Below are 57,377 nucleotides of genomic sequence, written 5' to 3'. Positions count from 1 at the left end.
AGCCTGCCGAAAAAAGGATTCCGCAATATGTAAGAGTACGCGTAGTAATGCGTGGGCGCTGCAACATGTTTAGACCTATGCTTAAGTAGCGGTTCTCGGCGAAGTCAAATCGCCGCATTTACGGTTTTCAGTTGACGAAGCGACCATCAACCGACGTATGTAACTCATGGTATATCCGAATCTAGACGTTTCCGAGATGTTTGTTGAACGGGAGGCGCAGCGTAGCTCGATGCATACGCGCCATCTTAATGAACAGCTCGTTCGAGTCCTCAAGACCATCGGATATGACGTTGGCTTTCAGCGAGGCATCGGCCAGTATTTGTTCGATCGGGACGGCGCCCGTTATCTCGATCTACTGAGCGGATTTGGCGTTTTTGCGATTGGCCGGAACCATCCGGTGATGCGGAATGCGCTCAAAAGCGTGCTCGACGCCGACATGCCCAATTTGGTGCAAATGGATGTTTCCACACTCGCAGGTATCCTCTCAGAGAAGCTGCTGGAAAACGTCCCCTATATGGACAAGGTGTTTTTCGCGAACTCGGGCGCGGAAACCGTCGAGGCGGCGATCAAATTTGCTCGCAATGCGACCGGCCGCGACGGGATCGTATATTGCGATCACGCCTATCACGGACTGACCTATGGCGCGCTGTCGCTGACCGACGACACCAATTTCCGCACCGGCTTCGGCCCGCTGCTCTCGGGCTGCACCACGGTGCCATTCAACGACCTCGAAGCGCTGGAGAAGGCGCTATCGTCCAAGCAGGTTGCCGGCTTCATCGTCGAACCGATCCAGGGCAAAGGCGTCAACCTGCCCACCGACGAATTCCTGTCGGGCGCCGCTGCGCTGTGCCGCAAATACGGCACGCTGTTCATCGCCGATGAAATCCAGACCGGCCTCGGACGCACCGGAAAATTTCTGGCGATCGAGCATTGGAATGTCGAACCCGACATGATCCTTCTGGCAAAGGCCTTGTCGGGAGGTCATGTTCCTGTTGGCGCGCTGCTGACGCGAAAAAGCATCTTCGACAAGATCTTCAACCGGATGGATCGCTCGCTGGTCCATGGTTCGACCTTCGGCAAGAACGATCTGGCGATGGCCGCCGGTATTGCCACGCTGGAGATCATGAAGCACGAGAAGCTGGTCGAGAACGCGGCCAAGCGCGGTGCCGAATTGCGGCTCGCTCTGCAGAACATGATTCCCGAATTCGAGCTTCTGAAGGAAGTGCGCGGTAAGGGCCTGATGATCGGTGTCGAATTCGGCCCGCCGAAGTCGCTGCGCCTCAAGGCATCATGGAACATCCTGGAGTCGGCCAGCAAAGGCCTGTTCTGCCAGTTGATCACCGTACCGTTGTTCAAGGAGCAGAAGATCCTGACTCAGGTCTCCGGCCACGGCAGTCACACGATCAAGCTACTGCCGCCGCTGGTGGTCACCGAGGACGACGGCAAGTGGATCGAGAACTCGTTCCGTACGGTGATCGCCGACAGCCATAAGGTTCCTGGTGCGATCTGGTCGCTCGGCAAGACGCTGGTCGACAACGCCGTGCGGAAGTCAGCCTAGGTTTCAGCTTGCTCCTGTTGCAAGTTCGACCTTGCTGCCGAAATCAGCAAGTTCATCCGCGTTCAAATCGCTGACTGCCCAATAGGTCAGGCCGCGCTCGCTCCAGTGGCGAATGTTGAAGCCCTGAACGGTCTCGATCCTGGCCGCGCGTGATTCTGCATTTGTCGTCTGTGCAACGAACAGATTGATCACATGGGTGCGCCGCCGGTAGACGATGGCACCGATCGTTCGTCCATTGACATAATCAAGCCGCCCGCCGATGAGCGTGAAACCTTGCGCGGTGAGATCGACAACCGGCGGCGCCACGTCAAGCCGACCGTTGAACCAGGGCTTCACCGTGTGCTGATCGGTGGAAAGCACGTCGGTGAGATGTCCGGCCTGCAGCGCGCGCAGATGTGCCGACACCACCTCCGAAAGAATGCGCTGCTCGTCTTCATGGCGAAGCACGACGACGACGAGGCCGGTCGCAGCCACGGCGGACAACACCGATCCCATCGCGAAGCCCTTCAGCACGGCGCGACGATTTGGCGTGTGAGCCTTGGGGAGCGCTGCTTCGATGCGCCGGCGTAGCTGTGGAGGCGCCGTAAAATGCAGATCGCTGGCGGCCATTGCGGATCGCATGTCGCGATAGGCGTTCAATTGGGTAGCGCAGCGTTGACACGTGGCAATGTGTGCCTCGACCTCACGGACATGCCCGGCATCAAGCTCATCATCGAGCAATGCGTGAAGAAGGATCTCGGCCTCGTCGCAGGTCATTTGTACGGCTCCTCTTCAGCCGTCCACGCGGTACGGAGCATCGCGCGTGCGCGGGCGAGGCGTGACATCACGGTGCCGATGGGCGCGCCGACGATGTCGGAAATCTCCCGGTAAGACAGGTTTTGCATTTCTCGCAGCACGAGGATTTCTCTGAACGGCTCGGCAAGCGCGCTTACGAGACGCTGGATCGTCGTGGCATCGCGACGTCGGAGCAATTCCGCTTCCGGTGAAGCTTGTGCCTCGTGCCAGAGCGGCGGCGCTTCCTGCGACTCTGCCTCGGTGATTTCGGCGATCGCGGTTGGTGAGTTCACGCGGCGGGCGAACTCCGCATGGCAGATATTGCGCAGGATGGCGAACAGCCATGGTTTGATTGCAGGGCCACGATAGCTGTCGAAATGTTTCAGCGCGCGCAGATAGCACTCCTGGACGGCGTCTTCGGCGGCGTCGGCATCGCGCAGCAGATAGCGGGCCAGTGTATAGACGTCGTCGAGGCATGGCAGCGCAGCCTCGCGAAAACGGCGCGTCCTTTCGCTATCGTCGTCAGCTCTGTGCGCTGGCATCGACTTGTCCTTGCCGACCGATGCCCGGCTGCCGGGTTTCCAGAGGCCGGGCATCGTTGTGATGCCTTGGTTTTGGCGGTTACTCAACCTTGATCATCCCCGTCATATGCGGATGCAGCGAGCAAAAATACGCGTAGTCACCTGGTGACGTGAACGTGAAGGAATAGCTGTCGTCAGTGTCGAGTGTTTTCGACCTGAATTTTCCGGCTGAGACCACGGCGTGCGGGATGTCGTCTCGGTTCTTCCAGGTGACGGTCGTGCCGACCTTGATGGTGAGCTGCGCCGGCTCGAAGGTGAAGTTGTCGATCATCACCGCGAGGTCTTCGCAGCGCGCCGCTGTCATGCAAGCGGTCATGACGGCAAGAACGGCGACACGGATGCAGATGTTGCGTAAGGCGACGGATGTCATGTTGCGATGCCCTCAGCCTTGCAACGGGGTATCGATGATGGCGAGGCGTTCATCGCCGGGTTTGAAGATGATGCTGGCGATGCCCAGCAGGCCGCGTAATTTGTCGTCGGCCACCTTCATGGGGCCGGGTGAGGGCGCTGTCCCCGGTGCCGGTTGTGGAAACGCAGTAGAGCGTGCGGTGTGGAACGTGACGTTGCCTTCCACTTTCTGCATCACCTGATGGATATGGCCGTTCAGCACCGTGACCGAGCCGAAGCCCTTGAGGTAGTCCAGCGCACGTGCTCCGTCTTCGGTGCCCCATCCCCAGGTCGGATAGACCGTCCAGAGCGGGATGTGCGCAAACACCACGATAGGTGTCGATTTCGATCGGCGGCGAAGATCGTCTTCCAGCCACGCGAGTTGCTCGGCGCCGAGGTTTCCAAGTCCGCCCGCTTTGAGATCGACGACGTTCACAAGCCCGATGAAGTGTACGCCGCTTGCGTCGAAGGAATACCAGCCGGAGCCCTTGGTCCCACGTCCGTAGCGCTCGCGATAGAGCTTGACCTCCTCGTCGATGAAATCATGTTCTCCCGGAACGTAATGCACATCGAGCCGCGCCTGCGAGATGATGCGGTCGGCATCGTCGAATTCGGAGGCCTTGGAGAGGTGGCTGATATCGCCGGTATGGATCATGAACGACGGCTTCACCGGCATGGCTTTGATCCGGCCGATGGCTTCCTCGAGCGTACCGATGGCGTTGGGATTGGCAGGCTTGTCGAAGCCGATATGGCTGTCACTGATCTGCAGGAACGTCAGGCCGGTGGGCTCTGCCGCTTGTGCTGAATCAATGAGTCCAAGGGCGTGCGGAACGCCGCCGGCGATGCTCCAGAGCACACCAGTGCCAGCCCACGTCATGCATTCCAATACCTTTCGACGGCTAAGTCTCGGGTCGTCCTGGGAATGATCGTGATCGAATGCACTCATCGCCAATCTCCATCGCCCTGGATTGGGCTATGGGGACTGGATCGGCGAAGGCGGAAATTTATTCCCGCCGAACGAGGTTATCGCGAATCCGTGATGATCATCGATGCGCCTTTTTCCGCGATCATCGCGGTCGGCGTGTTGGTATTGCCCGATGTAATCGTCGGCATCACCGAGGCGTCCACGACGCGCAATCCGGAGATCCCGTAAAAGCGCAGCCGCTCGTCCACCACGGCCATCGGGTCCGAGGCTGTGCCCATCTTCGCGGTCCCGACAGGATGGAAGATGGTGGTGCCGATATCGCCGGCGGCCTTGGCCAGGGACGCCGCATCGTCGCCAACCGATGGCCCCGGCAGATATTCTTCGGGATGATAGGCGGCGAGCGCCTGCTGCTTCATCAACCTGCGTGTCACGCGGATCGCATCGGCAGCAACCTGACGGTCGTCGTCTGTCGAGAGGTAGTGGGGAGCAATTGCGGGTGCGTCATCGGGCTTCGCCGAGCGCAGTTTGATCTCGCCGCGCGATGTCGGCTGCAGATTGCAGGCAGCAATGGTGATCGCCGGAAAGCGATGCAGCGGATCGCCGAATTTGTCGAGCGAGAGCGGCTGCACGTGAAACTGGATGTTGGCGCGTTCGCGATGGGCATCGGAGCGCGTGAAGATGCCAAGCTGCGATGGCGCCATGGTGAGCGGCCCGCGGCGGCGAAGCGCGTAATCGACGCCCATCCAGCCACGGCGGAACAGATTGTAGTAGGTCTCGTTCAGCGTGCGCACGCCGGAGACCTTGTAAATCGCGCGCTGCTGCAGGTGGTCCTGCAGGTTACGACCGACGCCCTGACGATCGAGTGTGATGTCGACACCAGCGGCGGACAGCCACTCCGCGGGTCCGATGCCGGAGCGCTGCAACAGATGCGGCGAGCCAACCGCGCCAGCACACAGGACGACTTCACCCCTGGCGCGTGCCTCGATCTCTTGGCCGTTCTGGGTGAAGCGTACGCCGACGGCGCGGCCGTTTTCGACGATCAGGCGATCGACCATCACCTTGGTTTCGAGCCGCAGGTTCGGGCGGTGCAGTGCGGGCTTGAGAAAGCCGCGGGCCGACGACCAGCGCCGACCGCGCTTCTGGTTGACGTGAAAATAGCCGATGCCTTCATTGTCGCCGGTGTTGAAATCGGCGGTCTTGCGAATGCCCATTTCAGCCGCAGCATTGCCGACGGCGTCGAGTACCTTCCACGACAGCCGTGGTTCTTCGATGCGCCAGCCGCCGCCTGCGCCATGGTGTTCGCTGGCGCCAAGGAAATGATCTTCCAATGTCTTGAACGCCGGTAGCACATCGTCATAGCCCCAGCCATTGAGGCCGAGCTGGCGCCAGTGATCGTAGTCGGCCGCCTGGCCGCGCATCGAGATCATGGCATTGATCGCGGAGGAGCCACCGATCACCTTGCCGCGCGGATAGGCCAGCGCGCGGCCATTGAGGCCGGGCTCCGGCTCGGTGCGAAACATCCAGTCGGAGCGGGGATTGCCGATGGCAAAGAGGTAGCCCACCGGAATGTGAAACCAGATCCAGTTGTCGTTGCCGCCGGCCTCCAGGATGAGGACGCGCTTGCCGGGATCTGCCGAAAGGCGATTGGCGACGATGCAACCGGCGGTACCCGCACCAACCACGATATAATCGAAATCACCCTCGAGCCGTGTCGTCATCGTTTCCCTGCCGCATCCGTTTCACGGTCTCACCTGCCGTGCCGAAAGGGATTAACGAGGCGGCGGGCGTCTGTACAGCGTGTGATGGGGCCGGTGGGGTGGGCCGTTGGCACGCGACATGCTAGACAAGGATATCGCCGTTCCACCGCATCGAGACCTTGACCCATGCCCATCATCAATCGTGTCGCCGATCTGCAACCGGAAATCATGGCCTGGCGCCGTGACCTGCATGCCCATCCCGAACTGATGTATGACGTGCACCGGACCGCGGGCTTCGTGGCGGAACGACTGAAGGAGTTCGGTTGCGACGAAGTTGTGACGGGCCTGGGACGAACGGGTGTCGTGGGCGTCATCAGGGGCCGCAAGCCGGCCTCGGGCGAGCACAAGGTGATCGGGCTGCGCGCCGACATGGACGCGCTGCCGATCGAGGAAGAGACCAATCTGCCTTACGCCTCGAAGACCCCCGGCAAGATGCATGCCTGCGGTCACGATGGCCACACGTCCATGCTCCTGGGAGCGGCGCAATATCTCGCCGAAACACGCAATTTCGCGGGCGATGCCGTCGTCATCTTCCAGCCGGCCGAAGAGGGCGGTGCGGGCGCGGCGGCGATGATCAAGGACGGCCTGATGGACCGTTTCAAGATCGATCAGGTCTATGGCATGCACAACAATCCCGGCATGCCGGTCGGCTCCTTCGCGCTGCGTCCGGGTCCGATCATGGCGGCGATGGACCGCATCTCGATCCAGATCGAGGGCAAGGGTGGCCATGCCGCCTATCCGCACAAGACCATCGATTCCGTGCTGGTCGGCTCGCAGCTCGTGATGGCGCTGCAGACGATCGTTTCCCGTACCGTCAATCCCCTGGAATCCGCGGTGCTGTCGATCTGTGAATTCCATGCCGGCCATGCCAGCAACGTCATCCCGGCGACCGCTGAACTGCGCGGCACCGTGCGAACGTTGAACGCCGAAGTGCGCGATCTCATGGAGAAGCGCATGAATGAGGTGGTCAACGGCGTCGCGCTGCAGACCGGCGCGAAGATCGTGCTCGACTATGACCGCGGCTATCCCGTGGTGGTCAACCACCGCGCCGAGACCGACATGGCGGTGCGGGTCGCCAGCGAAATCTCCGGGGCTGAGAAGGTCAATATCGACATGCCGCCGGTGATGGGCGCCGAAGACTTCGCCTATATGCTGGAAGCGCGCCCCGGCGCCTTCATCTTCTGCGGAAACGGCGACAGCGCCGGGCTGCACCACCCCGCCTATAATTTCAACGACGACGCCATCGTCTACGGCACGTCCTATTGGGTGAAGCTGGTGGAGACCACGCTGGCGGCCTGACAGCGGGCGTCCACGCAATGATTTTTAATAGTTGCGTCACAACCTCAGGAACAAGACACAACAGGTGACGTTGAGCCGCGGGAAACAACCCCTGGCTTAACGGAGTGCGCGTCATGGCGACTAAGGACAAAGACCTCAACGACCTCTTTCTCGATACGCTCAAGGATATCTACTTCGCGGAAAAGCAGATCCTGAAAGCCCTGCCGAAGATGGCCAAGGCCGCAACCTCGGACAAATTGCGTGCCGCTTTCGAAAAGCACCACGACGAAACCGAAGGTCAGGTCGAGCGGCTGGAGCAAATCTTCGAACTGCTCGACAAGCCCGCCCGCGGCAAGACCTGCGACGCCATCATGGGCATCCTCGACGAAGGCAAGGAGATCATGGACGAGTACAAGGGTACGAGTTCGCTCGATGCCGGCCTGCTTGCTGCGGCACAGGCCGTCGAACACTATGAGATCTCGCGCTATGGCACCTTGAAGGCCTGGGCCACGGAACTCGGTATGAAGGACGCGGTGCGGCTGCTCGACGAGACGCTCAATCAGGAAAAGAAGACCGATGAGTCATTGTCGGTGCTGGCGAAATCGGCAGTCAATCTGGCTGCTGCGGCGTAGACTAATTTGCATCGGTGGCGCTTGCTTAACCTCTCTCCGCTCTGCGCGGGGAGAGGTCGCCGCGTCTTCGCGGCGGGTGAGGGGCATGGCAAGGTGCTCACCTCGACTACACAATTTGCGGATCGCAAGAGCCCCTCACCCCAGCCCTCTCCCCGCAAGAGCGGGGCGAGGGTGCTCAAGGCCGTCGCGTGGCGTTGAACTTTACTCTGCGGCCTGTGCGTAGTCTTCCATCGGCGGACACGAACAGACGAGGTTGCGATCGCCATAGACGTTGTCAACGCGGCCAACCGGGCACCAGTATTTGTCGGTGCGTGAGGTCCCAGCCGGGAAGCAGCCTTCGGCGCGTGTATAAGCGCGCTTCCAGTCGTCATCCGCGATATCGTGCACCGTATGCGGTGCATGACGCAGCGGCGACGCCTCGACGGTCCAGCGGCCGCTCTCGATATCCGCGATCTCCTTGCGGATCGCGATCATCGCCTCACAGAACCGATCGAGTTCGAGTTTCGATTCCGATTCCGTCGGCTCGATCATCAGCGTTCCCACGACAGGAAAGCTCATGGTCGGCGCGTGGAAGCCGTAGTCGATCAGGCGCTTGGCAATGTCGTCGACGGTGACGCCGGCGGACGTCTTGAATGCGCGCGGATCGATGATGCATTCATGCGCCACACGTCCTTTTTCGTTGCGATACAGCACCGGGAAATGCGGATGCAGCCGGGTGGCGATGTAGTTCGCATTAAGGATCGCAAGTTCGGTGGCCGAGGTGAGGCCTGCACCGCCCATCATCAGGATGTAGATATAGGAGATCGTCAGGATCGATGCCGAGCCATAGGGTGCGGCCGACACCGGACCCACCGGTACATCGCCGTTGGCCGAGGGATGACCGGGCAAATAGGGCGCCAGATGCGCCTTGACGCCGATCGGGCCCATGCCCGGCCCGCCGCCGCCATGCGGGATGCAGAAGGTCTTGTGCAGGTTGAGATGGCTGACATCAGCGCCGTAATCGCCGGGCCGCGACAGGCCGACCTGCGCATTCATGTTGGCGCCGTCGAGATAGACCTGACCGCCATTGGCGTGGACGATCTCGCAGATCTCCCGAATATGCTCCTCGAACACGCCGTGGGTCGACGGATAGGTGATCATGATTGCCGCGAGATTGGCGGCATGCTTCTCCGCCTTGACGCGAAGGTCGTTGACGTCGACGTCACCGCGCTTGTCGCAGGCGACGACAACCACGTCCATATTGACCATGCTGGCCGAGGCAGGGTTGGTGCCGTGCGCCGATGACGGGATCAGGCAGATATTGCGATGGCTGTCGCCGCGCGCCGCGTGATAGGCGCGGATCGCGAGCAGGCCGGCATATTCGCCTTGCGCGCCGGAATTGGGCTGCAGCGATACAGCGTCGTAGCCAGTGATGTCGCACAGCCACTTTTCCAGTGTCGCGAAAAGCTGGTGATAGCCGGCGGCCTGTTCGCGGGGCACGAATGGATGCAGCGAGCCCCAAGCGGGCCAGGTCAACGGCATCATCTCGGTGGTCGCGTTCAGCTTCATGGTGCAGGAGCCGAGCGGGATCATCGCGCGATCGAGCGCCAGATCGCGGTCCGAGAGCTTCCGCATATAACGGAGGAGTTCGGTCTCGGAGCGATGGCTGTGGAAGACAGGATGGGTGAGGAAGGCCGAGCTCCGCTTCAGCGAGGCGGGCAGGGCGTCGCTGACGCCATGCTCGACGTCTGAATAGCCAAGCTTGCCGCCGAAGGCGCGCCAGATGGCTTCGACGGTTTCCGGCGTCGTGGTTTCATCGAGCGCGATGCCGATGGTGCCGTCACCGATGCGCAGGTTGATCTTCTCGGCCTGGGCTGCGGCAATGATGCCGTCGCGCTTGTTACCGACCGTCACGGTAAGCGTATCGAAGAACGCTTCGCTCTCAGGCGCGAAGCCGAGCTTCTTGAGGCCGGCGGCCAGCACCAGTGTGCGACGATGGACCGTGCGGGCGATGTGCTTGAGGCCTTCGGGGCCATGATAGACCGCATACATCGACGCGATGACGGCGAGCAGCACCTGCGCGGTGCAGATATTCGACGTCGCCTTCTCCCGGCGGATATGCTGTTCGCGGGTCTGCAGCGCCAGACGATAGGCGGGCTCGCCCCGGGAATCGATGGAGAGGCCGACAAGGCGGCCCGGGATCGAGCGCTTGATCGCGTCGCGGACCGACATGTAGCCGGCATGCGGACCGCCATAGCCCATCGGCACGCCGAAGCGCTGCGCCGAGCCGATCGCGATGTCTGCGCCGAGTTCGCCTGGCGAGGCCAAAAGCGTCAGCGCCAGCAGGTCGGCGGCGACGACGGCGAGCGCGCCCTTCGCTTTAAGGGCGGCGATGGCCGGCTTGAAATCGCGCACGATGCCCGTCGTGCCGGGATATTGCAGGATCGCGCCGAACACATCGGCTTTATCGAGGTCAGTGAGTGGATTGCCGATCTGAAGCTTCCAGCCGAGCGGCTCGGCGCGGGTGCGCAGCACCGCGAGGGTCTGCGGATGAACTTCATGATCGACGAAGAAGGTTTTGGTCTGAACGTTTGAGGCGCGCTCGGCCAGCGCCATGGCTTCCGCAGCAGCGGTCGCTTCATCGAGCAGCGATGCATTGGCGACGTCGAGACCGGTGAGATCGCAGATCATGGTCTGGAAGTTGAACAGTGCCTCGAGTCGGCCCTGACTGATCTCCGGCTGATACGGCGTATAGGCCGTGTACCAAGCCGGGTTCTCCAGGATGTTGCGCTGGATCACCGTCGGGAGAACCGTGCCGGAATAGCCCTGGCCGATCAGTGACGTGAACACCGCATTCTTGGCCGCCATCTCGGTCATATGCGCCAGCGCCTCGGTTTCGCTGAGCGCGCGGCCGAGATCGAGCGGCGTCTTCTGGCGAATTGAGGCAGGGAGCGTCTCGCCCATCAGTGCGGACAGGCTTTTCGCGCCGACCGTTTCAAGCATCACACGAATATCGGCTTGCGAAGGGCCGATATGGCGGCGGACGAAATCGGTGGCGACGTCGCCGGAAGATTTGTTCAGGGTCATCTGTTGTTCCTCGAACGAATTTCAGAAGCTGGTCGTGCCCGGCATTCGCCGGGCATGACGACTAGGCGGTGTGGGCTTTGTAGGCGTCGGCATCCATCAGGCCTTCGAGCTCGCTCTTGTCAGCGAGTTTGAGCTTGAAGAACCACGCCTTGCCGTCGGCATCGGAATTCACCAGCGCAGGCTCGGCGGCGAGCGCGTCGTTGATCTCGACGACCTCGCCGGTGATCGGCGCATAGACGTCGGAGGCGGCCTTGACCGATTCGACCACGGCGGCGGCTTCGGCCTTCTTCAGTGCGCGGCCGACTTTGGGTAGTTCGACGAACACGACGTCGCCGAGCTGCGACTGTGCGTAATCGGTGATGCCGACGGTGACGACGTCGCCGTCAATCAGGAGCCATTCGTGGTCTTCGGTGTACAGGGTGGTCATGGATCAGTTCCTCAACGCTTGTAGCTGTGGGGGACGAAGGGCATGGGTGACACTTTCATCGGCATGCGCTGGCCGCGCAGTTCGGCGAAAACGGTGGCGCCGTCGGCTGCCTGCGCGCTGGGCAGATAGCCCATTGCAATTGGCGCGCCGAGACTGGGGCCGAAGCCGCCCGAGGTGACGCTGCCGATCGATTCGGTGGAGGTCGCATCCGCGAACAGCAGCACACCTTCGCGCACTGGCGCGCGGCCTTCCGGCAGCAGACCGATGCGCTTGCGCGGCGCGCCTCCATCGAGCTGCGCCAGGATCTTGTCGCTGCCGAGAAAACCGCCGGCGCGGGCGCCGCCGGTGCGGCGACTCTTCTGGATCGACCAGTTCAACCCGCCTTCGACGGGCGTGGTCGTCGTGTCGATGTCATGGCCGTAGAGGCACAGCCCGGCTTCGAGACGCAGGCTGTCGCGGGCGCCGAGGCCAATCGGCAGGACGTCGGGATGATCGAGCAAGGCGGAGGTAAGGGCCTCGGCCTGATCGTTCGGGATCGAGATCTCGTAGCCGTCTTCGCCCGTATAACCGGAGCGCGAGACGAAACAGGCAATGCCGTTCACCTGATGCGGGCCAGCATCCATGAACTTCATCGCCGGCGCTTCCGGGCAGAATTTTGCCAGCACATCCGCGGCCTTTGGCCCTTGCAGGGCGATCAGTGCACGGTCGGGCAGGGTCTCGATAATGCAGCTGTCGGAGAGATGCGCGCGCAGATGCGCCTCGTCCTCGTCCTTGCAGGCAGCGTTGACCACCAGAAACAGGTGATCGCCGAAATTCGCCACCATCAGGTCGTCGAGAATGCCGCCGGCCTCATTGGTGAACTGGGCATAACGCTGACGCCCCGGTGCCAGCGCCAGAATGTCCATCGGCACCAGCTTCTCGAGCGCCAAGGCCGCATCTTCGAGTTTGCCGGACTTCGCCCGCAAGGTGAGCTGGCCCATATGGGAAACATCGAACAGTCCCGCGGCCCCGCGGGTGTGGAGATGCTCCTTCAGCACGCCGGTGGCGTATTGCACTGGCATGTCATAGCCGGCGAAGGGCACCATCTTGCCGCCACGGGCGATGTGGAGGGCGTGCAGCGGCGTTTGTTTTAAAGTTGAGGGTTTAGCGGTCGCTAGCATATCGACAGCAGACATGTGACGGGTCCTCGCGGTTCCCCGGGACCATTCCCGGAGTGCCTGTACGAGCCCCATCTGTCGCTGTGCCTGAGAGTATTATCCCGTCGGCGGACGCCATCGGCCCGTTCGGGCTCAAAGGCATCTCTTTCCAGATGCTAACCTGTCACGCGGTCCTTTTGCCTGAGAGTTTCCGGGGCGGTTGCTCCTTCGGCGCCGGCCCAAACGGGGCCGGTCTCTCCCGACGTGACGTCTTTCAACGCCGGCACAAGAGCATGCGTTCCCTGAATCTGTCAACGCGGTTCCGGCACCTATCAACGGCCCTGTGCTGCTGCGGCAAGCCCCTGATCCGCTTGAATGATCCCTTGTCATCCCCTTGCACAGTTTCTGGACAGGCCTAGTGCCGCCGGTCTAAAAGCAACCGGTTGTGGCATTGGCCGGCGGCAAATCTTCAAACAATTTGGCCGTGGGCGATTTTTAGGCGCCAAGTCTTGAACGTAACAAGTCTTGGGCGCAATGGGACTGATATGAGCGGCGTTAACGAGATCAGGTCGGCATTTCTGAATTACTTCGCGGCGAATGGTCACGACATCGTGTCGTCGTCGCCGCTGGTGCCGCGCAACGACCCCACGCTGATGTTCACCAATGCCGGCATGGTGCAGTTCAAGAACGTTTTTACCGGCGTCGAGAAGCGGCCTTATCAGCGCGCGACGACGTCGCAGAAATGCGTCCGCGCCGGCGGCAAGCATAACGATCTCGACAATGTCGGCTATACCGCGCGCCATCACACCTTCTTCGAGATGCTCGGCAACTTCTCGTTTGGCGACTATTTCAAGGAACGTGCGATCGAGCTGGCCTGGAACCTGATCACCAAGGAATACGGTCTGGCGAAAGATCGCCTGCTGGTCACCGTCTATTCCGAGGACGATGAAGCTTTCGCTCTGTGGAAGAAGATTGGCCTGCCGGATTCCAAGATCATCCGCATCCCGACCTCGGACAATTTCTGGCAGATGGGCGATACCGGCCCGTGCGGCCCGTGTTCGGAAATCTTCTTCGACCATGGCGACAAGATTCCAGGTGGCCCTCCCGGCTCGCCCGATGAAGACGGCGACCGCTTCATCGAGATCTGGAATTTGGTGTTCATGCAGTTCGACCAGCTTGCGCCGGGCAACCGCATCTCGCTGCCGAAGCCGTCAATCGACACTGGCATGGGCCTCGAGCGCATCGCTGCGGTGCTGCAGGGTAAGCACGACAATTACGACATCGACCTATTCGTCGCACTGATCCGCGCCATCGCCGATCTCACCGGGGCCGATCCGCAGGGCCCGATGAAGGCCTCGCTGCGCGTCATCGCCGACCATCTGCGCGCCTCGTCATTCCTGATTGCCGATGGCGTGCTGCCGTCGAATGAAGGCCGCGGCTATGTGCTGCGCCGGATCATGCGCCGCGCCATGCGTCACGGCCAGTTGCTCGGCGCCAAGGAGCCGCTGATGTGGCGCCTGGTGTGGGCGCTGGTGCGCGAGATGGGCCAGGCCTATCCGGAGCTGGTGCGCGCCGAGAGCCTGATCGAGGAAACGCTGCGGCTCGAAGAGACGCGCTTCCGCAAGACGCTGGATCGTGGTCTCGGCATTCTCGACGACAAGAGCGCGTCGCTGAAGAAGGGCGACATGTTCGACGGCGAGACCGCCTTCACGCTGTACGACACCTACGGTTTCCCGCTCGATCTGACCCAGGATGCGCTGCGCAACCGCGGCATCTCGGTCGATATCGCATCCTTCACCGATGCGATGGAGAAGCAGAAACAGAAGGCCCGCGCGTCGCGCTTTTCCTCCGGCGAGACCGCGACCGAAGCGATCTGGTTCGAGTTGCGTGAAAAACTCGGTGCGACGGAATTCCTGGGATACGAGACCGAGTCTGCGGAAGGTGCGGTTACGGCACTGGTGAAGGACGGCAAGGAAGTCGATAGCCTCAAGACCGGCGATACCGGTGCGATCGTTCTCAACCAGACGCCGTTCTATGCGGAGTCCGGCGGTCAGGTCGGTGATCTCGGCATCATGACAGGCGAGGGCGTAACCTTCCGCGTCACCGAAACCCAGAAACGTGCCGGCGATCTGTTCGTGCATATCGGTACGGTCGAGCAGGGCACGCTGAAAATTGGCGCAGCGCTCGCGCTGGAAGTTGACCACGCCCGTCGCTCATCGATCCGCGCCAATCACTCGGCGACGCATCTGCTGCATGAAGCGCTGCGTCAGGTGCTCGGTGATCACATCGCGCAGCGCGGCTCGCTCGTGGCGCCGGACCGGCTGCGTTTCGATTTCGTGCATCAGAAGCCGATCACGGCCGACGAGCTCCGCCGCGTTGAGGACATCGCCAACAATGTTGTGCTGGAAAACGACGCCGTCACCACGCGCCTGATGGCGGTGGACGATGCGCGCGAGGCGGGCGCACGCGCACTGTTCGGTGAGAAATACGGCGACGAAGTTCGCGTTGTCTCCATGGGCAAGATGCCGCGCGATAGCGGCAGCAATGCGCTCGGCTGGTCGGTCGAACTTTGCGGCGGCACCCATGTCCGGCGCACTGGCGACATCGGCATGATCTCGGTCACCGGCGAAAGCGCAGTGTCTTCCGGCGTGCGCCGCATCGAGGCGCTGACCGGTAATCATGCGCGTCATCACGCCAACGAGACGATGCAGCTCGCCAAGACCGCTGCGAACGAGCTCCGCACAACGCTCGACGACATGCCAGCGCGCATCGCTGCGCTGATGGACGAGCGCAAGAAGCTGGAGCGTGAGCTGTCCGAGGCGAAGAAGACCATCGCCATGGGCGGCGGTGCTGCCGCTGCCGCATCGGCCGCCGGTGGCGCGTCCGCAGACGTCAAGACTGTCGGCGACGTCAAGCTTATGGCCAAGAGTGTGTCGGGCATCGAGATGAAGGATCTCAAGAGCCTCGCCGATGCCGGCAAGAAGCAGCTCGGCTCCGGCGTGGTCGCGATCATCAATGTCGGTGAAGACGGCAAGGCCGGCGTCGTGGTCGGCGTCACCGAGGATCTGACCAAGCGCTTCAGCGCTGTCGATCTGGTGAAGCTCGCCTCTGAAGCCTTGGGCGGCAAAGGCGGCGGTGGGCGGGCGGACATGGCGCAGGCCGGCGGTCCGGACGGCGCCAAGGCCGATGCGGCGCTGGCGGCGATCGAAGCGGCGATCGGCAACTAATCTCGTCATTCCGGTGTCGTGAACGCCGCCAGGCGGGCGCGAACCCGGAATCCCGTAGTGTTTTACTATGTCGAGATTCCCCGCCATTCCAACTGGAATGGCTGAGGTTCACGCTCTCAGCTTCGCTGAGATCGCACCCCGGAATGGCAGTGTGGGTCACACAACCCCATCTCGCGATGACGTGACCGCTCGCGCCTGCGACCATGAGTAGCCCTGGTTAAGGGTGGCATCCCACGCGCCCATGCGGCAAAAAGCGGCATGGAGCATAACACCCCGCTGATTTCCACCGTCGTCGTTGGCCTCGTACTGGCATTCATCCTCGGCCTGATCGCACAGCGCATTCGCGTGTCGCCGCTGGTCGGCTATCTGCTCGCCGGCGTCTTCATGGGCCCATTTACGCCCGGCTATGTGGCGGACCAGAATATCGCCAATGAACTCGCGGAGATCGGCATTATCTTGCTGATGTTTGGCGTCGGCCTGCATTTCTCGCTGAAGGATCTACTCTCGGTCAAGAATATCGCGATCCCCGGCGCCATCGTGCAAATCGCCGTGGCGACGCTGCTTGGCATCGGCCTTGGCGAGGCACTCGGCTGGTCGTTCGGCGGCGGCCTTGTGTTCGGCCTCGCGCTGTCGGTGGCTTCGACGGTGGTGCTGCTCCGCGCGTTGCAGGAACGACGGCTGGTGGACAGCGAGCGCGGCCGCATCGCCATCGGCTGGCTGATTGTCGAGGACCTCGCGATGGTGCTGACGCTGGTGCTGCTTCCGGCGATCGCTGGCCTGCTTAAAGGCGAGGGCAATGGTGCCAGCATGTCGTCGCTGGCTATGCCGGTGCTGATCACGCTCGGCAAGGTCGCGGGCTTCGTCATCTTCATGCTGGTGGTCGGCCGCCGCGTCATCCCGATGCTGCTGCACTATGTGGCGCATACCGGCTCGCGCGAACTGTTTCGCCTTGCGGTGTTCGCCATCTCGCTCGGGGTCGCCTTCGGCGCAGCCCTCGTCTTCGACGTGTCATTCGCGCTCGGTGCGTTCTTTGCGGGCATGATCCTCAGCGAATCCGAACTCAGCCAGCGCGCTGCCAACGAGACGCTGCCGCTGCGCGACGCGTTTGCGGTGCTGTTCTTCGTCTCGGTCGGCATGCTGGTCGATCCGGCGATCATCCTGCGCGAGCCGCTGCCGCTGCTCGCCACAGTGTTCATCATCCTGTTTGGCAAGTCGGCGGCTGCCTTCGGCATCGTCCGGCTGTTCGGCTATCCGACCTCGACGGCGCTGACGATCTCCGCCTCGCTGGCGCAGATCGGCGAATTCTCCTTCATTCTCGTCAGCCTTGGCGTGGGCCTCGGCCTGCTGCCCGATCGCGGCCGCGATCTCGTGCTCGCCGGCGCGATTATCTCGATCATGCTCAACCCGCTGTTCTTCGCATTGCTCGATCGCCTACTGGCCGATAAGGACGCGAAAGCGGCGGCAGCGAGTGAAGCGGCCGCTGCGGACAGCAAGGAGAAAGCGGTCACGCGCGTCCCGTTGCCGGAGACGCAACTCAAGGATCACGTCGTGCTGGTCGGCCATGGTCGTGTCGGCAGCGTAGTCAGCAGGGCGCTGCGCTTGAACAACACGCCGCTGCTGGTGATCGAGGACACGCCGGGCGTCGTCGAGCGTCTGCAGAAGGAAGGTGTTGAGGTCGTCACCGGCAATGCCGCGGCGCCGGACATGTTGCAGGCTGCAAATGTGATGGGCGCCAGGGGATTGCTGGTGGCGATTCCCGACGCTTTCGAAGGCGGTCAGATCGTCGCCAAGGCGCGTGCGCTCAACCCCACGCTTCCGATCATCGCCCGCGCGCATTCCGAAGAAGAGATCGCGCATCTCAAGCATCACGGCGCCAATGTCGTGATCATGGGCGAGCAGGAAATCGCCAAGGCGATGCTGCTGCAGATCGGCACGACGGCGGCCGTTTAGTCGCGCCGTTGCGATCAGGTCATCACACCGACCGCGTCATGCCGCCATCGACGCGAATGTTCTGGCCGGTGATATAGCCAGCGCCATCCGATGCGAGGAATGCGACCGTGGCTGCGATCTCGTCGCTCTTGCCATAGCGTTGCATCGGGACGCTCTGGCGCCGCTCTTCGGTGGCGGGCAGGCTGTCGATCCAGCCGGGCAGCACATTGTTCATCCGTACATTGTCGGCGGCAAAACTATCCGCGAACAATTTTGTGTAAGAGGCGAGACCGGCGCGGAACACGGCGGAAGTCGGAAACATCGCTGAGGGCTCGAATGCCCATGCGGTGGAGATATTGATGATCGCACCGGATTTCTGCTTCTGCATGATCGGCGTCACCAGTCGCGTTGGCCGGATCACGTTCATAAGATAGACATCCATGCCGGTGTGCCACTGCTCGTCGGTGATATCGAGCAGCGGCGCACGCGGGCCATGACCGGCGCTGTTTACCAGTGCGTCGATCCGGCCCCATTTCTCCAGCGTGCCATCCACCAGTCGCTTCAGATCGTCGCTCGACTGGTTGGAGCCGGTGACGCCAATGCCGCCGAGCTCTTGCGCGAGCGCTTCGCCTTTGCCGGACGACGACAGGATCGCAACCTTGAACCCGTCGGCGGCAAGGCGGCGCGCCGATGCGGCGCCCATGCCGCTTCCACCGGCCGTGATGATGGCGACTTTGCTAGATGACATGAGGCGGTCTCCCTGAATGTTTTTCTGGTCTTCTCTGCTCTAGCGGCAAATCGTTCGGCGTAGAAACGCAAACCTCGCGCCTGGCTCTGTGCCTGCTCGGTATTCTCTACCGCGCCGGAGTGTCCACCGGCGAAATGTCCTTAGCCCTTGCGCAGGAACACGTAGTCGGCCGAATAGGGCTCGCTCTGTAAAGTGCCGGCGCCGCTGCAGGTGCCGCCGAGCGTGCCGCCAACGGTGTTGATGCGCTGTACCGTGGTCACGCCGCTCAACATGCCGCTGCCGCGATGCGAGGCGGCTTCGAGGCGGAGCCACGGAATGTCCTTGGCAGTGGTGCCTGGTGCGTTGCCGGTCACCTTACCGACCACCGCGCTGCCATCGCTGTATTCCCAGTTCGGTCCGACATAGTGCCGCCCCACGGTCTTGCCATCGGCCATCAGCGTGGCGATCGGCTCGCGGAACGTCCATGTCAGCTTTCCTGAAGCGTCGGCCTTGCACTCATAGACCTGCGCGCCTTCAGCATGCAGCTTGGCGATCTGCGTCTCGCCGGGGGCTGCAATCGCATCCGGCACCTGCGCCAAAGCAGAGAATTCGCCCGCGACACTGAGCGAGAGTGTCACAATCGTGGTCAGGATCTGGCGTTTGAAAACATGGGGCGTATTGCAGGTCATGTGAACCCTCTCTTGCTCGGGTTGGTAGTTGCTCTGTCGTTCGTTTTACGCAGCTCCAATCGTCCGCCGTAGAAACGCAAATCCCAGAGCCTGGCTCTGTGCCTGCTTGGTATTGTCCACGGCGCCGGAGTGTCCGCCCGCTACCGTCTCGTTGAACCAGACGGGATAGCCGAGCTCTTCGAGCTTCGCTGCCATCTTGCGGGCATGGCCGGGATGGACGCGGTCGTCGGTGCGGTTGGTAGTGATGAAGATCGGCGGATAGGTCTTGCCGGGCGCGATCAGGTGATAGGGCGAGTATTTCTGCAGATAGACCCACTCGTCGGGAATTTCCGGATCACCATATTCGGCGATCCAGCTCGCGCCGGCGAGCTGCTTGGTATAGCGCGCCATATCGAGCAGCGGCACGCTGCACCAGACCGCGCCGAACAGTTCCGGATAGCGCGTCAGCATGTTGCCGACCAGCAGGCCACCATTGCTGCCGCCGTGGCACGCAAGCTTTTGCGCCGTCGTGATGCCAGACGCTGCGAGATCGCGCGCCACCGCAGCGAAGTCGTCATGCGCCACATGCTTGGTGATCTTGCGCGAAGCCAGATGCCACGCCGGGCCGAACTCACCACCACCGCGGATATTGGCGATGGCGTAGAGATGACCTTGTTCGAGCCATAGCTTGCCGGCGATGCCCATATAGGCGGGCGTCAGCGATATCTCGAAGCCGCCATAGCCATAGAGAATCGTCGGCCGGGGCGGGGCGCCGGCCGAGAGATTCTTGCCGATCAGGAAGTAGGGGATCCTGGTGCCGTCCGCCGCCACCGCATGGAGCTGCTGCACCTCGATGCCCTCGGGATCGAAATTGGGCGGCGAGCTCTTCAGCGGCTCGGGTGCGCCGTGGCCTGTCCACAGTGCCGTCGTTGTCGGCCGGTCGAAGCCCGTGACGGTGAAGAGCATGTCGGTGCCGAGATCGGGATCGTCCTCGCCGCCGAAATTCTGCGCCGAGATCGTGGCGTTATCGGGCAATCCCGGAAGTGCCGTCTCGCGCCAGCCGGCCTCGCTTCGCTGCAGCAATGCGAGACGGCCGCGGACATTGTCGAGGATTTCCAGCACGATGCCGTGCCGGGTCTCCGACCATGACTGCAATGCGCGGGTCGGCGATGGCGTGAACACGATCTCGAAATCGCGTGCGCCAGACAGGAAGCGATCGAGGTCGATGACGGCGAGTGCGCCGGTCGGGATCGTCTGGTCGCCGACGGTCCAGTCCTGTTTCGGGCTGATCAGGAGATCGTCCGCTTCTGCCGAGACCGAGACTTCTTCCGGCAGTTCGAGGCGCAGACGCTGCGCGGCATGTGGGCCATGCTTGCGCTCGACGAAGATATGCGAGCGCGTGAAATCCAGCGCACGCCAGTACATCACGCCTTCGTGGCTTGGCCGGCGATTGACGCCGAACCAGGCGGCGACGTCCTGCTTTTCGACCTCGAAGACGGTTTCAGCGGCAGCTAACGGCGTGCCGCGAGTCCATTTGCGTACGGTGCGGGTATAGCCGGCCTCGGTGCTATCCTCGGGCGTCTGCGCGCTGCCGAGCAGCAGCGTGTCCTGATCGACCCAGCTCACCTGCGTCTTGGCTTTCGGGATGATGAAGCCGTCGGCAACGAAGCTCTTGCTGGGAATATCGAACTCACGCACTTCGATGGCGTCAGTGCCGTTGAACGACAGGCTGATCAACGCGCGAGTCTTGTCCGGCGAACGCGCAGCACCTGCGAAGGCCCAGGAGATGCCTTCCGCTTGGTTCAGTGCATCGATGTCGAGCAGCACGTCCCATTCAGGCGTATCGGTCTTATAGCTCTCCAGCACCGTGCGGCGCCAAAGCCCGCGCGGATGAGCGGCGTCTTTCCAGAAATTATAGAGATAGTCGCCAGACTTTCCGACGAAGGGAATGCGATCGTCGGCGTCGAGGATCTTCATGACTGCGTCGAAGTCGCGCTTGTAGCTATCGCCGCAGAGGAAGCCGTCGGTCCGCGCATTCTGTGCCTCGACCCAGGCCACGGCTTTCTCGCCCTCGATTTCTTCGAGCCAGACATATGGATCATTGCTGCCGTCGGCGGGATTTGGCGCAGTCATGGGTCAGTCACCTCGAAAACGGAACGTCTCAAAAAGAAAGTCCGGGGTGCCTGAGGCAACCCGGACTTTCGGATGGTGCAGTCAGGAGAGGGCGGAAATCAGGCCGCCAGTTCCTTGGTCAGGTTTTCCGCGACCTTGTCGAGGAAGCCCGTGGTCGAGAGCCAGCGCTGATCGGCGCCGACCAGCAGCGCCAGATCCTTGGTCATGTAGCCGGCTTCGACGGTGTCGACGCAGACCTTTTCGAGGGTCTTGGCGAACTTCGCCAGCTCGGCATTGTTGTCGAGCTTGGCGCGGTGGGCGAGGCCCTGGGTCCAGGCGAAGATCGACGCGATCGAGTTGGTCGAGGTTTCCTTGCCCTTCTGGTGCTCGCGGTAGTGACGGGTCACGGTGCCGTGGGCAGCTTCGGCTTCTACCACCGAACCGTCCGGCGTCAGCAGCACCGAGGTCATCAGGCCGAGCGAACCGTAGCCCTGGGCCACGGTGTCGGACTGCACGTCGCCGTCGTAGTTCTTACAGGCCCAGACGTAACCGCCGGACCACTTCATGGCGGCAGCCACCATGTCGTCGATCAGGCGATGCTCATAGGTGATCTTCGCGGCTTCGAACTTGGTCTTGAATTCGGCGTCGAAGATTTCCTGGAAGATGTCCTTGAAGCGACCGTCATAGACCTTGAGGATGGTGTTCTTGGTCGACAGATAGACCGGAACGCCGCGCGACAGGCCGTAGTTCAGCGATGCGCGCGCGAAGTCGCGGATCGAGTCGTCGAGGTTGTACATGCTCATGGCGACGCCGGCGCCCGGAGCCTGGAACACTTCGCGCTCGATCACGGTGCCGTCTTCACCGACGAACTTCATCGTCAGCGTGCCCTTGCCCGGGAACTTGATGTCGGTGGCGCGGTACTGATCGCCGAAAGCGTGACGGCCGATGATGATCGGCTTGGTCCAGCCGGGGACCAGGCGCGGCACGTTGTTGCAGATGATCGGTTCGCGGAAGATCACGCCGCCGAGGATGTTGCGGATGGTGCCATTCGGCGACTTCCACATCTGCTTGAGGCCGAATTCCTTCACGCGCGCTTCATCGGGGGTGATGGTGGCGCACTTCACGCCGACGCCGTATTTCTTGATCGCGTGGGCGGCGTCGATGGTGACCTGATCGTCGGTCTTGTCGCGGTATTCCATCCCGAGGTCGAAATACATCAGGTTGACGTCAAGGAAGGGGTTGATCAGCTTGTCCTTGATGTACTGCCAGATGATCCGGGTCATCTCGTCGCCGTCGAGTTCGACGACGGGGTTGGCTACCTTGATTTTTGCCATGGTGGTTCGGGCCTTTAGCGCGTTGCGGGAGGGATGATTTGTAGGGGGGCTATAGCACCGCGCAGGACCCGGCGAAAGCCGGGGCGTCATGCAGTTTCGGCGCAATTTTCAGCCCAAAACGCAGGCTGTTTTTGCTCAAAATGCAGCCTGCGCCGCGATGCCCGCCGCCACGTACCAGCTCACCGGCAGGCTGCCGTGCCGCGCCGTCGCGCCGCGTCGCGCCGGTACAGGCCGCCGGTGGTCACCAGGAAATCGATCCGCCCGTCGAGCAGCGCCCGCAGCGCTTCGTCCGGGCTGTTGACGATGGGCTCCTCGTGGACATTGAAGCTGGTATTGACCAGCACCGGCAATCCGCTGGCCTCTGCAAACCCCTCGACAATGTCATAATAGAGCGGATTGTCCGGGCGCGCGATCACCTGCGGCCGCGCCGATCCATCGACATGGACCACGGCGGGGATGCGGTCCCGCCATTCCGGCCTCACGTCGCAGGCGATGGTCATGTAGCGGCAGGCGCGCGCATTGACCGGATTGACGTCGAACACCTCCGCGGCACGCTCAGTGGTGATCACCGGGGCGAACGGCATGAATTCGGAACGGCTCAGCCGTTCGTTCAAGAGGTCGTGGGTGCCGCGCCGCGCCGGATTGGCGAGGATGGTCCGGGCGCCGAGGGCGCGGGGGCCGTATTCCATCCGGCCATTGAAGATCGCGCCGATCTCGCCCGCCACCAGCCGCGTCACCGCGCCATCGACCGGCGCCTCGTCGACGCGGCTGATCCCCGGGGTGGCCGCGATGCCGGCGTCGAGCCCGGCCTGAAAATCGCGGCCGAGATAGACAGTCCCAAGATCGCGGCGGCGGCCCAGCCATGGCGCCAGGCCGTCGCGCTCTAACAGGAAAGACAGCGCACCGCCGATCGGCAGGCCGTCGTCGCCCATCGCCGGGAAAATGAACAATTCATCGATCGGCAATCGCTCCGCGAGCAGCCGGTTGAGCTTGACGTTGGCGAACACGCCGCCGGACAGGCCGAGATGTCGCGCCGGATGCCGCTGCAAAAGGCGCTGCAGCGACAGCAGCATGGTGTCTTCCAGCACCTTCTGGATCGACGCCGCAAAATCCTCCCGGCCGGCCTGTTTGGCCAGCCGGCGCATCAACGCGTTCATCTGGTGATAGCTGCGAAAGCTGGACTGGATACGTCCGTCCGGGGCGACCGAAAAATACCCGGCGATCGTCTCGGCCGCTGTCGGTTTGCCCATGGCCGCGAGCCCGGTCAGTTTGCCCTCGTGCCGGTTGGGCCGAAATCCGAGCGACTTGGTCGCCGCGCTGTAGGCGCGGCCGAGGCTGTCGACGGGATTTGGCAGGAACAGACAGGTGTCGTCGCCATAGAGCGTCGTCAGGCGGCGGTCGGCGAAGTGCCGGTAGCTGTAATTGACATTGTCGCCGCCGCCATCGGCCGTCACCAGCAGGGCATCCGGCCACGGGCTGTAGAACAAAGTGGGCAGCGCGTGCGCTTCGTGGTGGTTGTAAAAATGGATCGCGGCATCGTCGCGGAAACCGCCGTCGCGCCGCCACGCCGCGGCATCGAAGACGTCCTCCGCCCGCGGCGCGCGGTAGCGATGCTGCTCGGCGCCGAGCAGCAGGCGGTCCTTGCCGACCCGGCTGCGATACTGCTCGCGCAGCCAGCGGAGGCCGCCGAGGCGGGGGAAGTAGGCCTTGGGAAACATCGCGCGGCTGGTGGCGACGACGTCGACGTCGCGCCGTGTGGCGCCGGCGATCGACAGCACCTCGTCGATGGCCGCATCGGGGTGGACGCTGCCGTCGCTTTTGCGCCGGGTCAGTCGCTCCAGCGCGATGGCAGCCTTCAGATCGTAATCTTCGAAAATGGCGACGGCGGCGTCATGGACGCCGGAGTGAACGCTGAGGATAAGCTGAGGCATGAAGGCTGCAAGGTCATTCCCGGGGGTCGCACATTACCCGCCCCCTGTTACGACCGGCAATTCACGAACGCTTGGCCGGGAACCCGCCTTCATCCGGATTGTCAGGCCGCGTCTGGCATCCGCGGGCAATTCGTCGTAGGGCTGCATCGCAGATAGCCCCGGAGAGCGGGTTATTCGCATCCAGATGCCCGGCTAAGTCCCTTGTATCGCTCAACAATGTAGCGATCGGCAGGGAGCCCGGATGAGGTGTTGAATCAAAACCTTCACGGGTTGATTCAAGACCTTCAGAGATTGAATCAGAAAGTGAAGTGCGATGTCCGGTTCAGGCACCGACTCTACCAAGGCGCATACCGACCTCGTCGGCCCCGTTGTCATCCTTGTCGAACCGCAGCTCGGCGAGAACATCGGCATGTGCGCGCGGGCCATGGGCAATTTCGGCCTGACCCGGCTGCGCATCGTCAATCCGCGGGATGGCTGGCCGAACGTCCATGCCCGCCGTGCTGCCTCCGGCGCTGATCACATCCTCGACAAGGTCGAGCTGTTCGACACCGTCGAGCAGGCCGTCGCCGACTGCACCTTGCTGTTCGCCACCACGGCCCGCGCTCACGATCAGGCCAAGCCGGTGGTCGCCCCCGAGGCCGCCGCCGCCGAGACCATCACCCATGTCGCCGGAGGTGCCACCGCCGGCATCCTGTTCGGCCGCGAGCGCTACGGGCTCCAGAACGAGGAGGTCGCACTGGCCAACCGGATCATCACCTTCCCGGTCAACCCGGCCTTCGCCTCGCTCAACCTCGCCCAGGCGGTTCTCCTCTGCGGCTATGAATGGTTCAAGCAGGCGACGGCGAACGCGCTGCCCTATGCGATGCCGGAGCGATCCGAGCCGGCCTCCCAGCACCAGATGAGCGCCTTCTTCGACAACCTTGTCGGCGAGCTCGACAAGGTCGAATTCCTCCGCCCGCCGGAAAAGCGCGACACCATGCTGGTCAACCTGCGCAACATCTTCACCCGGATGGAGCCGACCAAGCAGGACATGCACACGCTGCACGGCGTGGTCATGGCCATCGCCGAGGGCCGCAAGGGCCCGGCCAAGGGCGGCGTGCTCGACGGCGAACAGGCGACCCGGCTGCGGGCGCTGCTGGCCGAACACGGGCAGGGTGCCCAGGCGCATGAGAGCGGCACGGTCCGCGGCCTGGCGCGTATGCTCCGCCGCAACCCGACCGATGCCGAGCGGCTGCTGTGGGACCAGCTGCGCGCCGACCGCCGCTTCGCCGGCCAGTTCAAGCGCCAGACCCCGGTCGGCCGCCACATCCCGGATTTCGTCTCCTTCCCGGAGCGGATCGCCATCGAGCTGGTCAATTCCGGCGAGACCGAGGTGATTGTCAGCGACCGCGCCGCCCGGCAGACCTGGCTGCAGGAGCGCGGCTATCGCGTGATCGCGATGCGGGCGGACGATGTTATCAGCGACATCGCGGCGGAGCTGGATCGGCTGGAGGCGTTGCTGGCCAGCGGGATGCCGGGGCAGGGCAATAATTAGAACTGTCATTCCGGGGCGCTCGCCACTTGGCGAGCGAACCCGGAATCTCTGAGTGGCTTGGCTCACCGGTGACTCCCATGCCGGGATTCCGGGTTCGCGCCAAGAGGCGCGCCCTCAGGCACACCAATTGGTGTGCCGGGGAATGACGGCGTGATCAATGGCGCATCCCGAGCTACGATGGCGGTGACCAGCCGCGATCAACGCGGCACTAAGACCGGGAGGCACCATGACCATCTCCACCGCCGAGAAGCGCGCCAACTTTCGCAAGCTCCACGAGACCGGCTGCTTCGTGCTGCCCAATCCCTGGGATGTCGGCAGCGCCCGCTATCTCGCGCATCTCGGCTTCAAGGCGCTGGCCTCGACGTCAGCCGGCTATGCCTGGTCCACCGGCCGTCCCGACAACAAGGTCACCGCGGACGACGTCATCGAACACCTCGCGCTGCTGTCTGCCGCCACCGATCTCCCCGTGAATGCCGATTTCGAGGCCGGCTTTGCCGATGACCCGGCCGGCGTCGCCGCCAATGTCGCCCGCGCGGTCAAAAGTGGAATCGCTGGCCTGTCCATCGAGAATTCCACCGGCAAGCCGGACAAGCCGCTCTATGACGATACCCTCGCCGTCGAGCGCATCAAGGCCGCCCGCGCCGCCATCGACAGCGTCGATCCCACTGTCATGCTGGTCGCGCGCTGCGAAGGTTTTCTGCATGGCGAGCGCGACCTGACAAAGACCACCGCGCGCCTTGTCGCCTTTGCGGAGGCCGGCGCGGATTGCCTCTATGCGCCGGGCGTGGCCTCGGACGAAGAGATCACCACGCTGGTGAAGGCGATCGGCGGCAAGCCGCTCAATGTGCTCACCGTGCAGCCGACCATGACCGTGGCGCATCTCGCCAGCCTCGGCGTCCGCCGCATCAGCGTCGGCGGCGCGCTGGCGCGGGTGGCCTGGGCGGGGTTCATGCAGGCGTCGCAGGAGATCGCCGGGAAGGGGACGTTCACGGCGTTCGCTAACGGGGCAAAGGGCGGGGAGCTGAATAAGCTGTTTGGAAGCTGATCGCCGGTGGGCCGCAGTGGGAATGCGAATGCAGTAGGTCGCTTTCAAGGATTGGTTTGTAATAGCATCGGAGGCGACTGAACATCCGGGTAGGTACCATGGCCCTTAAACGACTGGTCGTGATTTGGAAGATTCGACGCGCTCAGCGGCTCAAGGACAGCGAAGCGGATGATGTCTTTAAAGAGCTCTTCAAATACGTGGGCGAGACAGGTGAGCTTCCGAGCAAAGATCAAATAAGCGCGGCTATCATGACGAGTGTTGAAGCTGGACGAGCAATAGACGAGTATATCGCAGTTCTGGAGTCGGACTATTGGGCCGACTTGGCGCAAAGATATCTGCTGCCTACGCCGCACAACGATGCATACCTAAGAACGAAGTATTTTGCACAAGAGTATAAGCGATCATTTTTCTATTTCAACGAAGAGACTCTAGCTGCGCTTAGAAATTCGGTACGAAAAGAGCAGAAAGAGCGGTCAGAAAATTTTCGCGCTTGGGCCTCGCTCGCAATCGGCTTCGTTGGGGCCTTAATTGGTCTTACCGCGATGCTCAAGAAGTGAGGTAGTCGGTCTCACTAACTAACGATTTTTTAGCCGATTGCCAGGGTTGGCTCATCGCGAGTGTAGAAGCGCCCAACGAGGAACTGCTCATCATCAAGGTCAGGTGAAATCATGGCCGTCGCGTATATAATCTGATGCTCGCATTTTGCGTCGCAGGATACGCGGAGTATCTGATTCTGAAAGTTGTGGCTGCGCTCCGGCTCCATACCTTTATCTTCTATCGTGTCGATCATTACGAAGCGCGGATGGCGGAATGACCAGTCCTTAGTTGCTGCCGCGAAGAAGCCCAGAAAGAAGCTGCTTTTCAGAATAACTCGCGAGCTGGCCGAGAAATACCGCTGGCCGTCGACGGTGATTGAATTGCTCTCAAATCCGAACTGTATCGTTTGCGGATTTTCGAAGGAGTCTTGTCTGCGAAGGTCGTTCCTCAGAAGGGTTTTGATTTCTTCAGAAATCTCGGTTTTTGCCTTGCTTAATTGTCGTTCCTGAGATGCGCGCAGATGTGCGTTCTCAGACTTAAGAAGACTTAGCTCAGAGTTCAGTAGAGCTTTCTTCGCTGATGCTTCGTCGATAAGTCGAATTAACGCTTCCTTAGATACTAGATCTTCAATTTGACGCTCAATGTATCCGGCAGCGCGATGCAAAGATCGCAATTTTTCGCGGGCTTCCGTGGAGGGCAGGCGTTGCGCGGAGCTCAAGCGATTTGCTGCTTGGCGCCATTGCGCGTTAATCCTGATAATCCTCTCTTGGAGGTTTTTCAGGCGGCTTTCACGGACGCTTTGAAGTTGTTGCGATTGCTTCAGCTGAATAGCTGAATCGTTAATGGTTGCGACAATTCTATCGGGCCCTTGGCCGCCTTCGAATTCAATGTGGCAAAGATGACAGCTCTTATCGTCTTTGTGCTCCGCCACGGGTGATAGGCAAGCGGGGCATATCGTAAAACGTACATCGCCAAGATGATTGGCGACGGCATCGGCATCGCTTAGGGCTGACAGCTTTTGCTCTAAGCTGCGAATGAACTTGGTAGAGTCGGCCATCGAAAGGCTTAAGCGGTCGTGTTCTAGCTGAAGACTTGCTAGTTCAGACTGCGCTCGCTGAACTTCTGAATAAGCTTCGTTCTGCACTTGCAGTGTCAGCTTGTCGGAATCTGCGGCAGAAAAGACCTCTTGCTCAACTTTTTCAATCTCGTGTTGAATATCGCTCTGTTGCGAAATAAGTGCGCGGCGCTCGGTCTCGACCCATTCTAGCGTAAGGCTATGTTCCATTTTTCCGGCAACAGAGATTAAGCTTTTTAGCTGGCCGTCCGCCGCGTCGAATTCTCGAGTTTTGTCTCGGATCAGGATGTCGTTTTGATAAACTCTGTTGTCGAAGGAGCCGCACAAAACGCGCCCGACGGCATCTCGGATTAGCGGCGAATCGTATCGAGTTTCGTATCGAAATAGTGTTTCTATCGGGCTCAGCTGATCGGCGTATAGCAATCGAAGTATCTGGTGCATGGTGAGATTGCCCGAAACGTCGTTTGCGACTTCCGGAAGCCCTAGCAATCGGAATACAGCTTGGGAAAAGCTCTCTTGTGATTGATTCCGACGGTAGGGGTACTTCAGCCAAGAATCGCGCGGTGCGCGCTTTGCGGTTTCATAATTTCCTCCAAATAACTCCATTGGCTGTCCGGATTGTAACGATATCTCGCGGCCAAGAGTTGCCGGCATTCCATTGAGCTCGACCTCTATCACGACGCGCGTGCAAAGCGATGCAGTCTCACTCCAATCCGATAGGTCGCCTCCCATGCCGTAATAAATGCAGTTGAGGATTGTCGATTTCCCTGACGAGTTTTCGCCGCGGATTACATTCACTCCAGCATGAAACATCTCGTCGTACACCGTGTGCTCGTTACGGAGGACGATGAGACGCTTGACAATTAGGCTGGGCTTAAATCGCATCATATCGGTGCTCCAAAAGACCGGTTCTGTCTTTCAGGCCGTTGCGACCAGTGAGAGGGTATTCGTGCGTCAGGACGCCTATTAGGTCTGTAAGCGATGGCTCATTCGCGTTTGCGTTCAAGGCGCGTTGAGCCAGTGGCTCCGGAATATTTGCGCCTGTCGGGCGAACAACATCATGCTGCCATGCAGTTGGGTCGATGATGAGTTTATCTGCTAATGTTTCCATTGCCGTGCACTGAATTGGTGCCATCCGTGCGAAAATAACTGCGTCTTCGGGTTGCTCGCCATAGGGTTTGTTGTCCTGAAAGAGCGCATCAAATTTGCGGAAGCGGCTATGCTGTGGCGATAAGCGTGCGGCTGAAATGCGAAACGGATATAGAAGATAATAATCCAGAATTCGAACATGGTCCCGCGGTAAAGAATTGCAGGATGCGATGTAGGGTAGCAATCGTATAAGACGAAATACTGAGTGGAATGGATCGAGCGCAGGCTGATACGAGAGCTGTATCATTTGTGCCACCGAACGAAGCACTGCTCCGCGAGCCAATATACCATTCCCATGGCAGTGCTATGGTTGATTGTGAAAACGCTGGCTCCACATTCGTTGACGGTCGGGGTGACTATTCTGTCCCTAATGAGCTCATTGACTTGAACTGGCGAGACGCTGGCTATCTGTGGCCTAATTACATAGGTGAATTCGTACTCAGCTTTAGCCAGCAGGTAAGCAAATATCTCCTGAGCTGACGCATACAGAGACCATCTCTCTAGTAGTTTTGAGAATTGCTCTTTTTTCTCGATCGCTTCGAGGTATTCGTTTTCACGATCGGCTTTCTTTAGCTTGGCCTCCAGACCATGAATCCCGTCGTGGGCGCGTCGGGTGTGAAAGTGTGCTAGTGCTTCGATTGTATCTTTTGCGCACTGATTGTTCGTGACTTCGTCATGCAATTTTCGCAGCAGTTTGTCGACGATGCCGGGCGATGCGGTAGTCGGATGATAGTGCTGCTCATACTTGTTGCCGCCTACGATATCGCCACCGGCGTTGGCGCCTGTCTGATTGATATTCATCTGTTTCTTGCGCTCCGAGCGAGCCTCTCCTAGCGAGAGTTGCCACTCGTGTGCTTGTCGCCGCCAACGACGTCGCCGCCCGCTGTTGCACGTGATTGATTAACGGAGGTGATATCTCGACCGGCTCGGCTGTTCATGAGCTTTAAGGTCAAGAGTGATCCGCCCGCAAGACCTGCGACAAAACTTCCGATTTCGGACGCGTACTTAGCGATGAAATCCATAGCCCCCCCTGCGAAGACGTAATTGTTTGTTCCTTACATACAGCAATTACTAGTTGATCATAGGCTCGGCAAGAGATTTAGTCTTTTGACTGGACTTCCACACCGCAGAAACTGCGTCAACTGCGCGCTGTCCGGATTAATGGCACGATGGGACAAACGGTCGTCTATTTCGAAGCTAATTAAGACGCCACATGGCTTCATGTATCTTACTGTGCTGTTCGGACCCGTAAGGCGAGAACCCTACGCCCTTCGCCGCTTCCCCCTCGGCCGTAACGCCGGATGATCCCGCTCCGGCGGCGTGTGCGCGTCTTCCAGCAGCGCCATCGCTTCCTCAGGAATGCGGTCGATCATGACGCCGCCGCGGCGCATCTCCTTCAGTGCGGTGCAGATCGCGGTGTCGCGGTCGATCCAGTCCTGGCCGGTGCGCGCCGGCGCATCGGGGTGGCGGCGCGGGCGGCGGTTGCCCATGGCTTCCAGCCGCGCCATTTTCAGCACCTGCATGGCCTGGACCAGCCGGTCGAGATCGACCGAAGGGCTGTTCCACAGCTCAGTAACGCAGCGCTCGGCCAGCAGATGGAGCTTGTTGCCGAGCTGGCGCAGCTTCTGCTTCCGGCCGGCGCGAAAGCCCGGAACCGTGTCGCTGGCAACAGGCGCAAACGGATGACGCTGCCAGCCGCCGTTACACGCCCACTTCGTGACGCTGGCCTTGCTGACGCCGGTCTTTGCCGCGATCTGCGCGTGACTCAGCGTGGTCTGCTCGATCAGGCGACGCACCGCGGTGATCGTGGCATTCGCATGCGGTTGCCTCGAGCCCTTGGGGCGCCCGCCCGGCATGGGCGGCGGTCCGGGATCCGCATCATCAGTCACCCGGAGGCGCACCACCGCGTCCGAGGAGGTGTCGATGACGCGGATGTTGGAGGGAAAGAGAGGATAGGCAGGATAGCGCATGCTGACTCCCTTTAGAGCGCGGTCAATCGGGATTGGAATATATGCCTATTACAGGAGAGCGCAAGCGAGGCGTGCGTTGGCTTTCGAAGTCGTCATTCCGGGGCGCTCGCCACTTAGCGAGCGAACCTCAGCCACTCCAATTGGAGTGGCGGGGAATCTCCGCGTGTTTGGCTCTACGGAGACTCCCATGTCGAGATTCCGGGTTCGGTCCCGCCGCCTGCGGCGTCGTTCCCGCCCCGGAATGACAGTGTGTGGACGCGCAGTGGCTTACGCGCCCATCCGCCCGCGTGCCCCCTCGATCCCCAACACCTTCATCCTTGAAGCCAGCGTCGTCGGTTTGATGTCCAGCAGCTCGGCCGCGCCGTCGGGGCCGAACACCTTGCCGGATGTCGCGGCAAGCGCCGCGAGGATGTTGCTGCGCTCGTGATCGCGCAGTTCGGCCGAGGTCATCACCGCCGGCCGGGCGTCAGACTTCACGCGATGGGAGCCCGCGGCGTGATGGGGGCCGGGCGCATCGGGCAGGTCGATCCGCAAACGGCCGTTCTGCGCCAGGATCACCGCGCGCTCGATGACGTTCTGCAGCTCGCGCACATTGCCCGGCCAGTCGTAACGCGATAGCCGCCGTGCATCGCCCTCGGACAATCGCAGGTCGGATTTCAGTTTCTCGCTGAGCAGGAAGTGGTGCGCCAGCAGGGGAATATCCTCGCGGCGGTCGCGCAGCGGCACCGACTCCACGGGAAATACGTTGAGCCGGAAATACAGGTCCTCGCGAAAACGTCCGCGCTGGACTTCCTGTTTCAGGTTGCGGTTGGTGGCGGCGATGACGCGGACGTCGACGGAGCGGGTGCGCTCCTCGCCGACGCGTTCGAAATTGCCTTCCTGCAACACGCGCAGCAGCTTGCCCTGCAGCTCCAGCGGGATCTCGCCGACCTCATCGAGAAACAGCGTGCCGCCATCGGCGAGCTGGAAGCGGCCGATCCGATCGCGCACCGCGCCGGTGAAGGCGCCGCGCACATGGCCGAAGAATTCGCTCTCGAACAATTCGCGCGGGATCGCCGCGCAATTGACGCGGATCAGCGGCCGGTCGCGGCGGCCTGAGGCTTCGTGGATCGCGCGCGCGATCAATTCCTTGCCGGTGCCGGACTCGCCGGTGATCATCACGGCGGCCGTGGTCGGCGCCACCAGCTTGACCTGCCGCAGCGTTTTCTGGATCGCCTCGCTCTGGCCGATGATACCGCGCGGATTGGTCTCGATGCGGATTTCCTCTTGCAGGTAGGCGTTTTCGAGTTCGAGTCGTTCGCGCAGGCGATCGACTTCGGCCAGCGCAGCATGCAGCTTTTCATCGGCTTCGCGGCGCTGGCTGACATCGCGAAACACGATGACTGCGCCGACCACCATGTGGCGGTCGCGGATCGGCGTCGACGTGTATTCGACCCAGACCGGCGAGCCGTCCTTGCGCCAGAACACCTCGTTGTCGACATTGTGCACGGCGCCGTCGCGAAACGCCGCATAGATCGGGCAGTCGTGATCCGGATAGTGACTGCCGTCGTGATGGCTGTGATGCACGATGGGGTGGATTTCCTTGCCGACCAGCTCATCGGCGGTCCAGCCCAGCATGCGCTCCGCCGCGGGATTGACGAAGGTGGTCTTGCCATCGGCATTGACGCCGTAAATGCCTTCGCCCGCGGCGCGCAGGATCAACTGGTTCTCGCGCTCGATGTCCTGAAACACGCGCTCGACGCGCTGCCACGCGGCAATGCCGCCGCGCATGTGATCCTCGGCGGCGGCGTCCACATGACGGCGGCGACGCTGTTCGAGATCGCTCATGGTGAGCAGCAGCAAGGCGCGCTCGCCCTGCGGCACCAGCGATCCCGCATATTCGAGCTGCAACGCTTCGCCGGTGGCGTGGCGCGGCGTCAGCGTGTTGGTCCAGTAGGAGCCCTTGGCCAGCACCGCTTGGGTGAACACGATCAGCGCCGGCAACTGGCCCGCATGCAGCGCGCTGATCTTGATCTGGCGCAGCAGCGCGCGGTCATAGCCGAGCAGGGTGCAGGCGGCCGGATTGGCATCGATGATCTGGTCGGCGTGTGGATCGAGCAGCAGCGTCGGCTCGACCGAATAATCGAAGGCGATGGTGCGCAAATCAGGCGGCTGGGCCGTTGCCAAATCCATCGGCGAAACTCCGAAAAATCGTAATCAGGCTACGAATTTTCGTGTAGCACGAATTCTCGTAATCGCCAACCAAGGCCCGAAATGCCTGCGGCGATTGGACATTCCGGCGCGCGCCGGGCTGGCACACTCCTTGCGTAAATGACCGGAGCGTCACCGAGGAGGTCACATGTCCACATTCGACAATCCGTTCGATCCCGCCCGCCGTTTGCGCGCCGGCGCCTGCAGCTGCGGCCAGCACGCCAGCCAATCCGAGCATGAGGCCACGCTGCAGCTCCGCTGCGACATTCCCGAGACCGAGGCCAAGCGCTACGAGGGTGTTGTCGCCTCGGCGGTGATGCGCGCGGTGTTCCCGAAAGACGTCGCGCGCCGCGCCTTTCTGAAGTCGGTCGGTGCGTCCAGCGCGCTGGCGGCGCTGTCGCAGTTCTTCCCGATCAAGACGGCGACCGAGGTGTTCGCGCAGGGCGCGGGCAAGCTCGAAAAAACCGATCTCAAGGTCGGCTTCATCCCGATCACCTGCGCGACGCCGATCATCATGGCCGATCCGCTGGGGTTCTACAAAAAGCAGGGCCTCAATGTCGAAGTGGTGAAGACCGCCGGCTGGGCCGTCATTCGCGACAAGACCATCAACAAGGAATATGACGCCGCGCATATGCTGGCGCCGATGCCGATCGCGATCTCGCTGGGCCTCGGCTCGCAGCCGATCCCCTATACCGTGCCGGCGATCGAGAACATCAACGGCCAGGGCATCACGCTGGCCATGAAGCACAAGGACAAGCGCGATCCGAAGGACTGGAAGGGCTTCAAGCTCGCGGTGCCCTTCGACTATTCGATGCACAATTATCTCTTGCGCTACTATCTCGCCGAACACGGCATCGATCCCGACACCGATATCCAGATCCGCTCGGTGCCGCCGCCGGAAATGGTCGCCAATCTGCGCGCCGACAATATCGACGGCTTCCTGGCGCCCGACAATATCTGCCAGCGCGCCATCTATGACGGCGTCGGCTTCATGCACATCCTGTCGAAGGAAATCTGGGACGGTCATCCCTGCTGCTCGTTCGCGGCGTCCAAGGAGTTCATCACGACGTCGCCGAATTCCTTCGCCGCGCTGACCCGCGCCATCGTCGATGCGACCGCCTATGCGTCGAAGGCGGAGAACCGCAAGTCGATCGCCGAAGCCATCGCGCCGGCCGCCTATCTCAACGCGCCGCCGGTGGTGCTGGAGCAGGTGCTGACCGGCACCTATGCGGATGGCCTCGGCGGCATCAAGACCGATGCGAAGCGCGTCGATTTCGATCCGTTCCCGTGGCAGTCCTTCGCGGTCTGGATGATGACCCAGATGCAGCGCTGGGGCCAGATCAAGGGCGACGTCGACTACAAGGGCGTGGCTGAGCAGATCTACCTCGCCACCGACACGGCGAAGGTGATGAAGGAGATGGGGTTGAGCCCGCCGGCGACGAGCTACAAGTCGTTCGCGGTGATGGGCAAGACCTTCGATCCCGAAAAGCCGAAGGAGTATCTCGCGAGCTTCAAGATCAGGAAGGCGACGTGAGGTGAGTGTGACGCGCCGGCCGTTCTATTTGTCATCCCCGCGAAGGCGGGGATCCATACACACGTTCGGTGAGAGACGGCCTGCCGACGAGGGCTGCGTTCAAGTTACAAAGTCGGAGGCTATGGATCCCCGCCTTCGCGGGGATGACAGGCTGAGTTTGGGGCGACGTTGAGAGATATAACGAGATAACCAGATAACGAAATGACCTTTTCCCTTCGCTTCCGCGCTGCCGTCGTCTCCATCGCGATCTTCCTCGCCTTCATCGGCGTGTGGCACCTCGCCACGCGGCAAACGGCGAGCGTCGGCACCATGTCGCCGGAATACGCCAAGCTGATGGGCCTCACGGCGACGTCGGGCAAATCCGCGATGCCTGGGCCGCTCGATGTCGGCGCCAAGCTGTGGGAGCATCTCAAGCGGCCATTCTATGACAACGGGCCGAACGACAAGGGGCTCGGCATCCAGCTCGCCTATTCGATCGGCCGCGTCGGGCTCGGCTATCTCATCGCCGTGATCGTCGCGATTCCGCTCGGCTTCCTGATCGGCATGTCGCCGCTGATGAACAAGGCGCTCGATCCCTTCATCCAGGTGCTGAAGCCGATCTCGCCGCTCGCCTGGATGCCGCTCGCGCTCTACACGATCAAGGACTCCAGCCTGTCGGCGATCTTCGTGATCTTCATCTGCTCGGTCTGGCCGATGCTGCTCAACACCGCCTTCGGCGTCGCCGCCGTGCGCAAGGAGTGGATCAATGTCGCGCGCACGCTGGAAGTCGGCACCTTCCGCCGCGCCTTCACCGTCATTCTTCCTGCGGCCGCGCCAACGATCCTCACCGGCATGCGCATTTCCATCGGCATCGCGTGGCTGGTGATCGTTGCGGCTGAAATGTTGGTCGGCGGAACGGGGATTGGTTACTTCGTCTGGAACGAATGGAATAATTTATCGATCACAAATGTGATTATCGCGATCCTGCTGATTGGGATCGTCGGCATGCTGCTCGATCAGATATTAGCGCGCTTCACCCGCATGGTCACGTTTCCGGAGTGATGCGATGCGATTTGTAATCTTAACGAGCGCCTCTTGCTTACCTCTCCCCGCTTGCGGGGAGAGGTCGCCGGGCGAAGCGCAGCGAAGCCGGGCGGGTGAGGGGGGCTCTCCATTTGCTCCGAGCCCGCTGCGACTCCCCCTCATCCCGACCTTCTCCCCGCAAGCGGGGAGAAGGAGTGGCGCGTCGCTGAAAGTATCGTCATGACCACCAAATTCATTTCCATCGAGGGCATCGCCAAGCGCTATCCGGCGTCATCAGGCAACGGCGGCACCACGATCTTCGAGGATCTCTGGCTGTCGATGCCACCAGGCGAGTTCGGCTGCATCATTGGTCATTCCGGCTGCGGCAAGACCACGGTGCTGAACATCCTCGCCGGGCTCGATGAGCCCAGTGAAGGCACCGTGATCGTCGACGGCCAGGCGATCTCCGGCACCAGCCTCGACCGCGCGGTGATCTTCCAGAGCCACGCGCTGCTGCCGTGGCTGACGGTGATGGGCAACATCGCCTACGCCGTGTCGTCGAAATGGCGCAAGTGGGACAAGGCGAAAGTCCGCGCCCATGCGCAAACCTATATCGACAAGGTCGGCCTCACGGGCTCCGAGCACAAGCGGCCGTCGGAACTGTCCGGCGGCATGAAGCAGCGCGTCGGCATCGCGCGCGCGCTGTCGATCACGCCGAAAATCATGCTGATGGACGAGCCGTTCTCGGCGCTCGACGCGCTGACACGGGGGACGCTGCAGGACGAGGTGCGGCGCGTGACGCTGGAGACCGGCCAGACCACCTTCATGATCACCCATGACGTCGACGAGGCGATGTATCTCGCCGACAAGATTTTTCTGATGACCAACGGCCCCGGCGCCGTGCTGGCGGAGATCGTCGAGAACCCGCTGCCGCGGGATCGCTCGCGCATCGATCTGCACAAGCACCCGCAATATTACGCGCTGCGCAACCACATCATCGATTTCCTGGTGACGCGCAGCAAGACCTTCACCGCCGCCACGCCGCACCACGACCCGCGCCGCGTGCCGGTGGTCAGGCCCGCATTCCCCGAGGCGCCAACGATGCCGTCTCTTCACAGCGCGACGCGCTAGCCGCGTCAACGAAGCCTCACGACCGAAGGAGAACCATCATGCTGCGATCCGACCTCACCGAAAAGCTGCTCGACATCAAGCGCGAGAAGGAATGGACCTGGAAATATATCTGCGAGCAGATCGGCGGCTATTCCGAAGTGCTGATCGTCGGCGCCATTCTCGGCAACATGAAGCTGACCAAGCCGCAGGCGGCCAATGCCGGCGAGCTGTTCGGCCTCTCGAAGAGCGAGACTGCGATGCTCAACGAGATCCCGATGCGCGCCGAAAACGTGCAGATGCCGCCGCAGGATCCGCTGATCTATCGCTTCTACGAGATGGTGATGGTGAACGGCCCGGCCTGGAAGGCGCTGATCGAGGAGGAATTCGGCGACGGCATCATGTCGGCGATCGATTTCGACATGGTGATGCAGCGCATCGCGAACCCCAAGGGCGACCGCGTCCAGATCACGATGTCCGGCAAGTTCCTGCCGTACAAGTATTACGGCGCGTCGGGCAATGTGCCGGAATATGGGTTCAAGGAAGGGTAGGGGCGAGCGAGCTTATTGTTAAGGAGTAATGTTTCGCATTTCTCCTTAACAATACCGGGCTCGGGTGCTCCGATAAATTCGGAATACGCTAGAATCGTGTGTCCCGCTCAAAAGCTACGTGGCAGTTTGTCGGTCGCGAGTGATGAATCTCGCGCGTTCGAGAAGTTCGTCGTACGTAACGATATCTATGGTGCGATTCTCTCGTCGAAACAGTTCAAACGTATCGCGTCTGATGTTGGCGTCTCGGGCATTGTCAGAGTCCGAAAATTCGTCGCGTGATCCGATCACGAGGATGCTCTTTGCGTTTCGCGTCCGGGTCGCGAGAGTCTCGTGTCCCATCTTATCGTAGTGCGATCCAGATTGGGCGAATGACAACCATTCCGCTTTTTGTTCGACGATCTGCGAGACGGCGCCAATGAATTCTGGGCTGAATTCCCATGTTCCGGCTCTTCCGCCACGGCTCGGCTTGAATATGGGCGTGTCTGGCCTCTTGATCTCGACGAGTACGGTGTAATCAGTGAAGTTCATAAGGAAGTCGATCACAGGTTTGTCTTTATTATCAGTACCGCTGCTTCCAACAGTCATCTCACGGCCAAATTGCCGCATTACACGGTAGTCTAGACCGTAGCCAAACACCCATTGTTCTCGTTCGAAGAAGTCTTGCCATTGCGCCTCGTTCCAGTTTCGTAGGCGCATGTGTTCCTCATACTCACTAAGTCCTTGTTTGCGTCCAAGAACGATATTGATCTCCTCCGGCGTCAATGAGTCGTGCAGAGAATGTAGGAGAGCGTTTCTTTGTTGCTCCGTCATGTTGCGGATGCGCTCAACCATTCCTCGATCTGATGCATCGATAATTGCCTTCGGTCCCGCCTTCGTTGATATGTCTTCGATTTGGAAATTCTCTTCATTCGAGAGGTCGATGAACTGAATTTGCGAAAGAAAGCCAAGCAGGCGGTTGAATTCGTCGGATCGAAAGGTGAATTCACCCGCCCATGCGATACCCGCCGCATGAACCAGCCAATGCCGCACCGCGCGCCTGATGTCGTCTCTGTCCTCGCCTGGATCGAGCAGCATCTCGACGATCCCCTGAGCGTCGAGATCATCGCCGCTTACGCCAAGCTGTCGCCCTATCATTTCTCGCGGCTGTTCTCCGCCGCGATGGGGCGGGGCGTGATGGCGCATGTGCGCGGGCGCCGGCTTGTGCGCGCGGCGCAGCGGCTGACGGCCGATCCCGATCTGCGCCTGGTCGATCTCGCACTCGATTGCGGCTTCGACTCGCAGGAGGCGTTCACCCGCGCCTTCGCCCGCCTGTTCGGCGTCGCGCCCGGGCGGTTTCGGCGCGGTTTCAGTGTCACGCCCATCGAAGGACAATATCCGATGACCATGCCCGATGACGTCGCCGTTTCTGTCACCCGTTTGCCGGACCTGGTGGCACTGGACGCCTTCACCGTCGCAGGTCCTTCGGCGCGGTTCGATGAAGAGACCAAGGCCCAGATTCCGCAACTGTGGTCGAAGCTGATGGGCGCATTGCCGTTCAAAGGGCAGGCGCCGAGCTGGACCACCTATGGCGTGGTCTGGAATGTCGACCGTGCCGAAGGCAGTTTCGATTACATGGCCGGCGTCGGCGTAGACGACGATACGGCGTTGCCTGCGGGCTTTGCGGCAAAGTGTATCGCGGCTTCGAGTTATGCGGTGTTTCGCATCGTGCTGAACGGCGGCGCGGTGCATCCGCAGATCAAGCGCGCGATGGCGACCATCTGGGGCGAGCTGGTGCCGGCCTCCGGGCTCACGGTCGCCGACCGGCCGGATTTCGAACGCTATGACAGCGAGTTCGCGCCGACCAAGAAGGGCGCGGTGATCGATTTCTATTTGCCGGTGGAGGTGTGAGGAGACGTGTGAGGCTCCGTCCTCTCCACGTCATGGCCAGGTGACCCGGCCATCCACGTTGCTTTCTGCGCTCGGCGCAAAGATGGATCCCCGGGTCAAGCCCGGGGATGACGTGGAGAGAGTGGTGGCTAACGGCGAGGTTCATGCATGGTGAAGTGCGGAGGCATGACGGAGTCATGCGCATGATGGCGCGCTAATATCGCCTGCTCCCCCTTGGCCGCAGCGCCGGATGATCCCGCTCCGGCGGCGTATGCGCGGCTTCCAGCAGCGCCATCGCGTCGTCCGGAATCTGTGTCACATCGACGCCGCCGCGGCGCATCTCCTTCAGTGCGGTGCGGATCGCAGCGTCGCGCTCCATCATCTCGCGGCCGGTGCGCGCGGGCATGTCGATGTGGCGGCGCGGGCGCCGGCGGCCCATGGCTTCCAGCCGCGCCATCTTCAGCACCTGCAGCGCCTGCATCAGGCGGTCGATGTCGACATCGGGCTGCGCTTCCAGCTCGCGCACGGCGCGCTCCGCCAGCGCGTGGAGCCGCTCGGCGAGTTTGCGCAGCTTGAGTTTCTGCGAGGCGCGGGCGGAGGGCACGGTGTCGGTGGCACGGGGGGCGAAGAGCGGGCGCTGCCAGCCGCCGTCGCGGGTCCAACGGCAGATCGAGGCGCGGCCGACGCCGGTCTGCTTCGCGATCTCGCCATAGGTCAGCACCGTCGTCTCGATCAGGCGGCGCACCTGCGCGCATGTGGCATCCCCATGCGGCCGCTTTGAGCCGCGCACCCGTGGGCCGCCCACAAAGGCATCCGGCGCCTCGGGCTCATCGGGCGTAACGCGAAGGCGGAGGATGGGGCCGAAGAAAGGATGGGTCATGTCAAAGAATATATACCTAAATCCGGAATTGCACAAGCCGGGCGTGCGACGTCCCGTGCATCGCCGTCCGTCGTCGCCGATTTCGTAGGAGGCGCGCATCCGGTCACTTGGCTGCACCTGTGATTGCGCGATAGGCTGGCACACGTCGATCGTGCCTGGCTCACAAAGAGGGGTCGGCGCGATGTGGAGGAAACCCGGCGGGAACGGCAGGGGGATTTCATGGCAGGTGTCGATTATCTGATCACCGCGCGCGGCATCTCGGGCGCTGCCTTCAACGAGAATGTCGGCACCATCCGCTATCTGCGGGTGCCGACCAATGTGGCGATCCCGACGCCGGCGATGGCGACATCGAGCAAGACCGATCTCGCCAAATGGGTGAAGGAGGTGCGCGACATTGCTGACGGCGATCCCAACCAGAATTCGATCAGCGTGGCCGGCGACATCCTCGTCTTCATCCACGGCTACAACAACGATCTCGACATCATCATGAAGCGCCAGCGGCAGCTCGCGAAGGATCTCAAGGCCGAGGGCTGGAAGGGCCTCGTCATCGGCTTCGACTGGCCGAGCGACAACGAGACGCTGGCCTATTGGCAGGATCGCTCCAAGGGCGCCGAAGTGGCGGTGAAGCTGGTGAGCGATTGCATCACCGTGCTGGCGCAGGGGCAGGAGAAGGACTGCGTCACCAATGTCCATCTGCTCGGCCATTCCACCGGCGCCTATGTGGCCATGGAGGCCTTCGTGCAGGCGGAGAAGGACGGCGCGCTGTTCAAGAGCAACTGGCGCGTCAGCCAGGTCGCCTTCATCGCCGGCGACGTGGCGTCGTCGAGCCTCTCGGTGAATGATTCCTGGTCGGGGCCGATGTTCAAGCGCATCCTGCGCCTGACCAACTACTCGAACCCCTATGACAGCGTGCTGGCGGCCTCCAACGCCAAGCGGCTCGGCGTCGCGCCGCGCGCGGGCCGCGTCGGCCTGCCGCTGGATGCGCATTCGAAAGCCACCAATGTCAATTGCGGGGACTATTTCGCCACGCTCGATCCGAAGAAGAGCACCTTCTTCGGCGACTTCACCCATTCCTGGCACATCGGCAACCGCGTTTTCGCGCGCGACCTTGCCATGACCCTCGAAGGTGCCATCGACCGTGATGCGATCCCGACGCGCGCGGTGGTCGCCGGCGCGCTCATGCTGCAGGACAGACCGCGGCCGAAATTCATGGCCGACTGGGGCATCAAGGCCGCCGCCACCCGCGGCGGCGCGCCGCGCGACGGGACGGGCGTGCTGAGCTAGCGCCGGGCGCGGGCTCCGGCGTGTTGCCCCGCTCAGCGTTTCGACTTGGCCTTTGACTTTTTGGTCTTGGCTTTGCTGGTCTTGGCTTTCTTCGCCTTGGTCGTCTTGGTCTTGGCTATTTTGACCTTTGCCTTCGCGACCTTCTTGGATTTGGTTGTCTTGGCTTTTGCTTTTTTGGCTGACGCAGCCTTTGCCGTCTTCTTCGTTGTTTTCTTCTTGGCTGTCTTCGTCTTCGCCTTCTTCGCTACAGCCTTCGCTGCCTTCTTCTTTTTCGGCGGACGCACCGGTTCGTCATCGCTATGGGTTGCGGCATTGACGGTCCAGTTGGACGCGGGGATCGAGAAGAACATCTCGCGCCGCCGCGACTTGAATCCGCCGGGCTTGAAATAGCTCTGCGTCCATCGGTCGTCCGGATCGAGGAACACCTTTTCCGGCTTCTCGCCTTTCTTGCGCTTGCTGGCCACGTCATTGGCGACATCGCGGAAATAGAAATGCCGGAACAGGCGGTCGAACTCGGTCATGTAGATGTCGGCCACGCGGGTCGAGCCGCGGATCAGGATCATGTTCTCGTCATTGGTGGTCAGCGATCCCTCCGAGAAATTCGCCGAGCCGGTGCAGATCAGGGGATCGTCGCTCAGGGGATCGATCAGCAGATATTTCGTGTGGACGAAGAAGATATTGCCTTCGTCGCGGGTGAGCTCTTCCTTCAGAAACCAGCGGTCGAGCGGAAATTCCTTCACCTTGCGCTTGGCGACCAGCTTGCCGTCGACCACCTTGAACTCGGCGCCCAGCACGGCGCCAAAGGAAATCTGCAGGTCGCGGTCACCCTTGAGTGCCTTGCGCTCGTCGGCGGTGGGCGGCTTTTCCTTGAGCACGAAGCGCAGGAAGTCGCGGTCGCGCGCCAGCGGCTCGATGAAATCGGCGGCGACGTTGAAGGCGGCGGTGAACATGATCGACGAGGTGGCGTCGCTCATCCGGTCGGCATACCAGTTCAGCATTGACGCCGTCTGGCGCGGCGAGAAGATGCAGGTCTGCGATCCCGGCTTCACGAGGGCGGGCGGGTAGGGCGAAATCTCCGCGACGCCTTCCTTCGCCGGCTTGCCGGTCGGGTTGTCGCTCAGGATCGTCCAGTATTTCAGGTATTGTTCGGCGACGTCGCTGTCATGGACGAGGTGGCCGACATTCGATTGGCCGAGGAAGCCGGACGGCGTGATGTTGGTCGAGCCGGTCCACACTTCTTGCGGCGCGTCGCCGTCGAGTTTGATGATGAACTTGTTGTGCGGGATCGGCGGCCGCGTGCGCCAGATCACCACCGGCTCGCCATTGTGCTTCGCCTTGACGTCGAGGCCGGCGGCCTTCATCGCCTTGCGGTTCTTGCCCTTCTTGTCGTCATGCACGATCAGCCGGACGTCGAAGCCGTCATCGATCTTGGTCTTGAACGCTTCGATGATGGGCGCGTAAGTGAATTCGTAAATGCAGGCGCGCAGCGCCTCGCTCTTCTTCGTCGTGTCGATATAGTCCAGGCAGGCCTCCAGCAGGCCGCGCGAGAGCCAGACCGTGTGCTCGTCCTTCGGATTGTCCATCTCCGCTTCGGTCGGCTTGTGGTTCTTGAACTTGCGCGCATAGGCCTGGCTGGCGATGGCGCCGCGGTTGAACCAGATGCCGTGTTGACCATCGTCCTCCTTCTCCGTCGTGACGGTGAAGGCGAGCTTTTCGGCGTCGCGCAGTTCGGGGGCGGTCGGGTCGCCAAATACGGGGATGACCTCGAAGTGATAGGTCGTGCCGGGCTCCGCGGTGTAGTCGCTCCAGAGGAAACTCTGGATCGGAAATTTGTCGGTGAAATACTCTCCGTGCTCGGTGTCGGGCTCTGGCTCGACCTCTTCGAACACTTTCAGCGATCGCAGGAATTCCGGTCTGCCGGCGCCCCTGGCGCGCTGGAACGCAAATCCCAGCAGCCCCTTGCACGCTGCCTCGTCGCAATTGAGGGCGATCATGATTGCGCGCGTGCCCGCGATCGCGCTCGCTTCGAAAGCTCCGGCAGACGTCGTGACGCGCATGGCCCTGTCCCCCCGTTTTCGATGTGACGCTGATGCTCGCCCAACGCCGTATTTTGGTCAACCTATAGAAGATTTGTGACAGGATGCACGCTTAAGGGGTGCGGGCGAGGGGCTGTGTGACGTCGTGCCGGGGTGCGCGAAAGTGGACACGGATCTGCAGTCTGCGAACATGATCGCCTCATCGGAAACGATGCGTTTCCATCGTTTCCCTTTTCTTGCTGCCATTCACGCCTAAATAGGGGTCAGCAAACCCACCCCGAGTATCCGTCCCATGAAGAACATCGGCTTTCTCTCCTTCGGCCACTGGACCCCGTCGGCCTCATCACAGACGCGCTCGGCGGGCGATGCGCTCTTGCAGTCCATCGATCTCGCCGTCGCCGCCGAGGAGCTCGGCGCCGACGGCGCCTATTTCCGGGTGCATCATTTCGCGCGCCAGCTCGCCGCACCGTTTCCGCTGCTCGCCGCTGTCGGCGCGCGCACCAAGAAGATCGAGATCGGCACCGCTGTGATCGACATGCGCTACGAGAACCCGCTCTATATGGCGGAGGACGCCGGCAGCGCTGACTTGATCGCGGGGGGACGGCTGCAGCTCGGCATCTCCAGAGGCTCGCCGGAGCAGGTGATCGACGGCTACCGCTATTTCGGTTACGCGCCCCCTGAGGGCCAGACCGACGCCGACATGGCGCGGCGGCATACCGAGGTGTTTCTCGATGTGCTGCAGGGCAAGGGCTTTGCGCAGCCGAATCCCAATCCGATGTTTCCGAACCCGCCCGGCCTGCTGCGGCTCGAGCCGCATAGCGAAGGCCTGCGCGAACGCATCTGGTGGGGCGCCTCCACCAATGCGACGGCGGAATGGGCAGCCAAGCAGGGCATGAACCTGCAGTCGTCGACGCTGAAGATCGATGAGAGCGGCAAGCCGTTTCATGTGCAGCAGGCCGAGCAGATCCGGCTCTATCGCGACGCCTGGAAGGCGGCGGGACATACGCGTGACCCTCGCGTGTCAGTGAGCCGCAGCATCTTCGCGCTGGTGGACGACCGCGACCGCGCTTATTTCGGCCGGGGCAACGAGGGCGAGGACAAGGTCGGCTACCTCCACGGTACCGAGCGCGCCATCTTCGGCCGCAGCTTTGCGGCAGAGCCGGATGCACTGATCAAGCAGCTCAAGGGCGACGAGGCGATCGCCGAGGCGGATACGCTGCTGCTGACGGTGCCCAATCAGCTGGGCGTCGATTACAACGCGCATGTGATCGAGGCGATCTTGAAGCACGTGGCGCCGGGGATGGGCTGGCGGTAGCCGACAAACACTGTCATTCCGGGGCGTGCGTTGCCGGCGAAGCCGGCCAAGCACGAACCTCAGCCACTCCAATTGGAGTGGCGGGGAATCCCCGCGTGTTCATCATCTCGACATTCCGGGCGGCGGAGAGGTGACCGCCATGCCGGGATTCCGGGTTCGCGTGCGAAGACGCACGCGCCCCGGAATGACGCGTGGGCGGAGGTGGCGCATCATGCGCGCCTACTTCTCAAACCCAACCTTCCTGATCAGTGTAATCGCCGCCTTCTGGTTCGCAGCGATCGCATCGATATCAAGCGTATCGCTCGGAAACGCTCCCATCGCCGCCACCAGCGGCGCGCTCTCGGCATCTGATGTGACTGGATATTCCAGTTCGGCCGCGGCATAGAGTTTCTGCGCGGCCGGTGTCACCAGAAATTCCAGGAACTTCACCGCGGCCGCCTTATGCGGCGCGTGTTTCGCCAGCGCCGCGCCGGTGAGGTTCACATGCGTGCCTGATGTCGCGAATGTCGTCGGCACCGTCTTCACTTTATTCGCCCAGGCCGTCCACTCCGCGCCTTCGCGGCCGTCGCGCAGTTGCGCCAGCGCCACGGTATTGGCGATGCCGATACTGCAGCGACCTTCCGCGAGCTGACGGATGACGTCATTGTCCTTGCCTTCCGGCGCATGCGCGAGATTGGCCTTGATACCCTTGAGCCACGTCTCCGTGGCATCGGCACCGTGATGCACGAGATAGGCCGATATCAGCGCGACATTGTTTTGGTGCAACGGCGAGCGGATGCAGAGCTGGCCGCGAAAGCGGGGATCGGCGAGATCCTCATAACGGATCGCGCTTAGTGGTGAGTCATTGCGTACGACGACCACGCGCGGGCGCACCGACAGGCTGATCCACTCCGCGCCGCGCAGCTGCGGCGGGATTGCCTTCTCAAGCAGGGGAGACGTGGTCGGTTGCGACAGATCATTCGCGGCGAATTGCGAGGTCTTGTCGAGACCGATGGTCATCAGCACGTCGGCGGGGGAGGCGTCGCCCTCGACCTTCATGCGCTTGACGAGATTGTCCTCGATATAAGTGAGCCTGACCGTGATCCCGGTCGTCGCCGTGAAGGATGCGACGACCGGTTCGATCAGCTGCGGTTCGCGCGTCGAATAGAGATTGATTTCTTCGGCGTGGCTTGTGGCCGTGCCGAAGAGTAGCCACGTCGCAGCCAACGCAATCAGTCCTGCGGTGGCGCGACGTGGTTTGGTCATCCTCAGAACTTCACCGTCGCTGCCAGCGAGAAGCGCCGCGCATCGCCGACCGCAATGTTGGGAGCGCTTACTGCTGAGGGATAGTAGACCTGGTTGAACAGGTTCTTGACGTTGAACTGATAGATCACCGGCAGATTCTGAAACTTTGTTTCGTAGGTCGCGAACGTATCGGCGACGGTGTAGGACGGCAGCACGAAGGTGTTGAGCGCATCGCCCGGGCGGTCGCCGGCATAATGCGCGCCGGCGCCGACCCGCAGGCGGCCGGGCAGCAGCGTTCCGAAGTCGTAGACCAAGTACAGCGACGCGGTGTTCATCGCGACATTCTGCAACTGCTTACCGAAATAGACCGGGTCTTCGGTGACGCGTGCATCGGTGTAGCCATAGCTGCCGATCATGCTCCAGTTGTCGGACAGCCGACCGGTGACATCGAGCTCGATACCGCGCGAGCGGACCTTGCCCGCCGCCGTTGCTTCGGTGACATTGGTGGTGCTGTTGAGCTGCGCGACGAGGACGTTCTTCTTTTCGATATCATAGAAGGCGAGGGTGCCGGAAATCCGCTTGTTGTCGTATTTCAGGCCCGTTTCCCACTGCGTGCCTTCTTCAGGCTGCACGCCCCCGGTGATGACGTAGTCGGGGTTGGTGGATGAGAAGTTGGCGATCGTCGATGTCGGCTTCAGCGACTGGGTGTAGCTGACATAGGTCGAGAGTTCGTCGGTGATCTTGTAGATCACGCCGCCGAGCGGCAACACCTTGTTGCCGCTGAGGTTGGTGTTGGTATCGAACGGCCGGCCTTTGCCAGCGATCTGCGCGTAGTCAATGTAGCGCACGCCGCCGACAACCGAGAACTGGTTGGTCAGGTGCAGCGTATCCTGGAAGAACAGGCCTTGGGTATCGAGCTTGTCAGTCTGATCGCTATCCGCGGCCACGATGGTCGTACCCGGCAGCATCGTGCCATAAACCGGGTTGTAGACGTTGAACGTCCCGACTGCCTGCCTCTCCAGATCCTTACGGTAGATCACGCGATGCTGCGCATCGCCGCCGAACAGTACATCGTTCTTCAGGCCGCCGAGCCAGAAGCTACCGGAGACGTAGGCTGTTCCATAGCTGGCGTTCGTCAGTGCGCCGTAGGTGCCATCATTGCTGCGCGTGGCGACGCCGGTGACCGGATTGACGGCTGTGTTGCGGAGCTGCGCGGCGTTGTAGGTCTCGACGTTGTAGCTGTAGCCCGCATAGATCTTCCAGTTTTCGTTGATCTTGTGATCGACCGAAATCTGGGTGAGGTCGGAGGTTCCCCACATGCTATTGAAGGGCTCATCGATGCGGCGAGTCGCCGGGATCGCCAGCGGCTTCATTGTGCGGGTATCGAGCGCCGTGCCGCGGTCGAATGGCGAGTAAAAATCGCGGTGCTCGTAATTGAACTGCACCGTGGTGTTCTCACCATACCAGGCAAGCGACGGTGCGTAGAGCGTCTCCTTGCGGGTGCCAAAATTGCGCCAGTAATCCTCGTTGATGCCATAGCCGATGAAGCGATAGGCGAGGCCGTCCTTGCCAATCGGGCCGGTGATATCGATCGTTGCATTGCCGCCGCTGCGCGAGCCGTAGGTCGCGCCTTCCAGCGTCACTTCGCCGTGCTGGTAGAGTTCAGGCCGCTTGCTGATGGTGTTGACGATGCCGCCTGGATCGATGATGCCGTAGAGCAGCGAGGCCGGTCCCTTCAGGACCTCGACGCTTTCGACGGCGGCGGTGAGTGCGCGGCCCTGCACCAGCGGCATGCCGTTGCGCATGATCGAGCCGTCGCGGTTGTCGCCGAAGCCGCGCCGGATTACGGCGTCCTGGGTGCCGGCGAGCGTATTGGTCTGGGTGATGCCGGAGATGTTGACCAGCGCGTCATCGAGATTGCGCGGACGCTGATCGCTGATCACCTGCTGCGGCACGACGTTGACGACCTGCGACGTGTTGAGCGGCGAGGTCGCGCCGCGCAGGGTTGTCGCATCGGGCATCGCACGATAGCCGAGGATCTGTTCATATTTGGCGGCAGCGGCAGCGGCAGCGATAGCGCGCTCGGTCGGTGTCGGCGGGGCGGGCGGCGGATTGGCGTTGCGCCGGGCAGCAACCGTTCGGGCGCGGCTCGGCGTGGCGCTCGCAGCGCGTGCGGGCCGGCGCGCTTGTGTGGGCGATTCGACGGTGACCGGCGGCAGCGTCGTATTCGTCTGTGCATTGGCGATCGAGGCCCCGGTCACATAATCGCCGAGCAGGAACGTCGCGCCGATCAACCAATACGCGCGGCGCACCCTGAAGATGCTGCGTGCGTTGCTGTCGAGATTGCAATGGTTGTCCGTCGTCACTTTGTGTCGCCTTCGCGTTTGAGAAACATGCGCAGGCGATCTAGCAGTAGCTTTGAATGAAAACTTCGAATGGGAGGTTGAATCGCTCTAAAGCGACGAGATTGGCGAGCCTGTGTGTCTTCGGTGATGCAGTCGCAAGGTGAGCCGCGACACGATTGAACAATCAACGTGCATTTTGAGCAATTTGTAGCACGCGCATGCGAGCCGTCATCGGCACGCTGTGCGCCTCTGTTTCAGAATTTGCCGATCGTAAGTCGGAATCGTGAGTCAGGCTCTGCGAGGCTGGAACGTTTCAAAAGACAAGAGCCGCGCCATCATACGATGCGCGGCTCTATGAAACGTTGTGAGTTGCAGCGAGATGTCTCGCTGCAACTCGAAGCTGTGGACCTCAGATCCCCGCCTTCACCTGCGCGACGGCCTCAGCGGTCAGCTGATCCATCTTCACGCGGAGCTGCGGCTCGGTGATCGCGATGCCCTTGGCGGTGAGATCGGCGAGCACCTTGCGCACCACGTCGCCGTCGCCGGCTTCCTCGAAATCGGCTGCGACGACTTCCTTGGCATAGGCGGCGGCCTCGTCGCCGGATTTGCCGAGCTGTTCGGCGACCCACAGGCCCAGCAGCTTGTTGCGGCGGGCCTCGGCCTTGAACTTCTGGCTTTCGTCGAGCGCATACTTGTTCTCGAAGGCTTCGCCGCGCTTGTCGAATGATGACATGGTTAAAGTTCCCGTCGGGGTTGTTGGGCGGTCAGGACGACGTTGTAAACGCCGGTTCGGAGCTTAAATAAGGTCGAGATACCGTTGGAACAATCGGCCGCAAGGTCGCAGGCAAGACGGTATCGGGCGAGGCTTATCGGACCAGGCTTGCGCGAGGTTGGGGTAAACCCCCGCTGGGCGGGCCGGGTCGATTGTACTGGCAGGGCCGATCGGGTAGGTTGCCTGCAGGCTCGGTTCTCGTTCTGTTTCTTCCCGTTCCTGGCCTTCACGGCAGCTCCGTCGTGGGTCGATCCCGTTATTCGGAGCACACCACATCCATGGATTTCAACAACACCCGGTACATCCCCATGAGCCGTCGACGTCGCATTTATGAAGGCAAGGGCAAGGTCCTGTATGAAGGCCCGGAGCCCGGTACCCTGATTCAGCACTTCAAGGACGACGCGACCGCGTTCAATGCCAAGAAACACCAGGTGATCGAGGGCAAGGGCGTCCTCAATAACCGGATTTCGGAATACCTGTTCCAGCATCTGAACGACATCGGCGTGCCGACCCATTTCATCCGCCGGCTCAACATGCGCGAGCAGCTGATTCGCGAAGTCGAGATCGTGCCGCTGGAAGTCGTGGTGCGTAACGTGGCGGCAGGCTCGCTGTCGCAGCGTCTCGGCATCGAGGAAGGCACCCAGCTGCCGCGCTCGATCATCGAGTTCTATTACAAGAACGACCAGCTCAACGACCCGATGGTCTCGGAAGAGCACATCACGGCGTTCGGCTGGGCCACCCCGCAGGAAATCGATGACATCATGGCGCTGGCCATCCGCGTCAACGACTTCCTCACGGGTCTTTTCCTGGGCATCGGCATCCGTCTCGTCGATTTCAAGATGGAATGCGGCCGCCTGTTCGAAAACGACATGATGCGCATCATCGTCGCCGACGAGATCTCGCCCGACTCATGCCGGCTGTGGGATATCAAGTCGAACGAGAAGCTGGACAAGGATCGTTTCCGCAGGGATCTCGGCGGCGTGCTGGAGGCCTATACCGAGGTCGCCAAGCGTCTCGGCATTCTCTCCGAAAACGAACGCCCGATGGGCACCGGCCCGGTACTGGTCAAGAGCTGAGGATATCACGTGAAAGCCCGCGTAACTGTTACCCTGAAGAACGGCATCCTTGACCCGCAGGGCAAGGCCATCGAAGGCGCGCTGAAATCGCTCGGCGTCGATGGCATTGCCTCTGTGCGGCAGGGCAAAGTGTTCGACATCGAACTGAACGGCGCCGACAAGGCGAAAGCCGAAGAGGCGCTGAAGGCCGCGGCCGACAAGCTGCTGGCGAATACGGTGATCGAAAACTATCGCGTCGAAGTGCTCTGAGCCAGGTTATCGCTATGAAATCCGCCGTTCTCGTCTTCCCCGGAATCAACCGCGAACGCGACATGGCGCGGGCGCTCAAGCTGGCATCGGGGCAGGAGTCCACGATGGTCTGGCACGCCGAGACCGCGCTGCCCAAGGGCACCGATCTCGTCGTCGTCCCCGGCGGCTTCTCGTACGGTGACTATCTGCGCTGCGGCGCCATCGCGGCACGCTCGCCGGTGATGGACGCCGTCCGGAAGTTTGCGGCCGATGGCGGCCTGGTGATGGGCGTCTGCAACGGCTTCCAGATCCTGTGCGAGTCCGGCCTGCTGCCGGGCATCCTGATGCGCAATGCCAAGCTGAAATTCCTCTGCCACGATGTGCATCTGCGCGTCGAGCGTTCCGACACGGCGTTTACCCGCGGTTACAATGCCGGTCAGGTGATCCGTGTGCCGATCGCCCACGGCGAGGGTAACTACACAGCAGATGCCGAAACGCTGAAGCGCCTCGAAGGCGATGGGCGCGTGCTGTATCGTTATTGTTCGCCGACGGGCGAGGTTGGCGATCTGCACAACATCAACGGCGCTGCTGCGTCGATTGCCGGAATCGTCAGCGAGAAGGGCAACGTGCTCGGCATGATGCCGCATCCGGAAAATCACGTCGAAGACATCATGGGCTGCACCGACGGCCGCGGTCTGTTTGCTGGTCTTGTCGAGCATCTGGAGCGCGCTGCGTGATCGCCGCTGTGGCGCGGCTGTCGAAGCTCGCCGCAACGCTTGCGCTCGTGCTGGGGACGAGCGTCTCGGCATCTGCCGATGATTATCCCAAACGCCCCATCACCATGATCGTGCCTTTCGCGGCCGGCGGTACGTCGGACGTCATCGCGCGTGCGGTGGCCGAGCAGATGGCGGCGACGCTGGGCCAGACCATCATCATCGAGAACGTCGTCGGCGCCGGCGGCTCCACGGCGCTGGCCCGTGCCGCGCGGTCCGCGCCCGATGGCTACACCATCGCCATCGGCAATGCCGGCACCAGTGCGGCGACCTACACGATCTACCCAAAACTGTCTTTCACGCCGGACTCCTTTGCCTCCATCGGCATGGTGGCCAAGACCTTCGGCGTCGTGGCGCTGCGCAAGGATTTCCCGGCTGACGATCTCAAGGGCTTCATCGCCTATGCCAAAGCCAATCCGGGCAAGGTCAATCTCGGCCATGCCGGGATCGGCTCCTCGAATTACCTGATCTGCAAGAGCTTCGTGCAGGCCGCCGGCATCGACGTCACGCTGGTCGGTTATCGTGGCGCGGCGCCCGCGCTCACCGATGCCATCGGTGGCCAGATCGACGGCGTTTGCGATTCCGCAGCCTCTGTCTCGCAGGCCATCGACGACAAGCTGGTGAAGGGCATCGTGGTCGGCTCCACCGTGCGGCTGGCGACGCTGCCCGATCTGCCGACCTCGGCAGAAGCAGGGCTGCCCGACTTCGAAGCGCAGGGCTGGAATGGCCTGTTCGCGCCGAAGGGCACTCCGCCTGAGATCATCGCCAAGCTGAATGCCGCAGCACGTGCGTCGGTTGAGAGTGATCTGGTGAAAAAGCGTTTCCAGGATCTGTCGACCGTGGCGCCCGACGCCAATGAGCATGCACCGGAGGTGCTGCAGCAGCTGGTGACGCGCGATGTGGCGAAATACAACAAGCTCCTGACGCCGTAATCGTCCTTTGCTCGAAGCTGTGCCATCTCGGTACGGCTCAAATTTTCAGCGCCGCCCATTGCCTCATTCACGGAGCGTCGGCCTGGTATTTGCCTCTGCCAAGGTCCTTCTGCAGGTCGCCGCGTGCGATTGTCGGGTCCAGCACGATGTTTCTGGCCAGGCCCCGGCAGGTTGCTTTTGGCGCGAGGTGAGCATCAAATAGCACGCAGAGGTCGCAGGGCTCGGTCGAAAGCGACCTGAAGCAGACTTTCCAAGTCTATGATGGCCACGCCTATTCGGCGCGTGGTTTCTGAAGTGCTCGACGGTTGGCTACCAGCGTGTCTCGGCAGTTGGAGAAGCTGCATGAACCGAAGGCAGGTACTCGTGGATTTGGCGCTCCAGGGCGGAGGCTCCCATGGCGCATTCACGTGGGGTGTCCTCGATCGGCTGCTTGAGGAGCCGTGGCTGCAAATTGCCGGCATATCCGGAACATCGGCAGGAGCGATGAATGCTGCCGTTCTGGCAGACGGTTGGACTGCCGGCGGTGCCGACGGAGCACGCGAGGCTCTGGACAAATACTGGCGGCGCGTCTCGCGTGCCGCGGCCTTCAGTCCGTTTCAACGCTCCCCCCTCGATCGCCTCATGGGAAGCTGGTCGCTCGACACTTCTCCGGCCTATCTCTTCGCCGATCTGATGTCGCGCGTTCTGTCGCCTTATGATCTCAATCCGCTCGGCTACAATCCGTTGCGCGAGATACTGGCCGAGAGCATCGATTTCGAGCGTCTTGCCGGTGCGCCGATCAAGCTCTTCGTAACGGCCACGCGGGTACGGACAGGTCGCGGGCGAATTTTCCGTAACGCCGAGATCACCGCGGATGTGCTGCTTGCGTCGGCATGCCTGCCAACGATGTTCCGCGCGATCGAGATTGAAGGCGAAGCCTATTGGGACGGGGGCTATGCAGGCAATCCCACGATCACGCCGCTTGTTCGGGAGACAGATGCGCAGGACACCATCGTCGTGCAGATCAATCCGACCGAGCGACTGGAGGAGCCGCGCACGGCTGCGGACATTCTCAATCGTCTCAATGAAATTTCATTCAACTCGCCGCTGGCAAAGGAGCTGCGGATGATTGCGCTGCTTCGTCAGGTGGCGGATCCCGGCACCGGGGAGGGCGCCCGCTGGGCTCAAATGAAGACGCACCGGATCAAGAGCGATCTGCTCGCGACTTTCGCTGCGTCATCCAAGCTCAACGCCGAATGGGCCTTCCTATCCAAGCTGCGCGACGAGGGGCGGCAAGCGGCCGGTGACTTTCTCGACGCGCATGGCGCCGATCTTGGCGAGCGTTCGACGGCCGATCTCGACATCCTGTTGGCGGAGTGCTGACGTCATGGGGCTTCTCGGCATTCTCGTCGGGCTTGGTCTTCTCATCTGGCTGGCTTTCCGGGGGTGGAGTGTTCTGCTGCTTGCTCCGCTCTCCGCACTGGTTGCGTCGGCTTTTGGCAGAGAGCCATTGCTTGCCAATTGGACGCAGACCTTCATGGGCAGCGCAGCCCAGTTTCTCGCTCAGTTCTTTCCCATCTTTCTGCTCGGCGCCGTATTCGGGAAGCTGATGGACGACAGCGGCGCGGTCACCGCGGTCGCGAACTTCATCACCCGCCGCCTTGGCGAGCGCCGGGTCATCCTCGCCGTGGTGCTCTCGGGGGCATTGGTCACCTATGGCGGCGTCAGCCTTTTCGTCGCATTTTTTGTGATCGTTCCGATGGCCCAGTCGCTGTTTCGCGCGGCGGGGATTCCGCGCCGCCTCGTGCCCGCGACGGTCATTCTTGGAACGTCCACTTTCACCATGTCAGCCTTGCCGGGCACACCATCGATTCAGAATGCGATACCCATGCCCTTCTTTGGCACCACGCCCTTCGTGGCGCCGGGCCTCGGCATGATCGCGTCATTGATCATGCTGGGTATTGGACTGTGGTGGTTGCTTCGCGCCGAGAAGGCGGCACGACAAGCGAATGAAGGTTATGGCGAAGAATTGTCGATCGCGACCAGCGCCGCTGCCGATGACGAGCGCTTGCGCGGGCGTGCTACGACGGCGCGCGAATTCGATCCGGCCGAAATATCCCATGGGCATCGCAGCGAAGCGGAAGTGCCTGTCGTCAATGCCGTTCTTCCCCTGGTTGTCGTTGTCGTCGTCAATCTCGTGATGTCGCTCGTTGTCCTGCCCCGGCTTGATGTCTCCTTCCTGGCCGAGCAGCGCTGGGGCAGCACGTCTCTACCTGCCGTTGCCGGCGTGTGGTCCGTTGTCGTCGCGCTCGCAGGCGCGACCGCGACAGTCGTCATCTGCAACTGGACGCGATTGCCTGCACTGCGACAGACGATGGATGCCGGGGCCAACGCGTCCGTACTGCCAGCGCTGACTGTCGCGAGCCTCGTTGGCTTTGGCGCTGTCATCGCAGCGCTGCCTGCATTTGACATGGTGCGGGACTGGGCGCTGGGCATTAAGGGTGGGCCGCTGGTGTCGTTGGCCGTTTCCACGAACCTGCTCGCCGCGTTGACAGGTTCGGCATCCGGCGGACTGACGATCGCGCTTGATGCACTCGGTCAGACCTATATGGACGTTGCCACGCGGGAAGGGATCGATCCCGGGTTGCTGCACCGCGTAGCTGTGATCGGCTCCGGCACCCTGGATATTCTCCCTCACAATGGTGCGGTCGTCAGCCTGCTCGCGATCTGCGGCCTGACACACCGCCAAAGTTATTTCGACATTGTGATGGTCGGCATCGTGAGCTCGGTTGTCGCTCTTGCCGCCGTGATTGCCATGGGCTCCGCACTCGGCTCATTTTGAACTCCGGCCCCAACCGCCGTTTTGTCCAGATTTCGTAGTCGACCACGTGCCGGGTGTGGCAGTGAGCCACCTTTGTCCGGCGCCGTTTCTCGGCTACGAATGAACTTTCGCCGCGCTCGCCGCGTCAACGAGACATCGGGCAAGCGAAGCGGCGGCGAATTGATACAATCGCAATCAAACGCCTGTACGATTCGCGATCGGAAGGCATTTGACCGGGGCACTGAATGGCAAATCGATTGGCGACGGCGCAACCCAACGTCGGGATGCGGTACTGGATATCTCCCGTCGTGGTGTTGGCAGCAATGATTGCGGTGGCCGCTCCGGCGGCCGGAGCCGCCGCAAAGCAGGCGCGTCCCGCCCGCGTCGTCGAGGCGACTGCGCCGCGCGAAGCAGGCGAGCCGATGATGGCGATCGTGTCGATCAAGAGCCAGCAGGTCACGTTCTACGACGCCGATGGCTGGATTACGCGTGCGCCGGTCTCGACCGGGGTGTCCGGTCGTGAGACGCCGGCAGGCGTCTTTGCCGTTCTTGAGAAGAACAAGGACCATCGTTCCAACATGTATGACGATGCTGCCATGCCGAACATGCAGCGGATCACATGGAACGGCGTCGCACTGCATGGCGGGCCGCTGCCCGGCTATGCCGCATCGCACGGATGCGTGCGGATGCCCTACGGCTTCGCGGACAGGTTGTTCGACAAGACGCGGATCGGGATGCGGGTGATCATCTCGCCGAATGACGCGGCGCCCGTTGAGTTCTCCCATCCGGCGCTTCTGATGCCGAAAGCGGAAGCCATCGCCGCTGCTCCGGGCCGTGTCGAGGTGCTCGCCCGCGAGGCTGCGGAGGCCGCTGCTGCCGCGGACGCGACGAAGAAACTCGCAGCGACCTCGGCGCGCGAGACGAAGCCGCTGCCGGCAGCCCTGCGCAAGCTGCAATCGCTGAAGGCGCGCTCCGATGTCGAGCTTGCATCCGCAGACAAGGCCGTCGTTGCGGCAAAGACCGATGAGGCCAAGGCACGGGCGGAGGACGTAAAGCAGAAGGCCGCCGCCAGGGCCGCGGAGCTTGGGGCGCAATTCGAAACCGCAAAGGCCGATACGGCGTCGAAGCTCGATGCCGCGGCCGCCGCGAAGGACGCCGCCAAGGCGGCCGAGACCAAAAAGGTTGCCACTGCCAAGGCAGCGAGCGATGCGAAACTCGCGCTGGAGCCGGTCTCGATCTATATCAGCCGCGAGACGCAGATGCTTTACGTCCGGCGCAACACGCACAAGCCGGCGCCGGACGGCGGCGGCGAAGTATTCGATTCAAGCATCGAAGTTCCCATCACCATCCGCGAACCCGGCAGGCCGATCGGCACGCATGTGTTTACGGCAATGGCCCGGAACGACGCAGGCCTGCGCTGGAGCGCCGTCACGATCGACGAAGGCGATAGCGCGAAGGCCGCCCTCGACCGCATCACCATTCCGCAGGAAGTGCTCGACCGGATCGGAGCGACCGCATTGCCACGCTCGTCGATCGTGATCTCCGACGAGCCGCTCAGCACCGAGACCAACTATCGCACCGAATTCGTCGCAGTGCTGAGTAATCAGCCCCAGGGTGGTTTCATTACGCGCAAGCCGACGCCACCTGCCGATCTCATGGCGAGCAGCGACGATGCGGATGGCGATGGCTTTGGCTCGTTCTTC

General features: G+C 61.9%; 47 protein-coding genes and 1 riboswitch (2 of these 48 running past the window's edge). Of the genes, 22 read left to right on the top strand and 25 right to left on the bottom strand.

Annotation, left to right across the window (positions count from 1 at the left end):
• On the bottom strand, window positions 1-67 hold the beginning of the coding sequence (locus AB8B20_RS09560; RefSeq protein ID WP_231080001.1) for a DUF2147 domain-containing protein. It extends 641 nt beyond the left edge of the window; only the first 67 of its 708 coding nucleotides appear in the window; its start codon is at window positions 65-67; the stop codon falls past the left edge of the window.
• 99 nt (window positions 68-166) lie between these two features.
• On the opposite strand from AB8B20_RS09560, the gene hpnO reads away from it, so the two are divergent.
• Window positions 167-1,558 carry an aminobacteriohopanetriol synthase HpnO gene (gene hpnO, locus AB8B20_RS09555; protein ID WP_089265067.1) on the top strand — a complete coding sequence of 464 codons (1,392 nt, stop codon included), beginning with the start codon at window positions 167-169 and terminating at the stop codon, window positions 1,556-1,558.
• Window positions 1,559-1,561: 3 nt separating this feature from the next.
• On the opposite strand, the gene AB8B20_RS09550 is transcribed toward hpnO, so the two are convergent.
• The 5 genes from AB8B20_RS09550 to AB8B20_RS09530 all read right to left on the bottom strand — a co-directional run bounded on the left by AB8B20_RS09550 (window position 1,562) and on the right by AB8B20_RS09530 (window position 5,943).
• Entirely contained in the window at window positions 1,562-2,314 is a 753-nt protein-coding gene (locus AB8B20_RS09550; RefSeq protein WP_439072388.1) for an anti-sigma factor family protein, read from the bottom strand.
• On the bottom strand, window positions 2,311-2,874 hold the full coding sequence (locus tag AB8B20_RS09545; protein WP_439073054.1) for a sigma-70 family RNA polymerase sigma factor: 564 nt from the start codon (window positions 2,872-2,874) through the stop codon (window positions 2,311-2,313). Before AB8B20_RS09545 ends, AB8B20_RS09550 begins: the two co-directional genes overlap by 4 nt.
• 79 nt (window positions 2,875-2,953) lie before the next feature.
• On the bottom strand, window positions 2,954-3,283 hold the full coding sequence (locus AB8B20_RS09540; protein WP_089265065.1) for a cupredoxin domain-containing protein: 330 nt from the start codon (window positions 3,281-3,283) through the stop codon (window positions 2,954-2,956).
• Window positions 3,284-3,295: 12 nt separating this feature from the next.
• Window positions 3,296-4,246, bottom strand: a complete 951-nt coding sequence (locus AB8B20_RS09535) for a metallophosphoesterase family protein (protein WP_439072387.1) — start codon at window positions 4,244-4,246, stop codon at window positions 3,296-3,298.
• 77 nt (window positions 4,247-4,323) lie between these two features.
• On the bottom strand, window positions 4,324-5,943 hold the full coding sequence (locus AB8B20_RS09530) for a GMC family oxidoreductase (protein ID WP_093756521.1): 1,620 nt from the start codon (window positions 5,941-5,943) through the stop codon (window positions 4,324-4,326).
• 165 nt (window positions 5,944-6,108) lie between these two features.
• On the opposite strand from AB8B20_RS09530, the gene AB8B20_RS09525 reads away from it, so the two are divergent.
• Together AB8B20_RS09525 and AB8B20_RS09520 are read left to right on the top strand one after the other, a co-directional pair.
• Window positions 6,109-7,281, top strand: coding sequence for a M20 aminoacylase family protein (locus tag AB8B20_RS09525; protein ID WP_093756520.1), 1,173 nt, complete (start codon window positions 6,109-6,111; stop codon window positions 7,279-7,281).
• 113 nt (window positions 7,282-7,394) lie between these two features.
• Window positions 7,395-7,892, top strand: a complete 498-nt coding sequence (locus AB8B20_RS09520) for a YciE/YciF ferroxidase family protein (protein WP_068735876.1) — start codon at window positions 7,395-7,397, stop codon at window positions 7,890-7,892.
• 201 nt (window positions 7,893-8,093) lie between these two features.
• On the opposite strand, the gene gcvP is transcribed toward AB8B20_RS09520, so the two are convergent.
• From gcvP to gcvT, 3 genes are all read right to left on the bottom strand, one after another.
• Entirely contained in the window at window positions 8,094-10,958 is a 2,865-nt protein-coding gene (gene gcvP / locus AB8B20_RS09515) for an aminomethyl-transferring glycine dehydrogenase (RefSeq protein ID WP_439072386.1), read from the bottom strand.
• A 61-nt stretch (window positions 10,959-11,019) separates the two neighbouring features.
• On the bottom strand, window positions 11,020-11,385 hold the full coding sequence (gene gcvH, locus AB8B20_RS09510; RefSeq protein WP_116663020.1) for a glycine cleavage system protein GcvH: 366 nt from the start codon (window positions 11,383-11,385) through the stop codon (window positions 11,020-11,022).
• 11 nt (window positions 11,386-11,396) lie between these two features.
• Window positions 11,397-12,560: a glycine cleavage system aminomethyltransferase GcvT gene (gene gcvT, locus AB8B20_RS09505; RefSeq protein ID WP_439072385.1), complete on the bottom strand. Its 1,164-nt coding sequence runs from the start codon at window positions 12,558-12,560 to the stop codon at window positions 11,397-11,399.
• A 140-nt stretch (window positions 12,561-12,700) separates the two neighbouring features.
• Window positions 12,701-12,794: riboswitch (glycine riboswitch) on the bottom strand.
• 272 nt (window positions 12,795-13,066) lie between these two features.
• Between gcvT and alaS the strand changes: the two genes are divergently transcribed.
• Both alaS and ybaL read left to right on the top strand, forming a co-directional pair.
• Complete coding sequence (gene alaS / locus AB8B20_RS09500) at window positions 13,067-15,748, top strand: alanine--tRNA ligase (RefSeq protein ID WP_439072384.1); 2,682 nt, start codon at window positions 13,067-13,069, stop codon at window positions 15,746-15,748.
• A 258-nt stretch (window positions 15,749-16,006) separates the two neighbouring features.
• Window positions 16,007-17,698, top strand: a complete 1,692-nt coding sequence (gene ybaL, locus AB8B20_RS09495) for a YbaL family putative K(+) efflux transporter (protein ID WP_439072383.1) — start codon at window positions 16,007-16,009, stop codon at window positions 17,696-17,698.
• A 22-nt stretch (window positions 17,699-17,720) separates the two neighbouring features.
• On the opposite strand, the gene AB8B20_RS09490 is transcribed toward ybaL, so the two are convergent.
• The 5 genes from AB8B20_RS09490 to AB8B20_RS09470 form a co-directional block, all read right to left on the bottom strand.
• Window positions 17,721-18,425: an SDR family oxidoreductase gene (locus AB8B20_RS09490; protein WP_120292835.1), complete on the bottom strand. Its 705-nt coding sequence runs from the start codon at window positions 18,423-18,425 to the stop codon at window positions 17,721-17,723.
• 140 nt (window positions 18,426-18,565) lie between these two features.
• Window positions 18,566-19,093, bottom strand: coding sequence for a DUF3455 domain-containing protein (locus tag AB8B20_RS09485; RefSeq protein ID WP_439072382.1), 528 nt, complete (start codon window positions 19,091-19,093; stop codon window positions 18,566-18,568).
• Window positions 19,094-19,138: 45 nt separating this feature from the next.
• A complete protein-coding gene (locus AB8B20_RS09480) occupies window positions 19,139-21,205 on the bottom strand; it encodes a prolyl oligopeptidase family serine peptidase (RefSeq protein ID WP_439072381.1) in 2,067 nt (688 codons plus the stop codon).
• Window positions 21,206-21,303: 98 nt separating this feature from the next.
• The gene (locus tag AB8B20_RS09475) at window positions 21,304-22,518 is read right to left on the bottom strand and encodes an NADP-dependent isocitrate dehydrogenase (RefSeq protein ID WP_093756512.1); all 1,215 of its coding nucleotides are present in this window, start codon (window positions 22,516-22,518) and stop codon (window positions 21,304-21,306) included.
• A gap of 179 nt (window positions 22,519-22,697) precedes the next feature.
• A complete protein-coding gene (locus AB8B20_RS09470; RefSeq protein ID WP_439072380.1) occupies window positions 22,698-24,449 on the bottom strand; it encodes a carbamoyltransferase C-terminal domain-containing protein in 1,752 nt (583 codons plus the stop codon).
• Between the two features lie 313 nt (window positions 24,450-24,762).
• On the opposite strand from AB8B20_RS09470, the gene AB8B20_RS09465 reads away from it, so the two are divergent.
• The 3 genes from AB8B20_RS09465 (at window position 24,763) to AB8B20_RS09455 (ending at window position 27,585) form a co-directional block, all read left to right on the top strand.
• On the top strand, window positions 24,763-25,983 hold the full coding sequence (locus tag AB8B20_RS09465) for a TrmJ/YjtD family RNA methyltransferase (RefSeq protein ID WP_439072379.1): 1,221 nt from the start codon (window positions 24,763-24,765) through the stop codon (window positions 25,981-25,983).
• A 226-nt stretch (window positions 25,984-26,209) separates the two neighbouring features.
• Window positions 26,210-27,028 (top strand): isocitrate lyase/PEP mutase family protein, encoded by an 819-nt coding sequence (locus AB8B20_RS09460; RefSeq protein WP_439072378.1) that lies wholly within the window; start codon window positions 26,210-26,212, stop codon window positions 27,026-27,028.
• 98 nt (window positions 27,029-27,126) lie between these two features.
• Entirely contained in the window at window positions 27,127-27,585 is a 459-nt protein-coding gene (locus AB8B20_RS09455) for a hypothetical protein (protein ID WP_439072377.1), read from the top strand.
• A 29-nt stretch (window positions 27,586-27,614) separates the two neighbouring features.
• Here AB8B20_RS09455 and AB8B20_RS09450 read toward each other — a convergent pair whose 3' ends face one another.
• The 5 genes from AB8B20_RS09450 to AB8B20_RS09430 all read right to left on the bottom strand — a co-directional run bounded on the left by AB8B20_RS09450 (window position 27,615) and on the right by AB8B20_RS09430 (window position 33,931).
• On the bottom strand, window positions 27,615-29,528 hold the full coding sequence (locus tag AB8B20_RS09450; RefSeq protein ID WP_439072375.1) for an AAA family ATPase: 1,914 nt from the start codon (window positions 29,526-29,528) through the stop codon (window positions 27,615-27,617).
• The gene (locus tag AB8B20_RS09445) at window positions 29,515-30,036 is read right to left on the bottom strand and encodes an ABC-three component system middle component 5 (RefSeq protein WP_439072374.1); all 522 of its coding nucleotides are present in this window, start codon (window positions 30,034-30,036) and stop codon (window positions 29,515-29,517) included. The genes AB8B20_RS09450 and AB8B20_RS09445 overlap by 14 nt, the downstream gene beginning before the upstream one ends.
• A complete protein-coding gene (locus AB8B20_RS09440; protein WP_439072373.1) occupies window positions 30,033-30,590 on the bottom strand; it encodes an ABC-three component system protein in 558 nt (185 codons plus the stop codon). The genes AB8B20_RS09445 and AB8B20_RS09440 overlap by 4 nt, the downstream gene beginning before the upstream one ends.
• 461 nt (window positions 30,591-31,051) lie before the next feature.
• A complete protein-coding gene (locus tag AB8B20_RS09435; RefSeq protein ID WP_439072372.1) occupies window positions 31,052-31,759 on the bottom strand; it encodes a hypothetical protein in 708 nt (235 codons plus the stop codon).
• A gap of 267 nt (window positions 31,760-32,026) precedes the next feature.
• Window positions 32,027-33,931, bottom strand: coding sequence for a sigma 54-interacting transcriptional regulator (locus AB8B20_RS09430; protein ID WP_439072370.1), 1,905 nt, complete (start codon window positions 33,929-33,931; stop codon window positions 32,027-32,029).
• 166 nt (window positions 33,932-34,097) lie between these two features.
• On the opposite strand from AB8B20_RS09430, the gene AB8B20_RS09425 reads away from it, so the two are divergent.
• From AB8B20_RS09425 to cynS, 4 genes are all read left to right on the top strand, one after another.
• Window positions 34,098-35,483 carry a CmpA/NrtA family ABC transporter substrate-binding protein gene (locus AB8B20_RS09425; protein WP_439072369.1) on the top strand — a complete coding sequence of 462 codons (1,386 nt, stop codon included), beginning with the start codon at window positions 34,098-34,100 and terminating at the stop codon, window positions 35,481-35,483.
• Window positions 35,484-35,684: 201 nt separating this feature from the next.
• On the top strand, window positions 35,685-36,524 hold the full coding sequence (ntrB, locus tag AB8B20_RS09420; RefSeq protein ID WP_439072368.1) for a nitrate ABC transporter permease: 840 nt from the start codon (window positions 35,685-35,687) through the stop codon (window positions 36,522-36,524).
• Between the two features lie 201 nt (window positions 36,525-36,725).
• On the top strand, window positions 36,726-37,616 hold the full coding sequence (locus tag AB8B20_RS09415; protein ID WP_439072366.1) for an ABC transporter ATP-binding protein: 891 nt from the start codon (window positions 36,726-36,728) through the stop codon (window positions 37,614-37,616).
• A 38-nt stretch (window positions 37,617-37,654) separates the two neighbouring features.
• Window positions 37,655-38,143, top strand: coding sequence for a cyanase (cynS, locus tag AB8B20_RS09410; RefSeq protein WP_089265045.1), 489 nt, complete (start codon window positions 37,655-37,657; stop codon window positions 38,141-38,143).
• Between the two features lie 114 nt (window positions 38,144-38,257).
• On the opposite strand, the gene AB8B20_RS09405 is transcribed toward cynS, so the two are convergent.
• On the bottom strand, window positions 38,258-39,217 hold the full coding sequence (locus AB8B20_RS09405) for a Shedu immune nuclease family protein (protein ID WP_439072365.1): 960 nt from the start codon (window positions 39,215-39,217) through the stop codon (window positions 38,258-38,260).
• Here AB8B20_RS09405 and AB8B20_RS09400 point away from each other — a divergent pair.
• The gene (locus AB8B20_RS09400) at window positions 39,152-40,030 is read left to right on the top strand and encodes an effector binding domain-containing protein (RefSeq protein WP_439072364.1); all 879 of its coding nucleotides are present in this window, start codon (window positions 39,152-39,154) and stop codon (window positions 40,028-40,030) included. The two genes, AB8B20_RS09405 and AB8B20_RS09400, sit on opposite strands and share 66 nt — an antisense overlap.
• 193 nt (window positions 40,031-40,223) lie before the next feature.
• Here the strand turns inward: AB8B20_RS09400 and AB8B20_RS09395 are convergent, their stop codons facing one another.
• Entirely contained in the window at window positions 40,224-40,889 is a 666-nt protein-coding gene (locus AB8B20_RS09395) for a hypothetical protein (protein ID WP_439072363.1), read from the bottom strand.
• Window positions 40,890-41,108: 219 nt separating this feature from the next.
• Here AB8B20_RS09395 and AB8B20_RS09390 point away from each other — a divergent pair, with 219 nt between their 5' ends.
• A complete protein-coding gene (locus AB8B20_RS09390; protein WP_439072362.1) occupies window positions 41,109-42,173 on the top strand; it encodes an alpha/beta fold hydrolase in 1,065 nt (354 codons plus the stop codon).
• Between the two features lie 32 nt (window positions 42,174-42,205).
• On the opposite strand, the gene AB8B20_RS09385 is transcribed toward AB8B20_RS09390, so the two are convergent.
• Window positions 42,206-44,230, bottom strand: coding sequence for a phospholipase D-like domain-containing protein (locus AB8B20_RS09385; RefSeq protein WP_439072361.1), 2,025 nt, complete (start codon window positions 44,228-44,230; stop codon window positions 42,206-42,208).
• 271 nt (window positions 44,231-44,501) lie between these two features.
• Between AB8B20_RS09385 and AB8B20_RS09380 the strand changes: the two genes are divergently transcribed.
• Window positions 44,502-45,524 (top strand): LLM class flavin-dependent oxidoreductase, encoded by a 1,023-nt coding sequence (locus tag AB8B20_RS09380; RefSeq protein WP_093756492.1) that lies wholly within the window; start codon window positions 44,502-44,504, stop codon window positions 45,522-45,524.
• 219 nt (window positions 45,525-45,743) lie between these two features.
• On the opposite strand, the gene AB8B20_RS09375 is transcribed toward AB8B20_RS09380, so the two are convergent.
• The 3 genes from AB8B20_RS09375 to AB8B20_RS09365 form a co-directional block, all read right to left on the bottom strand.
• Window positions 45,744-46,769 (bottom strand): extracellular solute-binding protein, encoded by a 1,026-nt coding sequence (locus AB8B20_RS09375; RefSeq protein ID WP_439072360.1) that lies wholly within the window; start codon window positions 46,767-46,769, stop codon window positions 45,744-45,746.
• 2 nt (window positions 46,770-46,771) lie between these two features.
• Window positions 46,772-49,114, bottom strand: coding sequence for a TonB-dependent siderophore receptor (locus tag AB8B20_RS09370; protein WP_439072359.1), 2,343 nt, complete (start codon window positions 49,112-49,114; stop codon window positions 46,772-46,774).
• Window positions 49,115-49,502: 388 nt separating this feature from the next.
• A complete protein-coding gene (locus tag AB8B20_RS09365) occupies window positions 49,503-49,826 on the bottom strand; it encodes a DUF1476 domain-containing protein (RefSeq protein WP_089265035.1) in 324 nt (107 codons plus the stop codon).
• A 347-nt stretch (window positions 49,827-50,173) separates the two neighbouring features.
• On the opposite strand from AB8B20_RS09365, the gene purC reads away from it, so the two are divergent.
• The 7 genes from purC to AB8B20_RS09330 form a co-directional block, all read left to right on the top strand.
• A complete protein-coding gene (gene purC / locus AB8B20_RS09360) occupies window positions 50,174-50,941 on the top strand; it encodes a phosphoribosylaminoimidazolesuccinocarboxamide synthase (RefSeq protein ID WP_170849540.1) in 768 nt (255 codons plus the stop codon).
• A 9-nt stretch (window positions 50,942-50,950) separates the two neighbouring features.
• The gene (gene purS, locus AB8B20_RS09355; RefSeq protein WP_089265033.1) at window positions 50,951-51,190 is read left to right on the top strand and encodes a phosphoribosylformylglycinamidine synthase subunit PurS; all 240 of its coding nucleotides are present in this window, start codon (window positions 50,951-50,953) and stop codon (window positions 51,188-51,190) included.
• A 14-nt stretch (window positions 51,191-51,204) separates the two neighbouring features.
• Window positions 51,205-51,906: a phosphoribosylformylglycinamidine synthase subunit PurQ gene (purQ, locus tag AB8B20_RS09350; protein ID WP_093756489.1), complete on the top strand. Its 702-nt coding sequence runs from the start codon at window positions 51,205-51,207 to the stop codon at window positions 51,904-51,906.
• Entirely contained in the window at window positions 51,903-52,874 is a 972-nt protein-coding gene (locus AB8B20_RS09345; RefSeq protein ID WP_439072358.1) for a tripartite tricarboxylate transporter substrate-binding protein, read from the top strand. Before purQ ends, AB8B20_RS09345 begins: the two co-directional genes overlap by 4 nt.
• A 342-nt stretch (window positions 52,875-53,216) precedes the next feature.
• Complete coding sequence (locus AB8B20_RS09340; RefSeq protein WP_439072357.1) at window positions 53,217-54,236, top strand: patatin-like phospholipase family protein; 1,020 nt, start codon at window positions 53,217-53,219, stop codon at window positions 54,234-54,236.
• Window positions 54,237-54,240: 4 nt separating this feature from the next.
• Window positions 54,241-55,695 carry a GntP family permease gene (locus tag AB8B20_RS09335; protein ID WP_439072355.1) on the top strand — a complete coding sequence of 485 codons (1,455 nt, stop codon included), beginning with the start codon at window positions 54,241-54,243 and terminating at the stop codon, window positions 55,693-55,695.
• Window positions 55,696-55,919: 224 nt separating this feature from the next.
• A protein-coding gene (locus tag AB8B20_RS09330; protein ID WP_439072354.1) for a L,D-transpeptidase crosses the window boundary here: on the top strand, window positions 55,920-57,377 show its 5' portion. It continues 87 nt past the right edge of the window; only the first 1,458 of its 1,545 coding nucleotides appear in the window; its start codon is at window positions 55,920-55,922; its stop codon lies off the right edge, out of view.

The sequence above is a fragment of the Tardiphaga sp. 866_E4_N1_4 genome, from assembly GCF_052076075.1.
Lineage (GTDB): Bacteria > Pseudomonadota > Alphaproteobacteria > Rhizobiales > Xanthobacteraceae > Tardiphaga > Tardiphaga robiniae.
Note: the sequence above shows the minus strand (reverse complement) of the source record. Positions and strands in the feature narration are given on the sequence as shown.

Excerpts from the sequence above, each read along its gene's own strand:
- purQ (WP_093756489.1), top strand. The coding sequence starts at position 51,205 with ATGAAATCCGCCGTTCTCGTCTTCCCCGGAATCAACCGCGAACGCGAC.
- AB8B20_RS09430 (WP_439072370.1), bottom strand. The coding sequence starts at position 33,931 with ATGGATTTGGCAACGGCCCAGCCGCCTGATTTGCGCACCATCGCCTTC.
- AB8B20_RS09440 (WP_439072373.1), bottom strand. The coding sequence starts at position 30,590 with ATGAATATCAATCAGACAGGCGCCAACGCCGGTGGCGATATCGTAGGC.
- AB8B20_RS09545 (WP_439073054.1), bottom strand. The coding sequence starts at position 2,874 with ATGCCAGCGCACAGAGCTGACGACGATAGCGAAAGGACGCGCCGTTTT.
- AB8B20_RS09365 (WP_089265035.1), bottom strand. The coding sequence starts at position 49,826 with ATGTCATCATTCGACAAGCGCGGCGAAGCCTTCGAGAACAAGTATGCG.
- AB8B20_RS09340 (WP_439072357.1), top strand. The coding sequence starts at position 53,217 with ATGAACCGAAGGCAGGTACTCGTGGATTTGGCGCTCCAGGGCGGAGGC.
- alaS (WP_439072384.1), top strand. The coding sequence starts at position 13,067 with ATGAGCGGCGTTAACGAGATCAGGTCGGCATTTCTGAATTACTTCGCG.
- AB8B20_RS09535 (WP_439072387.1), bottom strand. The coding sequence starts at position 4,246 with ATGAGTGCATTCGATCACGATCATTCCCAGGACGACCCGAGACTTAGC.
- cynS (WP_089265045.1), top strand. The coding sequence starts at position 37,655 with ATGCTGCGATCCGACCTCACCGAAAAGCTGCTCGACATCAAGCGCGAG.
- AB8B20_RS09425 (WP_439072369.1), top strand. The coding sequence starts at position 34,098 with ATGTCCACATTCGACAATCCGTTCGATCCCGCCCGCCGTTTGCGCGCC.
- AB8B20_RS09475 (WP_093756512.1), bottom strand. The coding sequence starts at position 22,518 with ATGGCAAAAATCAAGGTAGCCAACCCCGTCGTCGAACTCGACGGCGAC.
- AB8B20_RS09540 (WP_089265065.1), bottom strand. The coding sequence starts at position 3,283 with ATGACATCCGTCGCCTTACGCAACATCTGCATCCGTGTCGCCGTTCTT.
- AB8B20_RS09375 (WP_439072360.1), bottom strand. The coding sequence starts at position 46,769 with ATGACCAAACCACGTCGCGCCACCGCAGGACTGATTGCGTTGGCTGCG.
- gcvH (WP_116663020.1), bottom strand. The coding sequence starts at position 11,385 with ATGACCACCCTGTACACCGAAGACCACGAATGGCTCCTGATTGACGGC.
- AB8B20_RS09550 (WP_439072388.1), bottom strand. The coding sequence starts at position 2,314 with ATGACCTGCGACGAGGCCGAGATCCTTCTTCACGCATTGCTCGATGAT.
- AB8B20_RS09395 (WP_439072363.1), bottom strand. The coding sequence starts at position 40,889 with ATGACCCATCCTTTCTTCGGCCCCATCCTCCGCCTTCGCGTTACGCCC.
- gcvP (WP_439072386.1), bottom strand. The coding sequence starts at position 10,958 with ATGACCCTGAACAAATCTTCCGGCGACGTCGCCACCGATTTCGTCCGC.
- AB8B20_RS09480 (WP_439072381.1), bottom strand. The coding sequence starts at position 21,205 with ATGACTGCGCCAAATCCCGCCGACGGCAGCAATGATCCATATGTCTGG.
- AB8B20_RS09380 (WP_093756492.1), top strand. The coding sequence starts at position 44,502 with ATGAAGAACATCGGCTTTCTCTCCTTCGGCCACTGGACCCCGTCGGCC.
- purC (WP_170849540.1), top strand. The coding sequence starts at position 50,174 with ATGAGCCGTCGACGTCGCATTTATGAAGGCAAGGGCAAGGTCCTGTAT.
- AB8B20_RS09415 (WP_439072366.1), top strand. The coding sequence starts at position 36,726 with ATGACCACCAAATTCATTTCCATCGAGGGCATCGCCAAGCGCTATCCG.
- gcvT (WP_439072385.1), bottom strand. The coding sequence starts at position 12,560 with ATGTCTGCTGTCGATATGCTAGCGACCGCTAAACCCTCAACTTTAAAA.
- AB8B20_RS09435 (WP_439072372.1), bottom strand. The coding sequence starts at position 31,759 with ATGCGCTATCCTGCCTATCCTCTCTTTCCCTCCAACATCCGCGTCATC.
- AB8B20_RS09470 (WP_439072380.1), bottom strand. The coding sequence starts at position 24,449 with ATGCCTCAGCTTATCCTCAGCGTTCACTCCGGCGTCCATGACGCCGCC.
- AB8B20_RS09390 (WP_439072362.1), top strand. The coding sequence starts at position 41,109 with ATGGCAGGTGTCGATTATCTGATCACCGCGCGCGGCATCTCGGGCGCT.
- ntrB (WP_439072368.1), top strand. The coding sequence starts at position 35,685 with ATGACCTTTTCCCTTCGCTTCCGCGCTGCCGTCGTCTCCATCGCGATC.
- AB8B20_RS09460 (WP_439072378.1), top strand. The coding sequence starts at position 26,210 with ATGACCATCTCCACCGCCGAGAAGCGCGCCAACTTTCGCAAGCTCCAC.
- AB8B20_RS09450 (WP_439072375.1), bottom strand. The coding sequence starts at position 29,528 with ATGATGCGATTTAAGCCCAGCCTAATTGTCAAGCGTCTCATCGTCCTC.
- AB8B20_RS09405 (WP_439072365.1), bottom strand. The coding sequence starts at position 39,217 with ATGCTGCTCGATCCAGGCGAGGACAGAGACGACATCAGGCGCGCGGTG.
- AB8B20_RS09465 (WP_439072379.1), top strand. The coding sequence starts at position 24,763 with ATGTCCGGTTCAGGCACCGACTCTACCAAGGCGCATACCGACCTCGTC.
- AB8B20_RS09445 (WP_439072374.1), bottom strand. The coding sequence starts at position 30,036 with ATGATACAGCTCTCGTATCAGCCTGCGCTCGATCCATTCCACTCAGTA.
- AB8B20_RS09400 (WP_439072364.1), top strand. The coding sequence starts at position 39,152 with ATGAACCAGCCAATGCCGCACCGCGCGCCTGATGTCGTCTCTGTCCTC.
- AB8B20_RS09485 (WP_439072382.1), bottom strand. The coding sequence starts at position 19,093 with ATGACCTGCAATACGCCCCATGTTTTCAAACGCCAGATCCTGACCACG.
- AB8B20_RS09490 (WP_120292835.1), bottom strand. The coding sequence starts at position 18,425 with ATGTCATCTAGCAAAGTCGCCATCATCACGGCCGGTGGAAGCGGCATG.
- AB8B20_RS09455 (WP_439072377.1), top strand. The coding sequence starts at position 27,127 with ATGGCCCTTAAACGACTGGTCGTGATTTGGAAGATTCGACGCGCTCAG.
- hpnO (WP_089265067.1), top strand. The coding sequence starts at position 167 with ATGGTATATCCGAATCTAGACGTTTCCGAGATGTTTGTTGAACGGGAG.
- AB8B20_RS09520 (WP_068735876.1), top strand. The coding sequence starts at position 7,395 with ATGGCGACTAAGGACAAAGACCTCAACGACCTCTTTCTCGATACGCTC.
- AB8B20_RS09530 (WP_093756521.1), bottom strand. The coding sequence starts at position 5,943 with ATGACGACACGGCTCGAGGGTGATTTCGATTATATCGTGGTTGGTGCG.
- AB8B20_RS09525 (WP_093756520.1), top strand. The coding sequence starts at position 6,109 with ATGCCCATCATCAATCGTGTCGCCGATCTGCAACCGGAAATCATGGCC.
- AB8B20_RS09385 (WP_439072361.1), bottom strand. The coding sequence starts at position 44,230 with ATGCGCGTCACGACGTCTGCCGGAGCTTTCGAAGCGAGCGCGATCGCG.
- ybaL (WP_439072383.1), top strand. The coding sequence starts at position 16,007 with ATGGAGCATAACACCCCGCTGATTTCCACCGTCGTCGTTGGCCTCGTA.
- AB8B20_RS09335 (WP_439072355.1), top strand. The coding sequence starts at position 54,241 with ATGGGGCTTCTCGGCATTCTCGTCGGGCTTGGTCTTCTCATCTGGCTG.